The 56,768-nt window shown below is 42.1% G+C and carries 58 protein-coding genes, 1 tRNA gene and 1 other RNA gene (1 of these 60 running past the window's edge); 45 read left to right on the forward strand and 15 right to left on the reverse strand.

Going from position 1 to position 56,768, the window contains the following annotated elements:
• Window positions 1–94: 94 nt before the first annotated feature.
• Window positions 95–628, reverse strand: coding sequence for a hypothetical protein (locus O3602_RS07095; RefSeq protein WP_003004327.1), 534 nt, complete (start codon window positions 626–628; stop codon window positions 95–97).
• A 215-nt stretch (window positions 629–843) separates the two neighbouring features.
• Here O3602_RS07095 and O3602_RS07100 point away from each other — a divergent pair, with 215 nt between their 5' ends.
• From O3602_RS07100 to O3602_RS07110, 3 genes are all read left to right on the forward strand, one after another.
• Window positions 844–1,374: a hypothetical protein gene (locus tag O3602_RS07100; protein ID WP_024056220.1), complete on the forward strand. Its 531-nt coding sequence runs from the start codon at window positions 844–846 to the stop codon at window positions 1,372–1,374.
• Between the two features lie 209 nt (window positions 1,375–1,583).
• Window positions 1,584–2,171, forward strand: a complete 588-nt coding sequence (locus O3602_RS07105; protein WP_003004721.1) for a type IV toxin-antitoxin system AbiEi family antitoxin domain-containing protein — start codon at window positions 1,584–1,586, stop codon at window positions 2,169–2,171.
• Window positions 2,164–2,985, forward strand: coding sequence for a nucleotidyl transferase AbiEii/AbiGii toxin family protein (locus O3602_RS07110; protein ID WP_003004480.1), 822 nt, complete (start codon window positions 2,164–2,166; stop codon window positions 2,983–2,985). Before O3602_RS07105 ends, O3602_RS07110 begins: the two co-directional genes overlap by 8 nt.
• A 616-nt stretch (window positions 2,986–3,601) precedes the next feature.
• On the opposite strand, the gene O3602_RS07115 is transcribed toward O3602_RS07110, so the two are convergent.
• The 4 genes from O3602_RS07115 to O3602_RS07130 all read right to left on the reverse strand — a co-directional run bounded on the left by O3602_RS07115 (window position 3,602) and on the right by O3602_RS07130 (window position 7,003).
• Window positions 3,602–4,612 carry a YeiH family protein gene (locus tag O3602_RS07115; RefSeq protein WP_371611418.1) on the reverse strand — a complete coding sequence of 337 codons (1,011 nt, stop codon included), beginning with the start codon at window positions 4,610–4,612 and terminating at the stop codon, window positions 3,602–3,604.
• 274 nt (window positions 4,613–4,886) lie between these two features.
• A complete protein-coding gene (locus O3602_RS07120; RefSeq protein ID WP_371611460.1) occupies window positions 4,887–5,300 on the reverse strand; it encodes a helix-turn-helix domain-containing protein in 414 nt (137 codons plus the stop codon).
• A 456-nt stretch (window positions 5,301–5,756) separates the two neighbouring features.
• Entirely contained in the window at window positions 5,757–6,272 is a 516-nt protein-coding gene (locus tag O3602_RS07125; protein WP_003004261.1) for an HdeD family acid-resistance protein, read from the reverse strand.
• A gap of 218 nt (window positions 6,273–6,490) precedes the next feature.
• On the reverse strand, window positions 6,491–7,003 hold the full coding sequence (locus tag O3602_RS07130; protein ID WP_003004059.1) for a helix-turn-helix domain-containing protein: 513 nt from the start codon (window positions 7,001–7,003) through the stop codon (window positions 6,491–6,493).
• A 206-nt stretch (window positions 7,004–7,209) separates the two neighbouring features.
• Between O3602_RS07130 and O3602_RS07135 the strand changes: the two genes are divergently transcribed.
• The 4 genes from O3602_RS07135 to O3602_RS07150 are packed head-to-tail and all read left to right on the forward strand — an operon-like array spanning window position 7,210 to window position 9,756.
• On the forward strand, window positions 7,210–7,392 hold the full coding sequence (locus O3602_RS07135) for a hypothetical protein (protein ID WP_080976925.1): 183 nt from the start codon (window positions 7,210–7,212) through the stop codon (window positions 7,390–7,392).
• 45 nt (window positions 7,393–7,437) lie between these two features.
• Window positions 7,438–8,415, forward strand: coding sequence for a replication initiation protein (locus O3602_RS07140; RefSeq protein WP_371611419.1), 978 nt, complete (start codon window positions 7,438–7,440; stop codon window positions 8,413–8,415).
• 11 nt (window positions 8,416–8,426) lie between these two features.
• The gene (locus tag O3602_RS07145; protein WP_000369785.1) at window positions 8,427–8,615 is read left to right on the forward strand and encodes a DUF3173 domain-containing protein; all 189 of its coding nucleotides are present in this window, start codon (window positions 8,427–8,429) and stop codon (window positions 8,613–8,615) included.
• A gap of 1 nt (window position 8,616) precedes the next feature.
• Complete coding sequence (locus O3602_RS07150) at window positions 8,617–9,756, forward strand: tyrosine-type recombinase/integrase (protein WP_371611420.1); 1,140 nt, start codon at window positions 8,617–8,619, stop codon at window positions 9,754–9,756.
• An 86-nt stretch (window positions 9,757–9,842) separates the two neighbouring features.
• On the opposite strand, the gene O3602_RS07155 is transcribed toward O3602_RS07150, so the two are convergent.
• The 3 genes from O3602_RS07155 to O3602_RS07165 form a co-directional block, all read right to left on the reverse strand.
• Window positions 9,843–9,915: transfer RNA gene (locus O3602_RS07155), tRNA-Lys, on the reverse strand.
• A gap of 5 nt (window positions 9,916–9,920) precedes the next feature.
• A non-coding RNA gene (ssrS, locus tag O3602_RS07160) (6S RNA) lies at window positions 9,921–10,113 on the reverse strand.
• A 66-nt stretch (window positions 10,114–10,179) separates the two neighbouring features.
• Complete coding sequence (locus O3602_RS07165) at window positions 10,180–11,451, reverse strand: replication-associated recombination protein A (RefSeq protein WP_003013609.1); 1,272 nt, start codon at window positions 11,449–11,451, stop codon at window positions 10,180–10,182.
• Window positions 11,452–11,565: 114 nt separating this feature from the next.
• Between O3602_RS07165 and O3602_RS07170 the strand changes: the two genes are divergently transcribed.
• From O3602_RS07170 to dtd, 8 genes are all read left to right on the forward strand, one after another.
• Entirely contained in the window at window positions 11,566–12,036 is a 471-nt protein-coding gene (locus tag O3602_RS07170) for a DUF3013 family protein (protein ID WP_371611421.1), read from the forward strand.
• 53 nt (window positions 12,037–12,089) lie between these two features.
• Window positions 12,090–12,632, forward strand: a complete 543-nt coding sequence (locus O3602_RS07175; protein ID WP_371611422.1) for a hypothetical protein — start codon at window positions 12,090–12,092, stop codon at window positions 12,630–12,632.
• A gap of 49 nt (window positions 12,633–12,681) precedes the next feature.
• The gene (locus tag O3602_RS07180) at window positions 12,682–13,116 is read left to right on the forward strand and encodes an NUDIX hydrolase (RefSeq protein ID WP_371611423.1); all 435 of its coding nucleotides are present in this window, start codon (window positions 12,682–12,684) and stop codon (window positions 13,114–13,116) included.
• A complete protein-coding gene (locus O3602_RS07185; RefSeq protein ID WP_371611424.1) occupies window positions 13,113–14,012 on the forward strand; it encodes a GIY-YIG nuclease family protein in 900 nt (299 codons plus the stop codon). The genes O3602_RS07180 and O3602_RS07185 overlap by 4 nt, the downstream gene beginning before the upstream one ends.
• A gap of 10 nt (window positions 14,013–14,022) precedes the next feature.
• Window positions 14,023–14,973, forward strand: coding sequence for a 50S ribosomal protein L11 methyltransferase (gene prmA / locus O3602_RS07190; RefSeq protein WP_366961781.1), 951 nt, complete (start codon window positions 14,023–14,025; stop codon window positions 14,971–14,973).
• A 1-nt stretch (window position 14,974) separates the two neighbouring features.
• On the forward strand, window positions 14,975–15,718 hold the full coding sequence (locus O3602_RS07195; protein ID WP_371611425.1) for a 16S rRNA (uracil(1498)-N(3))-methyltransferase: 744 nt from the start codon (window positions 14,975–14,977) through the stop codon (window positions 15,716–15,718).
• Window positions 15,719–15,879: 161 nt separating this feature from the next.
• Complete coding sequence (locus O3602_RS07200) at window positions 15,880–18,099, forward strand: bifunctional (p)ppGpp synthetase/guanosine-3',5'-bis(diphosphate) 3'-pyrophosphohydrolase (RefSeq protein WP_371608588.1); 2,220 nt, start codon at window positions 15,880–15,882, stop codon at window positions 18,097–18,099.
• A 206-nt stretch (window positions 18,100–18,305) separates the two neighbouring features.
• Window positions 18,306–18,749, forward strand: coding sequence for a D-aminoacyl-tRNA deacylase (gene dtd, locus O3602_RS07205; protein WP_003013773.1), 444 nt, complete (start codon window positions 18,306–18,308; stop codon window positions 18,747–18,749).
• 21 nt (window positions 18,750–18,770) lie between these two features.
• On the opposite strand, the gene O3602_RS07210 is transcribed toward dtd, so the two are convergent.
• Complete coding sequence (locus O3602_RS07210) at window positions 18,771–19,424, reverse strand: metal-dependent transcriptional regulator (RefSeq protein ID WP_003013784.1); 654 nt, start codon at window positions 19,422–19,424, stop codon at window positions 18,771–18,773.
• Between the two features lie 124 nt (window positions 19,425–19,548).
• On the opposite strand from O3602_RS07210, the gene O3602_RS07215 reads away from it, so the two are divergent.
• Window positions 19,549–20,574 (forward strand): DUF3114 domain-containing protein, encoded by a 1,026-nt coding sequence (locus O3602_RS07215; RefSeq protein WP_371611426.1) that lies wholly within the window; start codon window positions 19,549–19,551, stop codon window positions 20,572–20,574.
• Window positions 20,575–20,607: 33 nt separating this feature from the next.
• On the opposite strand, the gene tpx is transcribed toward O3602_RS07215, so the two are convergent.
• The 4 genes from tpx to O3602_RS07235 form a co-directional block, all read right to left on the reverse strand.
• Entirely contained in the window at window positions 20,608–21,102 is a 495-nt protein-coding gene (gene tpx / locus O3602_RS07220) for a thiol peroxidase (protein ID WP_003013564.1), read from the reverse strand.
• Between the two features lie 78 nt (window positions 21,103–21,180).
• Window positions 21,181–22,113: a metal ABC transporter substrate-binding lipoprotein/fibrin-binding adhesin FimA gene (fimA, locus tag O3602_RS07225; RefSeq protein WP_003013610.1), complete on the reverse strand. Its 933-nt coding sequence runs from the start codon at window positions 22,111–22,113 to the stop codon at window positions 21,181–21,183.
• A gap of 11 nt (window positions 22,114–22,124) precedes the next feature.
• On the reverse strand, window positions 22,125–22,967 hold the full coding sequence (locus tag O3602_RS07230) for a metal ABC transporter permease (RefSeq protein ID WP_272144425.1): 843 nt from the start codon (window positions 22,965–22,967) through the stop codon (window positions 22,125–22,127).
• Window positions 22,964–23,686: a metal ABC transporter ATP-binding protein gene (locus O3602_RS07235; protein WP_003009916.1), complete on the reverse strand. Its 723-nt coding sequence runs from the start codon at window positions 23,684–23,686 to the stop codon at window positions 22,964–22,966. Before O3602_RS07235 ends, O3602_RS07230 begins: the two co-directional genes overlap by 4 nt.
• 148 nt (window positions 23,687–23,834) lie before the next feature.
• On the opposite strand from O3602_RS07235, the gene O3602_RS07240 reads away from it, so the two are divergent.
• Both O3602_RS07240 and O3602_RS07245 read left to right on the forward strand, forming a co-directional pair.
• Complete coding sequence (locus tag O3602_RS07240; RefSeq protein ID WP_037608265.1) at window positions 23,835–25,730, forward strand: M13 family metallopeptidase; 1,896 nt, start codon at window positions 23,835–23,837, stop codon at window positions 25,728–25,730.
• 404 nt (window positions 25,731–26,134) lie between these two features.
• Window positions 26,135–27,226 carry a glycerol dehydrogenase gene (locus O3602_RS07245; protein ID WP_070674705.1) on the forward strand — a complete coding sequence of 364 codons (1,092 nt, stop codon included), beginning with the start codon at window positions 26,135–26,137 and terminating at the stop codon, window positions 27,224–27,226.
• A gap of 58 nt (window positions 27,227–27,284) precedes the next feature.
• Here the strand turns inward: O3602_RS07245 and O3602_RS07250 are convergent, their stop codons facing one another.
• Entirely contained in the window at window positions 27,285–28,607 is a 1,323-nt protein-coding gene (locus O3602_RS07250; RefSeq protein ID WP_371611427.1) for a DUF1958 domain-containing protein, read from the reverse strand.
• A 164-nt stretch (window positions 28,608–28,771) separates the two neighbouring features.
• Here O3602_RS07250 and O3602_RS07255 point away from each other — a divergent pair, with 164 nt between their 5' ends.
• From O3602_RS07255 to glmS, 9 genes are all read left to right on the forward strand, one after another.
• Window positions 28,772–30,748, forward strand: coding sequence for a peptide ABC transporter substrate-binding protein (locus O3602_RS07255; protein WP_134974661.1), 1,977 nt, complete (start codon window positions 28,772–28,774; stop codon window positions 30,746–30,748).
• A gap of 123 nt (window positions 30,749–30,871) precedes the next feature.
• The gene (gene leuS, locus O3602_RS07260) at window positions 30,872–33,373 is read left to right on the forward strand and encodes a leucine--tRNA ligase (RefSeq protein WP_371611428.1); all 2,502 of its coding nucleotides are present in this window, start codon (window positions 30,872–30,874) and stop codon (window positions 33,371–33,373) included.
• A gap of 417 nt (window positions 33,374–33,790) precedes the next feature.
• A complete protein-coding gene (locus tag O3602_RS07265) occupies window positions 33,791–34,240 on the forward strand; it encodes a MarR family winged helix-turn-helix transcriptional regulator (RefSeq protein ID WP_371611429.1) in 450 nt (149 codons plus the stop codon).
• A gap of 17 nt (window positions 34,241–34,257) precedes the next feature.
• The gene (locus O3602_RS07270; RefSeq protein WP_371611430.1) at window positions 34,258–35,112 is read left to right on the forward strand and encodes an SDR family oxidoreductase; all 855 of its coding nucleotides are present in this window, start codon (window positions 34,258–34,260) and stop codon (window positions 35,110–35,112) included.
• Window positions 35,105–35,833, forward strand: a complete 729-nt coding sequence (locus tag O3602_RS07275; RefSeq protein ID WP_371611431.1) for an ATP-binding cassette domain-containing protein — start codon at window positions 35,105–35,107, stop codon at window positions 35,831–35,833. Before O3602_RS07270 ends, O3602_RS07275 begins: the two co-directional genes overlap by 8 nt.
• Complete coding sequence (locus O3602_RS07280; protein ID WP_371611432.1) at window positions 35,826–37,346, forward strand: ABC transporter permease/substrate-binding protein; 1,521 nt, start codon at window positions 35,826–35,828, stop codon at window positions 37,344–37,346. Before O3602_RS07275 ends, O3602_RS07280 begins: the two co-directional genes overlap by 8 nt.
• 176 nt (window positions 37,347–37,522) lie before the next feature.
• Window positions 37,523–38,218 (forward strand): gamma-glutamyl-gamma-aminobutyrate hydrolase family protein, encoded by a 696-nt coding sequence (locus O3602_RS07285; protein ID WP_371611433.1) that lies wholly within the window; start codon window positions 37,523–37,525, stop codon window positions 38,216–38,218.
• Between the two features lie 133 nt (window positions 38,219–38,351).
• On the forward strand, window positions 38,352–39,737 hold the full coding sequence (locus tag O3602_RS07290) for a glycoside hydrolase family 1 protein (protein WP_371611434.1): 1,386 nt from the start codon (window positions 38,352–38,354) through the stop codon (window positions 39,735–39,737).
• 373 nt (window positions 39,738–40,110) lie between these two features.
• Complete coding sequence (gene glmS / locus O3602_RS07295; RefSeq protein ID WP_070590387.1) at window positions 40,111–41,919, forward strand: glutamine--fructose-6-phosphate transaminase (isomerizing); 1,809 nt, start codon at window positions 40,111–40,113, stop codon at window positions 41,917–41,919.
• A gap of 57 nt (window positions 41,920–41,976) precedes the next feature.
• Here the strand turns inward: glmS and O3602_RS07300 are convergent, their stop codons facing one another.
• On the reverse strand, window positions 41,977–42,834 hold the full coding sequence (locus O3602_RS07300) for a 5'-nucleotidase, lipoprotein e(P4) family (RefSeq protein ID WP_371611435.1): 858 nt from the start codon (window positions 42,832–42,834) through the stop codon (window positions 41,977–41,979).
• A 427-nt stretch (window positions 42,835–43,261) separates the two neighbouring features.
• On the opposite strand from O3602_RS07300, the gene O3602_RS07305 reads away from it, so the two are divergent.
• The 18 genes from O3602_RS07305 to O3602_RS07390 form a co-directional block, all read left to right on the forward strand.
• The gene (locus O3602_RS07305; RefSeq protein WP_371611436.1) at window positions 43,262–44,272 is read left to right on the forward strand and encodes a uroporphyrinogen decarboxylase family protein; all 1,011 of its coding nucleotides are present in this window, start codon (window positions 43,262–43,264) and stop codon (window positions 44,270–44,272) included.
• Between the two features lie 17 nt (window positions 44,273–44,289).
• Window positions 44,290–44,490, forward strand: coding sequence for a hypothetical protein (locus O3602_RS07310; protein WP_371611437.1), 201 nt, complete (start codon window positions 44,290–44,292; stop codon window positions 44,488–44,490).
• Window positions 44,491–44,588: 98 nt separating this feature from the next.
• Window positions 44,589–45,590, forward strand: a complete 1,002-nt coding sequence (locus O3602_RS07315) for a uroporphyrinogen decarboxylase family protein (RefSeq protein ID WP_371611438.1) — start codon at window positions 44,589–44,591, stop codon at window positions 45,588–45,590.
• Window positions 45,591–45,617: 27 nt separating this feature from the next.
• A complete protein-coding gene (locus O3602_RS07320; protein ID WP_049498064.1) occupies window positions 45,618–46,496 on the forward strand; it encodes a transporter substrate-binding domain-containing protein in 879 nt (292 codons plus the stop codon).
• 66 nt (window positions 46,497–46,562) lie between these two features.
• Complete coding sequence (locus O3602_RS07325) at window positions 46,563–47,255, forward strand: amino acid ABC transporter permease (RefSeq protein ID WP_003004525.1); 693 nt, start codon at window positions 46,563–46,565, stop codon at window positions 47,253–47,255.
• A 3-nt stretch (window positions 47,256–47,258) separates the two neighbouring features.
• Window positions 47,259–47,945 carry an amino acid ABC transporter permease gene (locus O3602_RS07330; RefSeq protein WP_371611439.1) on the forward strand — a complete coding sequence of 229 codons (687 nt, stop codon included), beginning with the start codon at window positions 47,259–47,261 and terminating at the stop codon, window positions 47,943–47,945.
• A 19-nt stretch (window positions 47,946–47,964) separates the two neighbouring features.
• On the forward strand, window positions 47,965–48,729 hold the full coding sequence (locus O3602_RS07335) for an amino acid ABC transporter ATP-binding protein (protein WP_003016067.1): 765 nt from the start codon (window positions 47,965–47,967) through the stop codon (window positions 48,727–48,729).
• A gap of 108 nt (window positions 48,730–48,837) precedes the next feature.
• Window positions 48,838–49,236: a DUF1310 family protein gene (locus O3602_RS07340; RefSeq protein WP_371611440.1), complete on the forward strand. Its 399-nt coding sequence runs from the start codon at window positions 48,838–48,840 to the stop codon at window positions 49,234–49,236.
• A gap of 21 nt (window positions 49,237–49,257) precedes the next feature.
• Window positions 49,258–49,665, forward strand: a complete 408-nt coding sequence (locus tag O3602_RS07345) for a DUF1310 family protein (RefSeq protein WP_050807269.1) — start codon at window positions 49,258–49,260, stop codon at window positions 49,663–49,665.
• A 14-nt stretch (window positions 49,666–49,679) separates the two neighbouring features.
• Complete coding sequence (locus O3602_RS07350) at window positions 49,680–50,069, forward strand: DUF1310 family protein (protein WP_037607143.1); 390 nt, start codon at window positions 49,680–49,682, stop codon at window positions 50,067–50,069.
• Between the two features lie 166 nt (window positions 50,070–50,235).
• Entirely contained in the window at window positions 50,236–50,622 is a 387-nt protein-coding gene (locus tag O3602_RS07355; protein WP_003013650.1) for a DUF1310 family protein, read from the forward strand.
• Window position 50,623: 1 nt separating this feature from the next.
• Complete coding sequence (locus O3602_RS07360) at window positions 50,624–52,240, forward strand: hypothetical protein (protein WP_003013575.1); 1,617 nt, start codon at window positions 50,624–50,626, stop codon at window positions 52,238–52,240.
• Window positions 52,219–52,599, forward strand: coding sequence for a type III secretion protein (locus O3602_RS07365; protein WP_371611441.1), 381 nt, complete (start codon window positions 52,219–52,221; stop codon window positions 52,597–52,599). Before O3602_RS07360 ends, O3602_RS07365 begins: the two co-directional genes overlap by 22 nt.
• A gap of 18 nt (window positions 52,600–52,617) precedes the next feature.
• Window positions 52,618–52,917, forward strand: a complete 300-nt coding sequence (locus O3602_RS07370; protein WP_003013728.1) for a hypothetical protein — start codon at window positions 52,618–52,620, stop codon at window positions 52,915–52,917.
• A 357-nt stretch (window positions 52,918–53,274) separates the two neighbouring features.
• On the forward strand, window positions 53,275–55,404 hold the full coding sequence (locus tag O3602_RS07375) for an AAA family ATPase (protein WP_371611442.1): 2,130 nt from the start codon (window positions 53,275–53,277) through the stop codon (window positions 55,402–55,404).
• A 224-nt stretch (window positions 55,405–55,628) separates the two neighbouring features.
• A complete protein-coding gene (locus tag O3602_RS07380) occupies window positions 55,629–55,874 on the forward strand; it encodes a hypothetical protein (RefSeq protein WP_003009969.1) in 246 nt (81 codons plus the stop codon).
• Between the two features lie 156 nt (window positions 55,875–56,030).
• Window positions 56,031–56,357: a preprotein translocase subunit YajC gene (gene yajC, locus O3602_RS07385; RefSeq protein ID WP_003004444.1), complete on the forward strand. Its 327-nt coding sequence runs from the start codon at window positions 56,031–56,033 to the stop codon at window positions 56,355–56,357.
• 154 nt (window positions 56,358–56,511) lie between these two features.
• Window positions 56,512–56,768: the start of an isoprenyl transferase gene (locus O3602_RS07390; RefSeq protein ID WP_003013573.1), read on the forward strand. It continues 493 nt past the right edge of the window; only the first 257 of its 750 coding nucleotides appear in the window; it begins with the start codon at window positions 56,512–56,514; its stop codon lies beyond the right edge, outside the window.

Here is a 56,768-nt window from a genome sequence, read left to right on the forward strand (position 1 = left end):
TTTGCTATAAAACGGTTATTCGGTATTCGTTCGTCAAATACTTGGAAAGATCTTGCTATTCTAAAATTCTAATGGAGGGCTTTTTTATTACATGCTAATAGAAAAAATCAATGCCGTAGTTTTCTTTTAGATAGGTCGCTAACTCGGCTTTTTCTTCCTCTCTAAATCGACAGAGGCTAAGGGCGAGACGCAATTTCAAGGTGCTTGTATTGATGATGATGTTTGATTTAGAAATATTTTCTAACTGGGTGACTTCTCTGAGGTTAAAATCTAAATAGCAAGCCTTGCTGTTGACATGATCAGGGTCGCTAACATCCACTTCGACATAAGATGCTCGCAACAATTCTTCTTTTGGAATGAAGATTTCTTTTGAGAAGAAAAGCCCAGGGTAGACATAAATACCTTCAAAGGTGAATTCAAAGGAGACTCTGTGGCTAGTTAGTCTTTTGATGCCTGCAATTGTTGCGTAGATAGCAGCGAAAAAGAGAATGGTTGAAATCACAGTGGGAAGATTTAGTTGAGAAAAGTCGATCAATCCATGAGCGGGAGAAAAGAAAAATTGAAAGGATACACCCGCCGCAAAGATTAGATAACCGACACCAACAAATTTTGAATAATAGATTTTCATTTTGGACTCCTTACATTTCAAATGCATGAAAAGTTGGAATTTCAAGTACCCTTATCATAGCGGATTCGGTGAAGAGCTGTCAAATGTTTGGTAGGGTTCTTGTGATTAGATCATTTCAGGTTATGGTATACTAGATGGAAAGTGTGGCTAGGAGTGAAATGAAAAGCTGCTGTAGAAATCATAACCGGGTCAATGCTGGTAAGAAAGGAAGACAAATGGTAACACCCCTGATATTTATTATTTCTCTCGTCTTGCTTTTGCGTCGTTTTACAAGCAAACGTTCACGAAAGATCATTGGATTCTTATATGCTTCATTTGCAGTCTGGTTTGTTTATTCGATCCTTACTTATGGAAGCTACACCCTCCAGCCTGGTCAAAGTGTTCAATTGAGAGTTTATCCCAATACGGATCAGCTAGAATATAGGTCGGAACTCCAGTTTAAAAAATTTGATGATGCTAAGTTAAAATTGTCCGGTCGAAAAGGTTGGGGGATGAAAGATAGTCACATAGTCTATAATGTTGAAAAGCAAACAATAACGGAGCTCATTTTTTTAAAAGACAAAACAGAGCGTAAAGACTTACCAAATGATAAAAGTAAGAGTTTCTATTTAGAAAACGATGGAATAGTGATTCAAGGGGAAGTAGAGGAAGTATTTGGGGTGACGGAACGAAAGCCCTACAACATCACCATCACCAATGTAGACGATAAACCAGCCCACTTTGAAGCGCGAGTGGTGGACCGGTGAACTGTGAACTGGACCTCCATCTACTCCAGCCGCTTCAGTCCAAAGAATTGGGACGATGTGACCGTCAAGGATATTTGGAGAGAGGATTTTGGAAAGTGATGTCGGAGCTATTTGTCCGGCATCTTTTTATGAATAATCGTTATTGTTACTTTTGTGCGTGTGATATGATATAATAAAAGCACAGAAGTAACAACAATAGGAATGCTGAAATGATTCAAAAACAAATACAGGAAATGCTAGATCATCAGTCTATTATTAGAACATCTGATGTAGTTAAAAAAGGGATCCCAAAGCCTTACCTAAATCGAATGGTGGAAAATGGTCAACTCATAAAGGTTGCCAGAGGGATTTATATCACCGATTGGTCTCAGTATGATGAGTATGCCATTTTCCAACTCCAACATCAAAAAGTGATTTATTCTTATCTATCAGCATTGTATCTCCATGGGCTGATAGATGTTATCCCTAAATACAAAGAAGTGACGGTCTATACAGGTTATAATCCTCATCGATTTCCTAAGGAGGTAAAAAGGCATTTCATCCAGAAAGAATTGTATGAAGTCGGTGTGACAAAGCTACAAACGTCCTTCGGAAATGAAGTAAGGGTATATGATTTGGAGAGATCGATATGCGATCTCATTCGCGAGCGACAAAAGATAGATGTGGAAATATTTTCGACTTCTTTAAAGAGATATATTCAATCTTCAAAAAAAGATCTACGAAAACTCTACAAATATGCGCGAGAGTTTCATGTGCTCGAAAACGTCCAATCATTGATGGAGGTCTTATATGAATAAAGATAGATTGATTGCTCTGTGCCATAAAATTTCAAACGAAAAACAGGTAGATTTCAATGTTGTGCTAACTTATTATTTTCTAGAAACGATACTTGCAAAGATAGCATCTAGTCCGTATAGTCATAACTTTGTATTCAAGGGAGGATTTCTTTTATCCAATATTATTGGTGTTGAAAGTCGAACAACTTCTGATATGGATTTTATTTTAGAACAATTTAAGATGGACAAATCTCTACTAGAAAGTACTTTAAAGGAAATCCTAACTGATGATTTGGTTCATTATGAAATTACTAAGATAAGTGAAATTAAAGATGAAGATCCTTATGGTGGTTATCGAATCCATATTTTATGTCGGCTTGATAATATACGTCAGACAATTCCTTTAGATATTGCGACTGGTGATCCTATTACTCCCAAATCCGTTTCCTATCGTTATCATAGTCTCTTTCAAGAGATTGACTATGAGATCGTGGCCTATAATTTGGAGACAATATTGGCTGAAAAATTAGAAACGATTTATCGAAGATCTTTCTTTAACACTCGAAGCAAGGATTTTTATGATGTGTATGTAATTTATAGTATGGAAAAAAGCCGATTGGATAGTAAAAAGCTTCGATCAGCTTGCGAGGCAACATTTTCCTATCGTCAGACAACGTTAGATGTAGTAGATTTTCAAAATATGATTGATGAGATGAAGGATGATATAACATTGGCGCGTCATTGGGAAAATTATCAGTCTCATTACCCTTATGCAACTTCTATTTCTTTCAGGGATGTTTTGGAAGTTGTTCAACAGCTATTGTTAGAATTATGATACCTAATATAGACTTTCATTAACAAACTACCTCCGAGGTGGTTTTGAGATTATAACGATGTGTTAGATAAAAGCGAGCTTTGTCATGAAGCTCGCTTATTTGTATTCATAAAAAAGTGAGCTAAGTACTCTTAAGACAAGCAAAAAAGCCTTGGTTTTCAAGGCTTTTTGTGCATAAAAAATGCCCCCTACATGGATTTGGAAAGGATTTTCATATTGAGAGTAATTAAAAATATTGAAATATAAGTGATTTTAGGGAAGTACTTTTAGGTATTTCCAATGTCATGATTTAAAAATGGGGCAAAAGTGGGGCAAAAACGAATGACTCTCATTTGGTTTGAAAACCTATAATATCTAAGGATTATGCTATACTAGAAATATAGTGTTGTTATCAATAAATATCAGTGCGAGACTAATCGGAGGATAAAATGGAAAAACAAATTAATGAAAAAATTATCGAAATGGATAGGGAATATCCCTTTTTATTTTGCTTTAAATCAGATTTTTGGATGGAATAGTAGATGATAAGACAAAATATCTTTGAAGATACAAAAAGACAAACGCCAAAAATGACGTTTGTCTACGTTCTGAGGTAGCCTTTAGGCTCCCTTTTTTCTTAGAAAATACCGATGAGTAATTGCATACCAAGACTAGTCAGGATGATAGCGATCCAGCAAAAGGCTCCAAGAAGAATGGATTTTCCACTGGATTTGATCATAGCAACGAGGTTAGTTTTGAGACCAATAGCACTCATAGCCATGATGATGAGGAATTTGGAGAGCTGTTTGAGAGGTGAAAAGAAGCTATTGCTAACACCAAAAGAAGTAAGGACGGTAGTTAGCAGAGAAGCTAGGATGAAGTAGAGAATGAAAACGGGGAAGATTTTTTTAAGCTTTACTCCTTGGTTGTTGTCTTGTTGACGGCTTTGCCAATAGGAGAGGAAGAGAGTAATAGGGATAATAGCTAAGGTACGAGTCAGTTTGATAATGGTTGCAGATTCTAGAGTATTGGTATGATACAGACTATCCCAGGAGCTAGCTGTGGCTGTTACAGAGGAAGTATCGTTGACCGCAGTACCCGCAAAGAGAGCAAAACCTTCGTTGGAGAGATGGAGCCAAGAACCTAGAGTTGGAAAGATAAGAGCTGCCAAGACATTGAAGAAAAAGATAACAGAAATGGCTTGGGCTACTTCTTTTTCCTTGGCGTGAATAACAGGAGCAGTCGCTGCAATGGCAGAACCGCCACAGATAGAAGAGCCTACCCCAATCAAGGTAGCTAGCTTTGTATCCATGTTAAAAAATCGTTGGAAAAAGAAAGCAATAATTAAAGCGATAGAAATAGTCGAAAGGATGACAGGAAGGGAAGATTTTCCAACTGCGAAAACTTGAGAGATATTGAGTCCAAAACCAAGTAAGATAACAGCATACTGAAGCAATTTTTTGGAGCTATAAGCCAAGCCGGCATCCAGTTGTTTATAGGAAGTGAGAAAGGGATGGAGAATCATTCCGATAAAAATGGCGAAAACAGGTGCTCCCACAACAGGCAGAAAGCCTCCTAAAACCCAAGAGATGATAGAAATGATCAGACAGGCTAACAGTCCTGCCCAATTTTTTGATAGAAATGACATAAAAACCTCCGAAAATAAATACTCCTTATTATAATCTTATTTATCAGAAAAGTAAAATAGAAAATAGAAAGTAGGAATAAGGTAGTAAATTAACGGAATTTTGCGGTCAGAGAGCTTTTTGTAATATAATAGATATATGTTCTTTGATCAATAAGAATGCAAATGTGGCATATGTTATTGAAAAAAATGAATTTGATGAGCCTGGACATGTGAAGTAATTATGTGAGATAAGAAAATAAATAAGAGAGTTGAAAATGTACTGATCCTCGCTTTTTTAATCTAATAGGTCCTTAATTTCAATTAAGAGTTCTAGTGGGGATTTATCTCTTGCTACAATAAAACCAGGTTCATATTGGTTATGAAATGTTCTTTTCTGAGAAGTTGGATCAATATACAACTCATCTCCATCTTCTGTGTATAGTTGGTTGCCTCTTGTTAGGTAAAGTAAATCCTCTAAGTACTGTCCATCAGTTTCTAGAAAATGTTCGATGTATTTGACAGCCTTTAAGATCTCACTTACTTTATCAGAGTATTCATTCGATTCAAGAACACTCTTTTCTAATTCAATCTCCTTACTTGTTCCAAAAAGTTGAGTTGGAGTTGCATTAAAATATTCTGCTATCTTATCTAAATTTGCAAAGGTAGGATAGCTTTTTTGTTTTTCGTAGTCAGAGATATCTGGAAAGATTGCTCATAAAAAAATGTAGGGCAAATGATGGGGCAAATCAGTTATAGACAAACAAAAAAGCCTTGATTTCAAGGCTTTTTCCTGTTGTTTAGATGCCCCCTGCATGGATTTGTAAGAACTTTTCATATTGAAAATAAACAAAAATGTTGAAATATAGCTGATTTTAGGGAAATACTTTTAGGTATTTTCAATGTCAGGATTTAAAAATGGGGCAAAAGCGGGGCAAAAACGAATGACTCGTATTTTGTTTGAAAACCTATAATACCTAATGATTATGCTATTCTAGATATATAGTTTTGTTATAAATAAATGTCAGTGCGAGATCAAATTGGAGAATAAAATGGAAAAACAAATTTCTACGTAGAATGGAATGCGAAAAAGTGATAATTAAAGAGACGAAAAAGCTGAGAATATGATTTCCCAGCTTTTTTGAATGCGATAGAAATAGCAACTAGACTATTTACGAAAGGCCTCAATAATGTAGGTGAAGCCAGTAACTAAAAATGAAAAGGCAATGACATAAACGACAAAGACACCTGTAGCCACTGGATTGAACAGAATCACTAGACCTAGTAAAAATTCAAGCAAGGCTACCCACATGATATTGCTACCAATAATAGGGAAAATCAATCTTAGACGATTGCCTTTAAAGAAAGCAATAATGGCTTCTACAATTAACCAAATTCCTACAATGGTCGGAATGACGACCGGCAGGGTCACAAAGCCATAAGCAACGAGGTAAAGAGCTAAGAGAAGACTAACAAATCCTTGGAAAAGATAAACAGGTGAGCGAAGCTCTTTTGGTGCAGAGAAATAGCCTAAAATAGCTGCTATAGAAGAAACCAGTAAACCAAATGAAATCCACCAGCTGTAAGCAACAAGATTAGCTACTGGGTTTGTAAATAGGAAAAGTCCTAAAAGGACAAAAACAACTCCTGCAAGGAATAGCAGTAAACGATTAGAAAATTTCATTTCAATACCCCCTATATAGTATAGTTTGCTAATAAAACTATTGTACTTATTTTTATAGAAAATGTCAATAAAATAAATAAACAATTTGGAAGTTTCAGTCTGACTTACAAAAAGAAAAGGAGTTTTCACTCCTTTTCACAGATTGAAGACAAAGTCCTTATAAAAGTGTCTTCTAAAGATTTTAACTTCAATCTGAAGCGAGGTTATCCTCGCTTTTTCTATTTATCAAACAATTCCTTATTTTCAATTAAGAGTTCTAGTGGAGATTTATCCCTTGCTTCAATAAAACCAGGTTCATATTGGTTATGAAGTGTTCTTTTCTGAGAAGTTGGATCAATATACAACTCATCTCCATCTTCTGTGTATAGTTGGTTGCCTCTTGTTAAGTAAAGTAAATCCTCTAAGTACTGTCCATCAGTTTCTAGAAAATGTTCGATGTATTTGACAGCCTTTAAGATCTCACTTACTTTATCAGAGTATTCATTCGATTCAAGAACACTCTTTTCTAATTCAATCTCTTTACTAGTTCCAAAAAGTTGAGTTGGAGTTGCATTAAAATATTCTGCTATCTTATCTAAATTTGCAAAGGTAGGATAGCTTTTTTGTTTTTCATAATCAGAGATGGACTGTTTACCAATTCCTAAGTCTTCAGCTAGTTGAGTTTGACTTACTCCTTTTTCTATGCGTAGTCGTGCCAAATTGGGTCCAAAATTTTGAATAATAAAGGTCATTGGAAACTCCTGTTTTTATTTTAAACTTATTCTATCACCTATAAACTTACAAATCAAGTTTTTAGTTGACTATCCAAAAAAATTTTATAAAATATATTTATAACTTATAAATAAGTTATAAATGATACAAAATAGCTCATATGTTTAGGAATAGTGAGTGAGGAGGAAGTTGAAGACGAGACTATGACTTATGACTATTCGAAGCCTTGGAGCTAGAAATTGTGTGGACAAGGACAAGGGACGAGCCTGACGGGAAGTCAGGCGAAGTCCTGCAGACTGCCGTCCAGACAATTTCTAGCCAAGCAAAAACTGGCTATTCTAACAGCCAGCAAAAAGGTACACTTAGGACAACGTCCAAAGAACGACGGAACGAGCAAACGTTGATTTGACGGTGTTTCTGAGGCCTAAAAAATCTAAAAGAAGGGGGGACAATTTTGTTGGTTTCTATACAAGATTTAAGAAGCATTCAAGAACGATGTGAAATAGGAGAATTAGTACAGAGGTTAGATGTCAGTATTGATAGATTAACGGTTATCTGGGATACAGACACTGGTTCCCTAAGACGAATTTTCAAAAATCTGAAACAGGCAATAAGTACAAGAGTTGACTCATTTGAAATACATGATAACGTGCGAGATGATGTCTTTACTTTAGCTAAGGATTTTAATGAGTATGATTCAATCAATATTATATTTTTCCAATTATCCACTTATGGAGGAGAACAATTGATTCGAATTGATTTCAATCCTAATACTTTAAAAGAATTTGATGGAATGAAAGTTTGGAGGCAATTAATGTACTTTGCCAGATTGAATTCATTGACGGTACGTTTGTCTCGTTTTGATTTGGCATTTGACATTCTCAACAGGCCTGAGATCGTTAATTTGCAACATATTAAAGGTGGTGTTACCCATAAGGTCTTCTATGGTCGAGGGGACGAATTAGAGACGAAATATTGGGGTTCTAGCGGTAGTAATGTACAAGTTAGGTTATATGATAAGAATAAAGAAATCATTGCTCACAAGCGTGAAGAGAAGCTAGATTTGGCTGTAAATCCGTTTTGGTGGAGACTAGAGTTCCAACTCAGAACCAAAGCGATTGGGGAGGAGATGGTCCAAGATATTATGAGTAGACTTGATAATTTCGGTTTTTATAAGCTAGAACATATTCGAGTGGATCAAAGAGCCTTCACAATTATCTTTCTCAACAATCCTGAACTGTTATCATTAGCTTTTCCAAATTTAAAATCAGACAGCATCAAAAAGAAAAAAACAAGAGTCCGCAAACTATTGAGAGAAGAAACGAATCAATTTGCGGAAGAATTAAAAGAAGTATTAATACAGAATCTCCCTAAATTAAATAAAGAATTACAACTACTTGTTGGTGAGTTTCTGACTTTAGAAAATAAATAAGGAGGATAACTATGGATAATAATTTAATTAGCAACAAAGAATTAATTGAAATGGGCTATCGCCCTCACACTGCAAATGATATCATCCATCAAGCAAGAGAATTACTTGTATCACGAGGCTATACATTTTATAATCGTAAACGTTTGATGGTTGTTCCAAAAAGTGTTGTAAATGAGATTCTAGGAACAGAGGTGGCGTAATATGGCAAGTGTTCGTTATCGAAAGCGAGGAGATAGTAACTTATGGACCTATGAAATTCGTAACGAAGGAAAAACTGTTGCTCATAATAGCGGTTTTAAAACAAAAAAACTTGCAGAGTCAGAAGCTGAGCCGATTCTGCAAGAACTTCGTTTAGGGAAAAGAATTTCTAGAGATATTTCTCTTGTCGATCTATATCAAGAATGGCTTGAACTAAAAATTCTACCGAGTAGTAGGTCGGAAGAGACAAAGAAAAAATATCTTCTCCGTAAAAACACAATTGAAAGATTATTTGGAAATAAAAAAGTCACTCAAATTCGTGCGAGTGAATACCAAAGAATAATGAATAAGTATGGTCAAACAGTTGGTAGAAATTTTCTTGGTAGATTGAATACTGGAATTCATCAGAGCATCCAAATGGCAATTGCTGACAAAGTTCTAATAGATGATTTTACACAACATGTCGAGTTGTTTTCATCCAAAGAACAACAGATGACAGAAGAGAAATATTTACATACAGAAAAGGACTATCTGGATTTACTTTTAGCAGTAAAGAGAAAATTCGATTACCAACGTTCAATTGTTCCTTATATCGTCTATTTTCTATTAAAAACAGGCATGAGGTTTGGAGAGTTAGTAGCGTTAACTTGGAATGATGTTGATTTTGACAGAGGACTACTAAAAACATATAGGAGGTTTAATACCCTTTCTCATAAATTTGTCCCTCCAAAAAACAAAACGTCTATTCGGATGGTACCGATAGATGAAGAATGCATTAAGATATTACAAGTCCTAAAAATTGAACAGGAGAAGGCTAATAAAGAGCTAGGAATCAAGAATAAGTATAAAATGATTTTTCAGCATTATGGATATATTCACTTGGTACCAGATATTGCAAGTGTCAATAAAGCTTTGAGTGTTCTTTTAAATGAATTAGATATTTATCCAATTATCACGACAAAAGGAGCACGTCATACCTATGGAAGCTACCTCTGGCACAAAGGTTTTGACCTTGGAGTTATTGCAAAAATTCTAGGGCATAGAGATATTTCAATGTTAGTAGAAGTATATGGACACACTTTAGAAGAGAAAATTTTTGAGGAATTTAATCAAATCAGAGATATCTGGAGAGATTGCTCATAAAAAAATGTGGGGCAAATGATGGGGCAAATGCTCTTAAGACAAGCAAAAAAGCCTTGGTTATCAAGGCTTTTACTGTTGAAGTTTGATGCCCCCTACAGGGCTCGAACCTGTGACCCATAGATTAAGAGTCTACTGCTCTACCAACTGAGCTAAGGAGGCAAATATAAAAAGCTGTATTGGTGCCGATACTTCACGATTTGTATTGAACCCGCGCAATTAAGCAGGTGGGCAACTCGCTCTGACTTAGCTGCTTCCGCGTGAAACGGCCTGCATACTGCCAGAAGTCTTTTGTTTCCCTAATAATACAAAAAATAGTCGGTCAACACTTAAGTGTGAAGTCGTACACCACAGCGTTTCTATATGTATATGATATCACATTTTGAAAATATTTCAAGGAAAAATCTCAATTTTTTGAAACCGATGTCACTTTTTCTTAAATTGATCAATCTTCTCCTTGGTGGCTCCGAGAGCACGCTCGTACTTGCCATTTTCATTGGGAATAAAGTAGGAAGCGTGTTTGAGCTTGTCTGGCAAGTAGTCCTGATTGACCCAGTTGCCAGGGTAGTTGTGAGGGTATTTATAGTTTTGCGCATTTCCCAGTTCCTTGCTTCCAGCATAATGACCATCGCGGAGGTGGCGAGGAATAGGAAGGTTGCCAGAACTTCTAAGATCAGCCAGCGCCTTGTCCATGGCAACGTAGGCTGAGTTGGATTTCGGCGAAAGGGCTAGATCGATGACGATGTTGGCGATGAGAATGCGGGCCTCAGGAAAGCCGATGCGCTCAGCTGCTTGAAGGGCTGTTACCGTATGGATCTGCGCATCTGGATTGGCCAGGCCGATATCTTCATAAGCGATGACGGTCAAGCGACGAGCTAGGCTGGGTAGATCTCCGGCTTCTATCAAACGAGCGGCATAGTGGAGACTAGCATCGACATCCGAACCACGGATAGATTTTTGTAGAGCAGAGAGCACGTCGTAGTGGCCGTCTCCATCTTTGTCCATGGTGATGTAGCTACGCTGGAGGCTATTTTCCATGATCTCTAGCGTAATATGGCGGATGCCTTCTGCATTTTCAGAAGTTGATAGCACAGCTAGATCGAGAGAATTAAAGGCAGAGCGAAGATCTCCATTGGTTGAGGTAGCGATGAAATCCAAAGCGTCCTCATCAAGCACGACTGGAAAGTCAAAGCCACGCTCGGGATCATCCAGCGCCGTTTTTAGAGCTTGCTTGACCTCCTCCGTCGTCAACGGTTCCAGCTCAAAGATTTGTACGCGGCTACGAATAGCGGGTGTGACAGAGAAAAAGGGATTTTCAGTCGTTGCACCGATCATGATGACCAGACCACTTTCGAGCAAAGGCAGGAGAAAATCTTGCTTGGTTTTATCGAGGCGATGGATTTCGTCCAAAAGAAGGACCAAGCCACCAGAAAATTTGGCTTCCTCTGCGATTTCTTGTAGGCGTTTTTTACTGTCAACCGTTGCATTAAAAGTCCGAAAGGCATACTTAGTCGTTCCTGCGATCGCAGAAGCAATACTGGTCTTTCCGATCCCCGGAGGTCCATAGAGAATCATAGAGGACAGACGATTGGCCTCGACCATGCGACGAATGATTTTGCCTTCTCCGACCAGGTGCTGTTGACCGATGACTTGATCGATCGTTCGTGGTCGCATACGGAGTGCGAGATTGTCGGGCATTTCCTTCTCCTTTCTAGCTTTGTCTCCTTTCAAAGAGGCGGTTTTTATGGTAAGATTGTAGTAACTATTGTATCATATTCCGCTCTAAGAGTGGGAAATTAGAAAGAGGACGCTATGTCTAAATACGGATTTTTGGATGTTTTAGAAGAGGAGATGGACAAGGTTTTTCCTTTTGATTTTGAGATCAATTGGGATAAGAAAAACCATGCGGTAGAAGTGGCTTTTCTCTTGGAAGCGCAGAATACGGGAGGGGTTGCACTGGTTGATGAAGTTGGCGAAGAATCTGATGAGGATATTTTCTTTGAAGAAGCTGTCATCTTCTACAATCCAGCCAAGTCTCATGTGGAGGAAGATGCCTATTTAACAGCGATTCCTTATGAGCCTAAAAAAGGCTTGTCTCGTGAGTTTCTAGCCTATTTTGCGACTTTCCTCCGAGATACAGCCGAGCTGGCCTTGGATGAGCTCATGGATTTCTTAGCAGACGAAGAAGCAGAGAGCTTTGAGATCGTCTGGAACCAAGAAGTTTTTGAAGAAGGCAAAGTTGGCCTAGAAGAAAGCACCTTTTATCCCTATCCAAGATATTAGAAAAGATTCTAAGTGTTTTTTTGAATACTGGATTCAAGGAGAAGGGGAAAACTATGCTAGGAAAAATCAAACAGTTTTTCAGGAGAAAGTCAGATAAATCTGAGCAATCAGTTTGCATTCTTCCCCGCAATCGCTTTGCGGATTTAGATTTTGAGCGAGTATTGAAGTCAGGAACTCGTTGTTGTGTTGATGAAGATGGGCACTATGTTGAGGATGGTAAAATCACATTATTTGAATTTTCTATAGACTTTGCAGAATTTGAGTTCATAGGTGATTTAAAAATTGAGGAGGAAGATCAGTTTAAGCAACTATTAGCTCGTTTGAATAGTTTTGACAATGCCATTCAGTCCCATTTGGAAAGCGAGTTGCAACAACCTATCCCTCAGTTTGCCAAGAATCTCGGCTATACTCAGAAGAGGTGGGAGAAAACCTTTTACTTCCATCCTTGGATATTAAGCTTTGATGAAAATCCTCCTAATCTTCGCTATGTTGCAGATTATGTCAATGATGAGTTTACGGTTTATTTTGCTAAAAAACATGGTAGATGGCGGGCGTACTGGGATGCAGAGTGTCAAAAGGTGATTGAAGAAAGCTAGCTCGTATTTTCATAGAGCGCAGTTGTTATGTTAGAAAAGAGCCATTATCATGGAATTATTGGATAGCAGAATAGATTATACGGGTTGTAAGATTGCTTTGATTTGTGATGGGCAAATTTTGACCATCTTGCGTGATGATAAAGAGACTATTCCCTGGCCTAATCTGTGGGAGTTACCGGGCGGTGGCCGTGAAGGGGACGAGAGCCCTTTTGAGTGTGTGGCGCGTGAGGTTTATGAGGAATTGAGCATCCAACTGTCGAAAGAGGAAGTGATCTGGTCTGGGATCTATCCCAGTATGCTAGATGGGAACAAGAAATCTGTCTTTTTAGTTGGGAAGTTGACGCAGGAACAGTTCGAAAGTATCATCTTTGGAGACGAGGGCCAGGGCTATAAGTTAGTGAGCTTTGAAGAGTTTTTAACTTCGGATCGGGTAGTTCCCCAATTACAAGAACGAGTGAGAGATTATGTGGAGAAGGATAAATGATGAAGCGTAGTAAAAATATTAACATGTTTCTCATGGATGGTGAAGTGACAGGAAAAATCAAATGTACTTTGTCAAATTGGACCGGTGTGATTTATAAAATTCCTCGAATTCAATTGGCGGATTTAAAATCACGTGATGAAATGAAGCAAAGTGGCATTTATTTCTTATTTGGCCGTGATGAGGATAAGCAAAAGGATGTTACCTACATCGGGCAGGCGAAGAATCGCAAAAATGGCGAGGGTGTCCTTTTACGTGTTCAGGAACATACTCGTGATAACCATGCGGATTATTTTAATGATGTCATTATTTTGACGACGCAGAATAATTCCTTTGGTCCCACAGAAATTAGTTACCTGGAAAATAAATTTACACAATTAGCTAAGGACGCGGGGCGCTTCATTGTAAAAAATGGGAATGAGCCAAATTCTGGAAATGTTACGGAAGAAAAGCAGTCGGAGTTGGATGAGGTTGTGGAAAACACCTTGATGATTGTAGGAACCTTAGGGTATCGAGTGTTTGTTCCTATTACCAAGAAAATAGGTCAGAATGTTTCTGATGAAAATTCAACTCATCTCTATTTGAAGCGAAAAACGAAGAAATCAAATCGAATGATTGAAGCTATCTGTGAGCAGACTTCAGAAGGTTTTGTAGTTTTAGAAGGTAGTCAAGTGGAAATGATTGATTCCCCTACATTACCAACAAGTTTGAAAGAACTGCGTCATGCGCTAATGGAAGAAAACGTCATTAAAGATGGGATTTTGCAAGAAAACCAACTCTTTTCTAGTCCGTCTTATGCTGCAGGTTTTCTGCTTGGTATGCCTACGAATGGACGAACTAACTGGAAGAATCAGGATGGGAAGACCTTAAAAGAATTAGAAGAAATGATAGAGTGTTAAGGAGAATCAGATGGAAACATGGCAAGAGCTAAAAGTTACAGTGAAGCGTGAGGGTGAGGAACTAGTCTCCAACCTCTTGATCGAGTTAGGTGCCCAAGGGGTCGCGATCGAAGATAGCATGGACTATGTGGGCAACGTGGACCGCTTCGGTGAGATTTTTCCTGATGTCGAGCAGCAAGAAGAAATCGTGGTGACCGCCTACTATCCTGAAACGGTTGATGTAGCAGAGGTTGAAGCGGATTTGCAGGCTCGCTTAGCAGAATTGACCGATTTTATGGATCTAGGAGAGGTCAAGATGGGGACGACTGCCTTGGCTGAGGAAGACTGGGCAGACAACTGGAAGAAATACTATGAACCAGCTCGCATCACTCATGACTTGACCATCGTGCCGTCATGGACAGACTATGAGGCAACGGCGGGAGAAAAGATTATCAAGCTGGATCCTGGTATGGCCTTTGGAACAGGAACCCACCCAACAACCAAAATGAGCCTCTTTGCCTTGGAGCAAGTCCTTCGTGGCGGGGAGACAGTGTTAGATGTGGGGACAGGATCAGGCGTCCTTTCCATTGCCAGCTCCCTTCTCGGTGCCAAGGAAATCTTTGCCTATGACTTGGATGATGTAGCGGTTCGCGTCGCTCAGGAAAATATTGAGCTCAATCCTGGTATGGAAAACATCCATGTAGCCCCAGGCGATTTACTGAAAGGCGTGGAGATTGAGGCAGATGTCATCGTGGCCAATATCTTGGCAGATATCCTTATCCATCTGACAGAGGATGCTTATCGTTTGGTCAAGGACGAAGGCTATCTCATCATGAGTGGTATTATCAAGGACAAGTGGGACATGGTGCGTGAGTCGGCTGAGTCAGCTGGATTTTTCCTTGAAACCCACATGATCCAAGGGGAATGGAATGCCTGCGTCTTCAAGAAGACCAAGGATGTCTCCGGTGTGATTGGAGGCTAGCATGCAGCAGTATTTTGTAAAAGGTTTGGCTAGCTCATCTGTCACTATCGAGGACAAGGAAACCAGCAAGCACATGTTTCAGGTTATGCGCCTGAAAGAAGATGATGAGGTGATTTTGGTCTTTGATGATGGGATCAAGCGCTTGGCGCGCGTGGTCAATGTAGAATCCCGTCAGTTGGAGCTAATCGAGGAATTAGCAGACAATGTGGAGCTGCCAGTCCAAGTGACCATCGCATCAGGCTTTCCCAAGGGAGACAAGCTCGAGTTCATCACTCAGAAAGTAACCGAACTCGGTGCTAGCCAAATCTGGGCCTTCCCTGCGGACTGGTCAGTCGCTAAGTGGGATGGCAAAAAATTGGGCAAGAAGGTCGAAAAGTTAGAAAAAATTGCCCTTGGAGCAGCCGAGCAAAGCAAGCGGAATTTGGTCCCAAGTATTACTCTTTTTGAGAAGAAAGCAGACTTTCTGGCTCAGTTTGGCCAGTTTGACCGGATTGTGGTGGCTTATGAAGAGTCAGCTAAAGAAGGCGAAACCGCCGCTCTGATTCAGTCGCTGACAGGATTGGAAGTTGGAAGCAAACTGCTCTTTATCTTTGGACCAGAAGGTGGTCTTTCGCCTGCAGAAATCGAAAGTTTTACAGCCAAAGGCGCAATTCTTGCAGGACTTGGTCCTCGGATTCTTCGAGCAGAAACCGCACCACTCTATGCCCTCAGCGCCGTGAGTGTTGTTACAGAATTAATGAACTAACGAAGTGAAGGAATCGCTTCGTTATTTTTTTACAAGAATGATGAAAGCAAGGTGGATCCCAGAATGATTTTCGAGAGGTATCCGTATATGAAAGTAGCTTCATTGGTTCCCATCTGCTTCTAAAAGTGTTAAAATAGTATCCAAGAAACTGGAGAAAATACATGCCGAAAGAAGAGAATTTAACAGGGGACCAAGTCATTGCCCTTACAAAAAAATATTTATCACCTGAAGATGTTGCTTTTGTGCAAAAGGCTTTGGTCTATGCGGTTGATTGCCATAATGGGCAATTCCGTCAGTCTGGCGAGCCTTATATCATCCACCCAATTCAAGTAGCAGGAATCCTTGCCAAGCTGAAACTGGATGCTGTGACGGTCGCCTGCGGCTTTTTGCATGATGTCGTGGAAGATACGGATGCGACTTTAGATGATTTAGAGCGCGAATTTGGTCATGATGTGCGCGTGATTGTCGATGGGGTGACCAAGCTCGGGAAGGTCAAGTACAAGTCCCATGAAGAGCAGTTGGCGGAAAACCATCGCAAGATGCTCATGGCCATGTCTCAAGATATCCGTGTCATTTTGGTCAAATTAGCAGACCGTTTGCATAATATGCGTACCCTCAAGCATTTGCGCAAGGATAAGCAAGAACGTATTTCGCGTGAGACCATGGAGATCTATGCACCACTAGCCCACCGTCTCGGTATTTCCAGCGTCAAGTGGGAGCTTGAGGATTTGTCTTTCCGTTATCTGAATGAAGTCGAATTCTACAAGATTTCTCATATGATGAAGGAAAAACGTCGCGAGCGAGAAGAGTTGGTCGAAGAGGTTGTCCACAAGATCGAGACCTATGCTGGGGAACGCCATTTGCATGGGAAAATTTATGGTCGACCAAAGCATATCTATTCGATCTATCGCAAAATGCAGGATAAAAAGAAACGCTTTGATGAAATCTATGACTTGATTGCCATCCGCTGTATCCTGGATACTCCAAGTGATGTTTATGCTATGCTAGGCTACATCCATGAGCTCTGGAAGCCAATGCCGGGGCGTTTTAAGGACTATATTGCCAACCGGAAGGCCAATGGCTATCAGTCCATCCATACGACTGTATACGGCCCTAAAGGACCGATTGAGTTCCAGATCCGAACCAAGGAAATGCACGAGGTTGCTGAGTATGGGGTTGCGGCTCACTGGGCCTATAAAAAAGGAATCAAGGGTCAAGTCAACAGCAAGGAATCGGCTATTGGGATGAACTGGATCAAGGAGATGATGGAACTCCAAGACCAGTCAGGCGATGCCAAAGAATTTGTTGAAAATGTAAAAGAAGACATCCTGGCAGAAGAGATTTACGTCTTTACTCCAGATGGAACTGTGCGCTCGCTTCCGAAAGATTCTGGACCGATCGATTTTGCCTATGAAATCCACACCAAGGTTGGGGAAAAAGCGATTGGTGCCAAGGTCAATGGCCGGATGGTGCCCCTCAATACCAAACTTCGGACGGGAGACCAGGTGGAGATTATCACCAATGCCAACTCCTTTGGTCCGAGCCGTGACTGGCTGACCCTTGTTAAAACTAGCAAGGCGCGCAACAAGATCCGTCAATTCTTTAAAAATCAAGACAAGGAATTGTCGATTAACCGTGGTCGGGACCTCTTGATGGCCCAATTCCACGAGCATGACTTGGTAGCCAATAAGTTCATGGACAAAAAGCACATGGACAAAGTGCTACAAAAATCAAGTTACAAGACAGAAGAAGCCTTGTTTGCGGCGATTGGTTTTGGAGAGATTGGGGCTATTACCATCTTTAACCGCTTGACGGAGGATGAACGCCGAGAAGAAGAGCGGGCTAAGGCACGCGCAGAAGCAGAAGAGCTAGTCAAAGGTGGCGAGGTCAAGGTTGAAAATAAAAAAGACACCTTGAAGGTCCGTCACGAAGGTGGCGTGGTTATCCAAGGTGCTTCTGGACTCTTGATTCGGATTGCTAAGTGTTGTAATCCAGTTCCAGGTGATGAAATCGTCGGCTACATCACCAAAGGACGCGGTGTTGCCATTCACCGTCAGGACTGTATGAACCTCCGAGCTCAAGACAACTACGAGCAACGCTTGATCGATGTAGAATGGGAAGATAACAATACGACCAAGGACTACATTGCTCACATCGATATATACGGACTCAACCGTGCCGGACTTCTGAACGATGTACTACAAGTCCTCTCCAATACAGCTAAGATGGTCTCAACCGTCAATGCCCAGCCAACCAAAGATATGAAATTTGCCAATATCCACATTTCCTTTGGGATTCCAAACTTGTCTATGTTGACAACAGTTGTGGATAAGATTAAGAGTGTGCCGGAGGTGTACTCTGTTAAGCGTACCAACGGCTAGTCGACTGCTCAGTTATCTTTTATTGCTTCGTTAGCTCGCCTTGCCGTACTACAGTACTGTCTTCGTCTCGCTGCCTCGCACTAAAAGCAACTGAACAGCCTTTACTTTTCAGATTGTGTGCCTGCGTCTCACTGCCTTGTCTGTGATTGATGTTCTTTCAAGGGTAGCAGTGAATGTTCAATAGGTTTATAAAATAGGATAATAAAATGAAATTAGTGATTCAACGGGTCAAGAGTGCCTCGGTTTCCATTGATGGTCAAGTCTACAATGCGATCCAGCAAGGCTTACTGCTCCTAGTAGGTGTCGGTCCAGATGACGATCAGAAAGATTTAGATTATGCGGTTCGAAAGGTATCGCAGATGCGTATTTTCTCAGATGAGGAAGATAAGATGAATCTTTCGGTCAAAGATATTCAAGGAGAAATCTTGTCGATCTCTCAATTTACCCTCTTTGCGGAGACAAAAAAAGGCAACCGTCCTGCTTTTATAGGGGCAGCCAAGCCAGATATGGCCAGTCAGTTATATGATGCCTTTAATGATCAATTAGAAAAAGAAGTCCCTGTCAAACGAGGGATCTTTGGAGCCGATATGGCGATTGAATTGATCAATGATGGTCCGGTGACGATTTTGCTAGATACAAAAAATCCATAAGTAAGAAAACATGCAGTCGGGTTAGACTGCATGTTTTTCGATATAGAGTTGTTGGGCGATCAATTGGTTGATAGAAATTTCTTGTTCATGGATAACGAAGTGATAGAGCCCTGTGTAGTCATCGTACCGTTGAAACGCGATGGTATCACCAATTTGGAGATGGATCTGGTCTAAGAATTTTAACAATTCATAGGTGTCATAGACCCTTTGCAGAATATACAGACCAGGTTGGGTCGTTTCACTGAGACGGTCTTGGTGGGCTTCGACAAGCCTTTCGCCTTTCTTTGGAATTGTCCCACCGTGAGGGCAGGTCTTAGGATTTCCAAGCATGTGATCCAGTCGGTCGATGAAATGTTCAGAAACGGTATGCTCGAGAACTTCTGCCTCTTCATGGACTTCCTCAGTTGTGTAGCCAAGATTTTCCAGCAGAAATACTTCGATCAAGCGGTGCTTGCGGTAGAGATCAGAGACCAATTGCGAGCCCAGATCTGTTAGTAGATAGCCATGGGTCTTATCTTTCACCAAGAGGCCCTCAGAGATCATGCGCTTAATCATCTCGGTCACAGCGGGCGGAGAGACCTGCATGCGACTGGCGATTTCCTTATTACTGATTTTTTCTACTTCTGTGCCAATTTCATAAATGCACTTGAGGTAATCTTCTTTGTTTGGTGTCATGCTTTCCTCTTTTCTTCGCTCACTTCTAGTATATCAAAAAAATCCTCAAAAACGCTAGTGGAGTAATGAGAATTGTCTCAAGCTCCAAAAGATGGTAGTATAGAAGCATAGAAAGGACGGCATCATGAACAGACGGGAATTAGCGAGACTAGGCTGGAGAGAGAATAGTTTAGCCTATCTAGAGAGGCACTTGCAGGGATACAAAGATCCACAAGCCTACCAAGAACAATACCAGTCTGTCTTTTTCTTTGCCAGTCCTCTGTTTCAAAACATGTGGTTTCAAGAGATCAAGGATCTAACGGAGACTGCTGCCCAAGACTTGATGAGGGGCGTCATGAAAATTCTCCTGATGCCGAGTGACTTGTCTGGAACTTGTGAAGAAACAGCCTTTCTTCTGAGTAGGATGGCTCTAGATTGTCCGCCAGGATCCGACTTTTGGACGGCATTTTCACGCGTCGTGCAAATCGCCTTTGAAAAGGATCCCTTAGCAGATCAGTCGGGAGATCAGCTTTTGAAACGCCAGGTTCACCAGTTGCGCTACCTACTTTCAAGTTACCAGGCGCAATGGATTCGGATACATAATGCGAGAGCTGGACAGACTGACGAAGAGGCCTTACAAGCTTACCTACAGGAGACTATAGCTGTCACGGTGGATGCTTATGCGGCTGCTCGTCTTCACAACAAGGTCTCCCTAAGGCCAGATGGTCACCTTCATTATCCATCAGGGGCCTCACAACAAGTCAATTTCAAAGTCTTGTTAAATTTCCATACGGAGTATATTTTCGACCAAGCTGGGCATTTCCTCAATGAAGTCGATCCAGTAGAAATTTCTGAAAATGGCATTGTCAATGGTGCCAGTTTTAACTACGGGTTGGCTAGGGGCCGGACCCATAAGGACTTAGATATTGATCCCGTCAAAGCGTGGGACCCAGCCTTTCGTAAGCAGGTCCTTTATCGCCAAGGTGTTCGCTATCTAGCCCCTAAAAATGATCGCAGCATCGAGGGATACTGGAGTCGAAAAGGAGTCTTTGCACAGGAAGGTAAGAGCTACAAGCAACAAGTGGCAAGACGCGTGCGAAGTTTCCTCAGAGGCATCCCTCGCTTACGCTGGCGGGTCCTCCTCCAGAATGGGCTCCATCGGATTTTATAGCAATGAAAAAGAGGCAGTAGACCTCTTTTTACTTTAATCAAGTGCTTTGACAGCTTCAATTGCAGCGTCATAATTGGGTTCGCTGTTGATGTTGTCCAGGTATTCGACGTAAGTGACCTTGTTATCCGCATCTAAGACCAAGACAGCACGCGCCAGCAAGTGCCATTCATTGATCAAGAGGCCGTAAGCTTTCCCGAAGGAATGGTCGTAGTAGTCTGAGAGCATGATGGCATTGTCGAGTCCTTCAGCAGCACACCATTTACCTTGAGCAAAAGGAAGGTCGACAGAGACCGTCAAGACGACAGTGTCTTCCAAGTCCGACAAGGTCTTGTTGAAGTGACGTGTTTGCATAGAACAGATCCCTGTGTCGATGGATGGGATGATGCTGAGGACTTTTTTCTTGCCAGCAAAATCAGCTAAAGATTTCTTCTCCAGAGCTGGAGTGATCAATGAAAAATCATGAGCCATTTCCCCTACTTGCAGTTGAGATCCGGTAAAGGTAACAGGGTTTCCTAAAAATGTTGCCATAAAAAGACTCCTTTTTTTGTTTTTATTGTACCTCAATACCGGAGGAGGGGCCACTGATTTGTTTAGAAATCTGAAGGGTTACTGACTCAATCCTTCTGCGATCTTGTCTAAGTTCCACTTCATCATGCTGTAGTAGCTATCGCCCTTTTCTCCTTCTTTGGCAATGGAATCAGTGAAGATCTTTGCATAGATCGGGATATTGGTATCTTTAGAGACAGTTTTCATAGGACGTTCATCGACACTGGATTCAACAAAGAGAGACGGCACCTTGGTTTGACGCAATTTCTCTACCAGTGTTTTGATTTGTTCGGGTGTCCCTTCTTCTTCGGTATTGATTTCCCAGATATAGGCAGATGGGACGCCATAGGCTTTGGAGAAGTACTTGAAGCAACCTTCGCTGGTTACAATCATTTTCTTGTCTGCCGGGATGTTATTGAATGCTTGCTTAGCTTCTTGATCCAGCTTGCTGAGCTTTTCAGTGTAGGCTGCTAGATTTTTTTCGTAGAAGTCCTTATTTTTTGGATCTTTTGCGATTAATTGTTTGGCAATGTTTTTAGCGTAGAGGATTCCATTTTCGAGATTGAGCCAAGCGTGAGGGTCTTCTTTTCCAGCCTGGTTTTGGCCTTCTAGGTAGATGACGTCGACTCCGTCGCTAGCTGCGAAATAGTCCTTGTTTTCTACTTTATTGGCATTTTTGACCAATTTAGTAAACCAAGCATTGCCACCCGTTTCGAGGTTGATCCCATTGTAGAAGATCAGGTCGGCTTGTGAAGTTTTTTTGACATCTTCTGGGAGTGGTTCGTACTCGTGGGGATCTTGACCGACAGGGACAATACTGTGTAGCTCGATTTTATCCCCCGCGATATTTTTGGTCATATCTGCGAGAATGGAGTTGGTGGTAACCACCTTCAATTTATCGGATGAGGACTTGGAAGAAGAGCCTTTGCTACAGGCCAACAGACCAAATAAGAGCGCCACAAAGAGGGCGAGGACAGAAGCGATTTTTTTCATGTGTTTCTCCTTTAATGAGGCGAAAGAGCGTGCTTGTTCTTTCTCTGCTTAGGAGCGATAAAGAAGCTGATGAGAAAGAAGACAGCAGAAGTGAGGACAATACAAGACCCGACGGCGATATTCAAGCTATAGCCAATAAAGAGTCCTAGGATGGATGCAAGAGCACCTAATCCGGATGAAAGGAGCATCATGGACCAGAGGCTGTTGGCATAGAGATAGGCCGTCGCAGCGGGTGTGATGAGCATGGCGACGATGAGAATGGTCCCGACACTCTGCATAGCAGTGACAGAAACCAAGGTCAAGAGCACCATGAGAAGGTAGTGATAGACCTTGACCCGGACGCCCATGGATTGAGCCAGAACAGGATCAAAAGATGTGAGCAGTAAAGGTCGAAAGAGCAGGCAAATCACCAGCAAGACCGCCACCCCAATACCGATGGTCATCCACATATCCTGGTCTTGCACAGCCAAGATATTCCCAAAGAGGATGTGGAAAAGGTCGGTGGAACTTTTAGCGACTCCAATTAGGATGACTCCTAAGGCAAGGAAAGAAGAAAAGGTAATCCCTATCGCTGTGTCGCTCTTGATGATGGAGTTGCTCTTGATATAGGTGATAAGGATGGAAGCTAGAAGCCCAAAGACAATGGCGCCAATAAAGAAATTGATGCCAAGGATAAAGGACAGGGCCACCCCTGGAAGGACTGCGTGCGAGATAGCATCTCCCATGAGAGACATGCCTCGCAAAATGATGAAGCAGCCAACAGCTCCAGCGACAATCCCGATGGCAATGGCTGTAATCAGGGCATTTTGTAAGAAGTGGAATTGCTGTAATCCATCGATAAATTCTGTAATCATCCGACGCCACCTCCTATAAAGAGTTCATGCCCATAGGCTGCATGCAGATTCTCCTTGGTAAAGGTTTCCTCTGTTTTTCCAAAAGCGATCAGCTTGCGGTGAAGGAGGAGGACCTGGTCGAAGTAAGCAGGGACCTTGCTGAGATCGTGATGGACGATCAGAATGGTCTTGCCTTCTTGTTTCAAGGTCTGAAGGGTCTGCATGATAATGTCTTCGCTGACGGAGTCAATCCCTGCGAAGGGCTCATCCAAAAAGATGACCTCTGCTTCTTGGACCAAGCAGCGGGCGATTAGCACCCGTTGGAATTGCCCTCCCGAAAGCTGGCCGATCTGGCGATCTGCTAGATCAAGAAGATTGACAAGTTTCAAGGCATTTTCCACTTTTTGGAGATCTTCTTTACTTTTTCGCTTGAAGATAGAAAGATGGGGATAGAGACCCAGTGAGACACACTCCCGCACCGTGATGGGGAAGTGGAAATCAATAGCGGATTTCTGTTCGACGTAGGCCACTCGTTGAAGAGCTTGGCCGAGATCTTTTTGATCGAGCAGGACCTTTCCCGAATGAGGGAGAAGTCCTAGCATGGCCTTGATCAGGGTTGATTTTCCAGCTCCGTTGGGTCCAAGAATGCCTAGGATGGTTGGACCCTGGATGGTGAGGGAAAGATCCTCCAAGGCCAGTGTTTGCTGGTAAGCAACACTTAGATGTTCAATTTGAATCATGATTTTGCTCCTTTACTATTAATATACATAAATAAAAAAATTAAGTCAAGTTAATTTTTAAAATGATTTAGATTAACTTACTTGTAATCATTGAAAAAAGTTCCTATTTTTGATAAGGTTATTAGAAAAGAATGAAAGCGAGAAGATCATGGTACGTTTACAAGATGATTTTTATGATTACGTCAATGGGGAATGGGCTGAGACAGCTGTGATTCCTGATGACAAACCGTCAACTGGTGGTTTTATGGACTTGATCCAAGACATCGAAAACTTGATGTTGGATATCACTGGAAAATGGCAACGGGGAGAAGAGCTGCCTGAAGATAGCATTCTGCAAAACTTTGTCAAATACCATAAAATGGTGGCAGATTTTGATGCGCGAGAAGCAGCTGGTGTGGCACCAGTCATGCCCTTGATCAATGAAATTAAGGCTCTGTCTTCTTTTGAAGACTATACCAGCAAGTTGGGGACCTATGAACTAGCTGGCAAACCAAATCTCATGCCATTTAGCGTGTCACCAGACTTTATGAATGCCCAAATGAATGTCTTGTGGGGAGAGTCTCTTGCTCTCATCTTGCCAGATACAACCTATTATGAAGAAGGCAACGAAAAAGGCCCAGAATTACTGGCTATCTGGCGCCAAATGATGGAAAAACTCTTACCTAAATTTGAATTCTCAGAGGAAGAAATCAAGGATATCCTGGATAAGGTCATTGCGGCGGATGCAGAATTGGCCAAATATGTTTTGTCAAATGAAGAAAGATCAGAGTACAACAAACTCTATCATCCTTATGAGTGGGCAGATTTCAAGGCCTTGGTCCCAGAATTGCCACTCGATGCCTTCTTTACTGAAGTGATCGGACAAACACCAGATAAAATCATCGTGCCAGAAGAGCGTTTCTGGAAGGAATTCGCACCAAAATACTACTCGGCAGCCAACTGGGAAACCATTCATGCCAAATTGAAACTTGGTGCAGCTTTAGATTGGACGTCTTTCTTGACGGAAGAAATCCGTGTCTTGTCTGGTGAATATGGACGGATCATCACGGGGATTCCAGAACCTCGTCCAAAAGAAAAAGCCGCTCTGGCCTTGGCAGAAGGACCTTATAGCCAGGCACTTGGACTCTGGTATGCGGGAGAAAAATTCTCACCAGAAGCAAAAGCAGACGTAGAGCATAAAGTAGCGACCATGATTGACGTCTATAAGGAGCGCTTAGAAAAAGCAGACTGGCTCGCTCCTGAAACTCGTGAAAAAGCCATTGTCAAACTCAATGTCATCACACCACATATCGGCTACCCTGAAAAATTACCAGAAACATACGCCAAAAAGATCATCGACGAAAGCAAGACCTTGGTTGAAAATGCTCAAGCCCTTTACGAAATTTCCATTGCCCATACTTGGAGCAAGTGGAACCAACCGGTTGATCGAAGCGAATGGCACATGCCAGCCCATCTGGTCAATGCCTACTATGATCCGCAACAGAACCAAATCGTCTTCCCAGCAGCGATTTTACAAGCACCTTTCTATGACCTTCACCAATCATCATCAGCCAACTACGGCGGAATCGGTGCAGTCATTGCCCATGAAATCTCCCACGCCTTTGACACCAATGGTGCTTCCTTTGATGAGCACGGTAGCTTGAAAGACTGGTGGAAGCCAGAAGATTACGAAGCCTTTACCGCTCGGACTCAAAAAGTCATCGATCAGTTTGAAGGACAAGACTCTTACGGTGCCAAGATCAACGGGAAATTGACCGTTTCTGAAAACGTAGCAGACCTCGGTGGTATCGCTGCAGCCCTTGAAGCCGCTAAGAAAGAGGAAGATTTCTCAGCAGAAGAATTCTTCACCAACTTTGCTCGCATCTGGCGCATGAAAGCTCGGACAGAGTACATGCAACTCCTCGCAAGTGTCGATGTCCATGCACCAGGAAAACTTCGCACCAATGTCCAATTACCAAACTTTGACGAATTCTTTGAAACCTTTGATGTCAAAGAAGGCGACGGCATGTGGCGCGCACCAGAAGATCGTGTGATCATTTGGTAAATCAAGATACTAAGCCCGTAAAAAAAGCGAGAAGAAAATAGGAGATTGACCATGTGGGCCATGCCCACCAGGCAATCTCTCTTTTTCTCGACGCTTTTAGGGCGAGTTCAATTTCGCGATACTAGTTTTGTTGATCAAAGGAAGTAGTCTCGACTTCAGTTAAGCCATTGATTGATTTTCTCAATGCTTGTAAAAAAATAAAAATCCCAAAAGCCAAGTTTCAATCTACTGAAACTAGCTTTGGGGATTTTTGATAATAAGATTCATCAAATGAAAATGAAACGCTTCCAATGACTGCGTGAACAGATAAATTTAATTGATTGGAGCCTTGTATAATTCTTTGAATTTCATAGAAATAAATGCTACTATGGGTGTGAACTAAATAAATTTTAAAGGAGCAGACTATGAGAAATTTTGCAAGTCCGTCACGTTACATTCAAGGGGAAAATGCCTTGTTTGAAAATGCGCAATCTATTTCAGAATTAGGGACTCACCCTGTTTTACTATGTGATTCAGTGGTTTATGATATCGTAGGGAAACGTTTTGAAGAATACCTTGGTCAAAATGGGCTTACGGTTTTGCCAGTCTTCTTTAATGGAGAAGCTTCTGATAACGAAATCAATCGTGTGGTTAGTTTGGCAGAAGAAAATGGCTGTGATTTGGTCATTGGACTTGGTGGAGGAAAGACCATTGATAGTGCTAAAGCTATTGCTGATCTTTTAAAATCACCAGTTGTGATTGCCCCTACCATTGCCTCTACAGATGCTCCTGTTTCCGCCTTATCTGTTATCTATACAGATGAGGGTGCCTTTGAGCGCTATATTTTCTACTCTAAAAACCCAGAATTAGTCTTGGTGGATAGTAAAGTGATCTCTCAAGCACCAAAACGCTTGCTCGCTTCTGGTATCGCAGATGGTCTAGCAACTTGGGTCGAAGCGCGTGCGGTGATGCAAGCGAATGGAAAAACCATGTTGGGTCAACGACAAACCTTAGCGGGTGTCGCCATTGCACAACGTTGTGAAGAAACCTTATTTGCAGACGGTCTTCAAGCCATGGCTGCTTGTGAAGCCAAAGTTGTAACCCCTGCTCTTGAAAACATTATTGAAGCTAATACCCTTCTCAGTGGTATTGGATTTGAAAGTGGGGGATTAGCTGCTGCCCATGCCATCCATAATGGCTTTACAGCCCTTACTGGGGACATCCACCATTTAACTCACGGTGAAAAAGTAGCCTACGGAACGCTCGTTCAATTGTTCTTGGAAAACCGTCCGAAGGAAGAATTGAATAAATACATTCGTTTCTATCAACAAATCGGTATGCCAACCACTCTGAAAGAAATGCATCTTGAAACTGCAAGTTATGAAGATCTTCTCAAGGTTGGCCAACAGGCCACCATCGAAGGAGAAACCATCCATCAAATGCCATTTGAAGTGAAGGCTTCTGATATTGCCCAAGCCATCGTAGCAGTAGATGCCTACGTTCAAGGTTTGGCCTAAGATGACTTTGTCGACAAACCAAGAACTCCCATACCTTATGGTAATGGGAGTTCTTTTTCTATTTTCTTCTTTTTGGATCGGTTTGTTTAAAGATCAGGTATAAAATTCCGGCAGGCAGGAAGCAGAAGAGCCACATGATATCGAGTCCTTTGCTTTTACTGCTAGAGGTCGTTGTTTTAGACTCACTTACGGCCACTCCCGCTTTAATACTTGGAGATACCTGTTGCAAGCCGTTCTGAACGACTAGGCGGTTGTCTTCCAGTTTAAGGGCTGGCTTCGTCCCCTTCTTAACGGTCGCATAGAAGTCTTGCTTCAAGTGAATGGTCTTCCCGTCGATGGTATGATCGCCTGCAGAAAGGATTTTTTTATACTGGTAGTCTGCGAACATTTTCTCAGCCAAGGTATTCCCGATTTGATTGCGGTAACTTTCGGCGATCTCGACATCGTAGTTTCCAACCCCCAAAATGACTTCGATAATCCGCTGTTTACCCCGCTTGGTTGTCGCGGTGTAGTTGTAGTCAGCAGTCGGGCTGGATCCAGTTTTGAGTCCATCTGTTCCTTTAAGGGCGAATTTTCCACCTTCGAGGGAAGTATTGTAGTTATCGTAGCTTTGCTCGTAGGGGGTTCCTTCCATGATCGTAGTGTGAGCTTGCTTGGTGTATTCCAACATTTCTGGCAGGTCGTTTACGATGTGATAAGCCAGAATAGACATGTCCCGCGCTGTGATTTCGTTATTCGCATTGACATCGTAGCGCTGAGGATTGTAGTAGCCCTGAAGGACCGAGATCATCGCCCCATTTGGATTGTGCCATTTGGTATGGCTCATCCCCATTTCTTGCGCGTACTGATTCATTAAGTCCAAAAACTTATCGGGATCATTGTCAGTGACGGCGTTGGCGAGCATAATCACGGCCGCACTGGAAGATGGAACAAAGAGCATCTTGATCAATTCAGATACTTTGTAGTCAACACCAGCTACAATAGGTGAGTTACTTAAAAGATTGTTTTCCGAGATGGCTTGATCTGCCTCTGTTGCTGTGACAACGGTATCGTACTTGATCTTGCCTTCTTTGAGGGCCCGAAAGACCACATAGGCACTCATGAGCTTGGCCATGCTTCCGGAGTCCCGGACCGTGTCGATATTGTCTCCGTACAAAATAGCTCCAGTATTGGCGTCGATGACGATGTCAGCCTTAGGCTTGTAAAAATCGTCCAATACCAGTCCAGCATCAGCTGCGATTTTCATGACATCTTCTTGCTGGTAGATGTCGTCCGCAAAAGCAGTGGAAATAGGACCTAATGTCAAGACTCCTACAAGGAGGGACAAGAGGCTGTGTTTTAGTCGTTTGTGTAAATGTCTCCCATGATTCATAGATTCCATTATATCATACATGCCAGGGATTCAACTTTAAAAAATTCTAGAAAAAGAAGAAATTGAAAAAATAAAGAAGAAATAGAATAATTTCGCAGTAAAAGCGTTTACATTTCCCTAGAAAGTGCTATAATTTAAATTGAGTATAACATTTTTACAATGAGGTGATTTATATGAACAAAGGAAAGGTACTCTTAGCTACCAGCGCTCTGCTTTTATCAGCTGGTGTACTGGCAGCCTGCTCAGGTGGAAAATCTGGAAGTTCTGGCGAACAGACTTTTAGCTATGTCTATACCCAGGATCCAGATACCCTCGACTATTCGATTTCTAATAAAAAATCGACTTCCGAGTTTACAGGAAATGCGATAGATGGCTTGTTGGAAGTGGACAAGTATGGGAATTTGATTCCGTCGCTTGCTAAAGACTGGACGGTTTCCAAGGATGGCTTGACCTATACTTATAAACTCCGTAAAGGGGTCAAATGGATGACTTCTGAAGGGGAAGAATATGGAGAAGTCAAGGCCCAAGACTTTGTCACAGGTCTCAAGCACGCAGCAGACAAGAAATCACAAGCAATTTACTTGGTCCAAAAATCTGTCAAAGGCTTGGATGATTATGTTTCAGGGAAGACATCTGATTTTTCAACAGTTGGTGTAAAAGCTATTGACGATTACACCGTTCAATATACCTTGAGCCAACCAGAAAGTTTCTGGAATTCTAAGACTACGATGGGGATCTTGATGCCGGTTAATGGAGAATTCCTGAAATCTAAGGGAGATAACTATGGTCAAGGGACTTCTCCGTCTAGTATCCTCTACTGCGGTCCTTATTTGATTAAATCCATCACTTCTAAATCTTCTGCGATATTGGAAAAGAACCCAACCTACTGGGATGCGGATAATGTTAAGATCAGTAAAGTGAAGCTGACCTATTATGATGGACAAGACTCAGAGTCCTTGATTCGTGGATTTGATAACGGCGATTATACAGTTGCCCGTGTTTTCCCAAATGGTTCCAACTATAAGAGTGTAGAGAAGAAGCATAAGGACGACATTGTCTATACTGACCAAGGTTCCTCAACCTACAACCTTTCCTTCAACATTGACCGTCAGGCCTATGAAATCACAAAGAAGACTACTGATACTCAAAAGACTTCAACTAAGAAAGCAATCTTAAATAAGGACTTCCGTCAAGCCATTATGTTTGCCTTTAACCGCAAGGCTTATGTAGCGCAAACTAACGGGGAAGCGGGTGCCAATAAGGTCATCCGTAATACCTTTACGCCACCAAACTTTGTCCAAATCGATGGCAAACAATTTGGTGATGCAGTAGAAAAAGACTTGGAAGCTTATGGGGATGAATGGAAAGGGGTCTCTGTCGCAGATGGAAAAGACACCCTCTACAATCCAACCAAGGCCAAAGAAGAGTTTGCCAAAGCCAAGGCAGATTTGCAAGCTCAAGGAGTTGAATTCCCAATTCATTTGGACCTTCCAACTTCTTCAACTTATACAGAAGGGATCAAACAAGCTCAATCCTTTAAACAGTCAGTTGAATCTACACTAGGAGCAGAAAATATTGTCATTGATTTGAATATGATTTCTGAAGATGATCTGCAACGGGTGACTTACTTTGCTGAAAGTGCTTCGCAACAAGACTGGGATTTGAACAATAACTTGGGTTGGGGACCAGACTATACGGACCCATCTTCTTACATCGATATCACTAGTGGTAAATCCGGCGAAAACGCCAATTCTTACTTTGGATTCGATGCTGGTACGGATAATGCAGCCGCAAAAGCAGCTGGTTTTGATGAATATGATCAATTGATCGAAGATGCGCACAATGAAACCAAAGATGTGAACAAGCGTTACGAAAAATATGCTGCCGCTCAAGCTTGGTTGACCGATAGTGCCCTCTTGATTCCGATCCATTCAGATGGAGCTTCTCCAGTCGTTCGTAAGACTGTACCATACTCTGCAGCCTTTGCTTGGACAGGCCACAAGGGTCAATCCTTCAACTATAAATATTTAGAAGTTCAAGACAAGGTCGTATCGGCTAAAGACTACGACAAAGCGCGTGATCAATGGAAGAAAGAAAAAGAAAAATCCAATAAAAAAGCGCAAGAAGAACTTGAAAAGCATGTGAAATAGACTTTTCTTGAAGAAAACAGGAAAGACAGGTCCCGTATGGGACCTGTCTTTTTCTTTGTCTGAACCTTTAAAAATCGCCTAAAAATGGTATAATAGGAGCATCACGAAAATTGGAGAGACGCTATGAGTTTTTACAATCATAAAGAAATCGAGCCTAAGTGGCAAAAATACTGGGCTGACCATCACACCTTTAAGACAGGAACAGATGCTTCAAAACCTAAGTTTTATGCATTGGACATGTTCCCTTATCCATCTGGAGCTGGTCTTCACGTAGGACACCCAGAAGGCTACACAGCAACAGATATCCTTAGCCGTTTCAAACGTGCGCAAGGTTACAATGTCCTTCACCCAATGGGATGGGATGCTTTTGGTTTGCCTGCTGAGCAATACGCTATGGATACAGGGAATGACCCAGCGGAATTCACAGCAGAAAACATCGCTAACTTCAAACGCCAAATCAATGCGCTTGGATTCTCTTATGACTGGGACCGTGAAGTCAATACGACAGATCCAAACTACTACAAGTGGACGCAATGGATCTTCACTAAGCTTTACGAAAAAGGTTTGGCTTATGAAGCTGAAGTACCAGTAAACTGGGTTGAGGAACTAGGAACAGCTATCGCTAACGAAGAAGTTCTTCCAGATGGAACCTCTGAGCGTGGTGGCTATCCAGTTGTCCGCAAACCAATGCGCCAATGGATGCTTAAAATCACTGCCTATGCGGAACGTTTGCTCAACGACTTGGATGACCTTGACTGGCCAGAGTCTATCAAGGACATGCAACGCAACTGGATTGGGAAATCAACTGGTGCCAATGTCACTTTCAAAGTAAAAGGAACAGACAAGGAATTCACAGTCTTTACCACTCGTCCAGATACTCTTTTTGGTGCAACCTTCACTGTTTTGGCTCCTGAGCATGAACTAGTAGATGCGATCACAACACCTGAACAAGCTGAGGCTGTAGCTGACTACAAACACCAAGCCAGCCTTAAATCAGACTTGGCTCGTACAGACCTTGCTAAGGAAAAAACAGGGGTTTGGACTGGTGCTTATGCCGTCAACCCTGTCAATGGGAAAGAAATCCCAATCTGGATTGCGGACTATGTTCTTGCCAGCTACGGAACAGGTGCCGTCATGGCCGTACCTGCCCACGATGAGCGTGACTGGGAATTTGCAAAACAGTTTGGTCTTCCAATCGTAGAAGTCTTGGAAGGTGGCAATGTTGAAGAGGCTGCTTACACAGAAGATGGCCTTCACGTCAACTCTGATTTCTTGAACGGTCTCAACAAAGAAGAAGCGATTGCTAAAATTGTGGCTTGGCTAGAAGAAAAAGGCTTTGGTCAAGAAAAGGTGACCTACCGTCTCCGCGACTGGCTCTTTAGCCGTCAACGTTACTGGGGTGAACCAATCCCAATCATTCATTGGGAAGATGGGACTTCGACAGCTGTTCCAGAAAGTGAACTCCCACTTGTCTTGCCAGTAACTAAGGACATCCGCCCTTCAGGTACTGGGGAAAGCCCATTGGCTAACTTGACAGACTGGCTGGAAGTGACTCGTGAGGATGGTGTCAAAGGTCGTCGTGAGACGAATACGATGCCACAATGGGCCGGTTCAAGCTGGTACTACCTTCGCTATATCGATCCACACAACACTGAGAAATTGGCTGACGAGGACCTTCTCAAACAATGGTTGCCAGTCGATATCTACGTAGGTGGTGCAGAACACGCTGTGCTTCACTTGCTCTACGCTCGTTTCTGGCATAAATTCCTCTATGACCTTGGTGTTGTACCGACTAAGGAGCCATTCCAAAAACTCTTTAACCAAGGAATGATCTTGGGAACCAGCTACCGTGACCACCGTGGCGCTCTTGTGGCAACTGACAAGGTTGAAAAACGTGACGGTTCCTTCTTCCATGTGGAAACAGGAGAAGAGTTGGAGCAAGCACCAGCTAAGATGTCGAAATCCCTCAAGAATGTGGTCAACCCAGACGATGTGGTGGAACAATACGGTGCCGATACCCTTCGTGTCTATGAAATGTTCATGGGACCACTCGATGCTTCTATCGCTTGGTCTGAAGAAGGTCTGGAAGGAAGCCGTAAATTCCTTGACCGTGTTTACCGTTTGATTACAAGTAAAGAAATTGTTGCGGATAACAATGGTGCTCTTGACAAGGTCTATAACGAAACTGTTAAGGCTGTCACTGAGCAAATCGAGTCGATGAAATTCAACACAGCCATTGCCCAACTCATGGTCTTTGTCAATGCGGCGAATAAGGAAGACAAACTCTATGTGGATTATGCCAAAGGCTTTATCCAATTGATCGCCCCATTTGCTCCTCACTTGGCAGAAGAACTCTGGCAAACAGTGGCAGCAACAGGCGAGTCTATCTCTTATGTGGCTTGGCCAACATGGGACGAAAGCAAATTGGTTGAAGACGAAATCGAAATTGTCGTTCAAATCAAAGGTAAAGTCCGTGCTAAACTCATGGTTGCAAAAGACCTTTCACGCGAAGAATTGCAAGAAGTTGCTCTCTCTGACGAAAAAGTCAAAGCAGAGATTGATGGCAAGGAAATCGTGAAAGTGATTAGTGTCCCTAATAAACTTGTTAATATCGTTGTTAAATAAAAATAAATCCTTCGGAGCTTAGCTCTGGAGGATTTTTTGTGAAAAGGCGAAAGACTCGGTTTGAAAATAGTTGTTGGTTGGATGTGTGATATCAAAAAAGCTTCGGTAGGAAGAACCCTACCGAGGCTTTTAAAAAATATTTTCTATCATACAGTTAACAGATGATCACATCGTAAAACCAAGTATCGTTACAAAAGGAGTTTAACATTTGTTACTATTATAGCGAAATTTTGACCGTATTCCAAAGAAGATTGTGTAAAAGGGGTAAAAAAGTCTGGTCATTTGGAGCTGTGCAAGAATCTTTTGAAGAGCCTCTTGTCAAAAAAAATACTATTTCTATATCGAAATAGTTGACGGATGTAACAGGAAGTGGTACAATGACTTTGATATTTCGATATAGAAGAAAAAGGAGACGAAATGAACAAAATGATAGGGGGCTACCAAGCTTTACAGATACGCTTATTGAACGGGCGACTTTTTCAAAAACTCTTGAGCAAGGAACCAGATGCTCAATACAGAAGTGAACAGGGGAAAATTTTAACGATTTTGTGGAAGCAAGAGTTGGGGTGCGCTACTGCGACCGATATCGCTCTTGCGACGGGTCTAGCCAATAATACATTGACCAGTATGGTTAAGAAATTGGAAGAACAAGGCTTGGTTACGATTCAACCTTGCACACAGGATAAAAGGAAAAAATATATTTCTTTGACAGACCTCGGTTGGGCGCAAAAAGAAATTGGAGATCGTGTCAGCAAAGAACTGGGCGAGATTTTCTACCAAGGCTTTTCAGATCAAGAAATCCGAGAATTTGAAGCCTATCAAGAGCGTATTATTGACAATCTAAAAGCTAAAGAGAGTGAATTATAGTAGAGGGGAAAATGCTTATGATTGGAATTACAGGTGTAACAGGGAAATTAGGTTCCTATGTGGCTGATCTTGTCGATCAGCAAGGAATTGCTTCTATCCATCTGGCAAGAAGCCCAGAGCGTGCAAAAGTCTACGCGTCTGCGGAAATCCGTAAAATAGTGTATACCAATACTCCAAAAGTGGTTGAGGCCTTGAAGGGGGTCGATATCTTGTTGATGGTCTCTGCTCGGGAAAATCCAGAGCGTGTTGAGGAACACAAGAGTCTTTTAGATGTCGCAAAGCTTGCTGGGGTGCAGCATATTGTTTATACCTCCTTTTATGGGGCAGATGAGAAGGCAACTTTTACATTGTCTCGAGATCATGCCCAGACGGAAGCCTATATCAAGGAGTTGGGGTTCACCTACACTTTTTTGAGAGATAATTTTTACTTGGACTTCTTGATTGATATGGCGCTTGAAAATGGAGAGATTCGTGGTCCAGCAGGAAGTGGGAAGGTTTCAGCAGTTGCCCGTAAGGACACATCTAGTGTTGCAGCAGAGATTCTTTTACATGCTAAGAAATGGGAAAATCAAACCTTGAATTTGACAGGGCCAGAGGATCTTTCCATGGAAGAAATCGTAGCGCTTCTCTCAAAAGAGAGCGGTAAAACCATCGCGTATGTGGATGAATCAGTAGAAGAAGCCTATGAGTCACGGAAAAAATGGCCAGCACAAACTTGGGAGTATGATGCCTGGGTCAGTACCTTTACAGCGATTAAAGCTGGAGAACAAGCTGGGGTTTCAACAGATGTCGAAAAAGTCCTAGGGTATCCAGCAAGTAGCTTATTGGATATTCTTAGAGACAGAAAACTTATTGAGGAAAAATATGATTGAATACAAAAATGTAGTGCTGCGCTACACGGAAAAGGACATTTTGAAAGATGTCAATCTCCGCATTGAAAATGGAGAATTTATGGTTCTTGTGGGACCTTCAGGATCTGGAAAGACCACCATGATCAAGATGGTGAACCGTCTCTTGGAGCCGACGGATGGCAATATCTATATGGATGGGAAACGCATCAAAGAATATGACGAACGGGAGTTACGTCTCAGTACCGGCTATGTCCTTCAAGCCATTGCCCTATTTCCAAACTTGACCGTTGCTGAAAATATTGCTCTGATTCCTGAGATGAAGGGCTGGACTAAAGAACAAATTGCTTCTAAAACAGAAGAACTATTGGCCAAGGTGGGGCTACCTGCTGCAGATTATGCTCATCGTTTACCAAGCGAGTTATCTGGTGGCGAGCAACAGCGGATTGGTATTGTGCGGGCTATCATTGGGGAACCAAAGATTCTATTGATGGACGAGCCTTTTTCAGCCTTGGATGCCATCTCCCGTAAGCAGTTGCAGGCTTTGACTAAAAAATTGCACAAAGAGTTTGGTATGACCACCATCTTCGTTACCCATGATACGGACGAGGCTTTAAAATTAGGCGACCGGATTGCAGTACTGCAAGAAGGAGAGATTGTACAAGTAGCGGATTCTGAGACCATTCTTGCCCAGCCAGCCAACGACTTTGTCGCAGATCTATTTGGAGGTGCTCACCATGTCTAAACTACTTGCAACCTTTCAAGAACGCTTTGGCGACTGGGTCACTGCACTGGGGCAACATTTGCAACTGTCATTACTGACCTTGCTTCTTGCGATTTTTCTGGCTGTTCCATTAGCTATTTATTTAAGTACACGCAAGAGAGCCAGCAACTGGGTCTTACAGTTAGCTGGGATCTTCCAGACCATTCCTTCCATGGCTCTTTTGGGCCTCTTCATTCCCATCATGGGAATCGGGACGCTTCCGGCCTTAACAGCTCTCGTCATCTATGCCATTTTCCCCATCCTTCAAAATACCATCACCGGTTTGCAAGGGATAGATCCAAGCCTCGAAGAAGCAGGAATTGCCTTTGGGATGACCAAGTGGGAGCGACTCAAGAAGTTCGAGATTCCCTTGGCCATGCCTGTTATCATGTCTGGGATTCGGACGGCAGCCGTGATGATTATCGGCACAGCTACTCTAGCTGCCTTGATTGGAGCAGGGGGACTTGGTTCCTTTATCCTTCTGGGGATTGACCGCAATAATGCCAGTCTGATTTTGATCGGTGCCCTATCTTCTGCCTTCTTGGCCATCGCCTTTAACCTTCTTCTCAAATGGATGGAAAAGGCCAAATTACGGACCATCTTTGCAGCCTTTGCTGTGATGGTTATTGGATTAGGAGCTTCTTATACGCCAAGTCTTCTTCCCAAACCGAAAAAAGAAAACCTGGTCATCGCTGGAAAGTTAGGACCAGAACCTGAAATTCTAGCCAATATGTATAAGATCTTGATCGAGAAAAATACGGATATGACAGTGACTGTCAAACCGAATTTTGGCAAGACCACCTTCCTCTATGAAGCCCTGAAAAAAGGGGATATCGCTATCTATCCAGAGTTTACAGGTACGGTGACCGAAAGTCTCCTCAAGCCAGCACCACAAGTCAGTCATGATCCAGAAGCAGTCTACAAAGCTGCTCGAGATGGGATCAAGCGACAAGACGACCTGGCCTTGCTCAAACCTATGGCTTATCAAAATACCTATGCTGTAGCAGTGCCTAAGAAAATTGCCCAAGAATATGGACTCAAGACCATTTCAGATTTGAAAAAGGTGGAAGGACAACTCAAGGCAGGCTTTACGCTTGAGTTTAACGACCGCGAAGACGGAGACAAGGGCTTGCAGAAGGTCTATGGTCTCCACTTACAAGTCTCCACCATGGAGCCAGCCCTTCGCTACCAGGCGATCCAGTCTGGGGATATTCAAATAACGGATGCCTACTCAACAGATGCTGAACTTGCTCGCTATGACCTGGTGGTCCTCGAAGATGACAAACAACTCTTCCCACCTTATCAAGGGGCGCCCCTCATGAAAGAAGCTCTTCTTAAGAAACATCCCGAATTGGAAGGTGTGCTTAATAAGCTAGCTGGTAAAATCACTGAAAGCCAGATGAGCCAGATGAACTACCAAGTCGGAGTAGAAGGCAAGCCTGCTGCTAAAGTAGCGCATGACTTTTTGGTAAAAGAAGGGTTGATGAAAAATTAACAAACCATTCTCAAGTCTTTGCACTTGAGAATTTTTTAATAGAAAGCAATTTCATATCTTTTCAGCAAGCTTTTGGGTTAGAAGGGGAGACCTTCCTTCAAAAAAACTCCATTGAGTCTAGCTTAAAATTGTGTTACAATAAGCCTTGAAAATGAATGAAAGTATATGGAAAAAGTATGAAAATAAGACCAGTGATTGGAATTACAGGAAATGAAAGACCCTTCCCAGATGATCCAGACGCGAATATGAGCTATGCGGCGACTGGTTTTGTCGAAGCGGTCAAAGAGGCAGGAGGGATTCCCTTGATCTTGCCAATTGGAGATGCGGCCTTGGCTAAAGACTATATATCGATGATTGATAAGCTCGTCATCACCGGTGGACAAAATGTCTTGCCCAAGTTTTACGGAGAAGAAATCACCATCGACAGTGATGACTACCTCTTGAAACGCGATCTCTTTGAGTTGGCCTTGATTGAAGAGGCGCGTGCGGCTAAAAAAGCGATCTTTACCGTTTGTCGTGGGACCCAGCTCTATAATGTCGCTCTAGGGGGAACGCTGTATCAAGACATTGAACACCATTGGCAGGACAATCCAGGTCAGTACACCAGCCAAGAGTTGGTGACCAAGGATCAGACGGTTCTGCAAGAGATCTATGGTAAGACCAGTCGCATCAATTCTTTCCATCATCAAAGTATTAAAGACTTGGCAGATGGCCTAGAGGTGATCGCGCGGGATCCTAAAGATGACGTCATAGAAGCCGTTCAATCCACAGATGAGAGTCGTTTCCTCGGCGTTCAGTGGCATCCAGAACTGCGTTTTGACAAGAGCCTAGCAGATCGAAAACTCTTTGAATATGTCGTGAATGAATTATAAAGAGGACCAGCCCCTTAGGAATTTTTCCTAAGGGGCTTTTTCTTTAATCTGCGTAAGAAAGACTGTAAATTGTGCCTAGGTTTTGGGGGAGGATGCGCTACAATAGAGCTAGTAGAATGAGGAGGATTAGGACATGTATCAATTTCCAAAGGATTTTTTATGGGGGAGTTCGACCTCGGGCCCTCAAACAGAAGGACGTCTAGCCCAGGATGGAAAGGGAGACAATCTCTGGGATTACTGGTATAGGATCGAGCCCAACCGCTTTTATCAAGGGCAAGGACCAGAGAAAACATCGACTTTTTATGAACACTGGGAAGAAGATCTGGACCTCTTGTTAGAAACCGGCCACACCGCCTTTCGGACCTCTATCCAGTGGTCCCGCATTTTCCCAGAAGGACGAGGGGAGATCAACCAAGCAGGCGTTGATTTCTACCGCCGTATCTTTGAAAAGATAAAGGAAAAAGGGATTCACCTCTTGGTCAACCTCTATCATTTTGATTTGCCGATGGCTCTTCAAGAGCAAGGGGATGGTTGGGAAAATAAAGAAACCGCCTATGCTTATCAGGAATATGCGCGTTTTTGTTTCAAGACCTATGGAGATCTGGTCGATCAGTGGATCACCTTTAATGAACCCATTGTCCCTGTGGAGTTTGGTTATTTTTATGATGCCCATTTTCCTCATAAGGTAGACGCAGCAGCAGCTGTAAAAGTAGCCTACCACACCCAGTTAGCAAGCTCTCTAGCAGTGAAGGCCTGTCATGAGGTGGATCCTAACTATCGTATTGGGATTGTGCTCAATTTGACACCAGCCTATCCTCGGAGCCAGCATCCAGAAGATGTGAAAGCTGCGCGCATTGCCGAGCTCTTTCAAGCCAAATCCTTCTTAGATCCATCTGTTCTTGGTCATTATCCTGAAGAATTAGTGGAGATCCTACGGGAGCGTGATCTCTTGCCGGATTATGATCCCTTTGAATTGCGCTTGATCGAGGAAAATACGGTGGATTACCTAGGGGTTAACTATTACCAACCACTCCGTGTGGCAGCACCTCGTTATGCTCCAAATCCAGCTTCTCCCCTACTCTTTGAACAATTTTATGAACCCTATGTCATGCCAGGTCGCAAGATCAATCCCCACCGAGGTTGGGAAATCTATGAGCAAGGCTTGTATGACATTGCCCAAAATATCAAGGAAAACTATGGCAATATCGAGTGGATCCTGACCGAAAACGGGATGGGGGTTGAAGGAGAGGAAAAATTCCGCAAGGATGGCGTGATCCAAGACGACTACCGGATTGACTTTGTCAAAGACCATCTTCGTGAGCTCCACCGGGCTATTCAAGATGGTGCCAACTGTAAAGGCTATTTGATCTGGACCTTTATTGACTGCTGGTCTTGGCTCAATGGTTACAAGAACCGATATGGCTTGGTTGAGTTGGACCTCGAAAGTCAAAAACGAACCCTCAAAAAATCCGGCCATTGGTTTAAAGAATTAAGCCAAGCCAATGGATTTGAAGACTAAATCAAAATCCGCAGCCTGTGTTCTGTTCAATTTGAGCCTCCTCACATTGTCGTTTTAAAGATTGGAGTCAAACAGTTTCCCAAACGGTTTGACTCTCAATCATTCCGAATGTCTGAAACCAATATGTTTCAGGCATTTTTCTTACAGTGGAAAGTTTCTCAAATGACTTTGTCTCTAATCTTAACGCTAACTTAACTAGACCAATTTTCTTGAATTTCCTAGTTGACAAACTAGAAGAAGCATTGTATACTGACTCCGCTGGTTGCTTTTTGGTCAAATTAGACTAGACCAATTTTGAAGTAACTGAGAAATCGACCATGAGTCGTTTGACTAAGTAAAGGGGAAAGTATAGCAAGGCTATATCGTAAAAACTATGTGCGGAATCGTTGGTGTTGTAGGAAATACAAATGCTACTGATATTTTGATTCAAGGACTTGAAAAACTCGAATACCGAGGCTATGACTCTGCGGGTGTTTTCCTAGCTAGTGAAGGCAAGAGCCAATTGGTAAAGGCAGTTGGTCGCATTGCAGAATTGTCGTCTAAGGCAGAAGGTGTCGAAGGGACAGCTGGGATTGGACATACCCGTTGGGCCACTCATGGAAAACCAACTGAGGACAATGCCCACCCACACCGCTCTGAAACAGGTCGCTTTGTGTTGGTCCACAATGGGGTGATTGAAAACTACCTTGAAATCAAGGAAGAATACCTAGCAGGTCACCATTTCAAGGGGCAAACAGATACAGAAATCGCAGCCCACTTGATCGGAAAATTTGCTGAAGAAGATGGCTTATCTACGCTTGAAGCTTTCAAAAAAGCCCTCCACATCATCCGTGGAGCCTATGCTTTTGCTTTGATGGATGCGGAAGATCCAAGCACCATCTATGTCGCAAAAAATAAATCACCACTCTTGATCGGTCTTGGCGATGGCTACAATATGGTCTGCTCTGATGCTATGGCCATGATTCGTGAAACCAACCAATACATGGAAATCCATGACCAAGAGTTGGTCATTGTCAAGGCTGACAGCGTTGAAGTGCAAGACTATGATGGAAACGTCAAAGAACGGGCTAGCTATACGGCTGAACTTGACCTTTCTGATATTGGAAAAGGAACTTACCCATACTACATGCTCAAAGAAATCGATGAGCAACCAACCGTCATGCGTAAGTTGATCCAAGCCTATACAGATGAATCTGGTCAAGTAGTGGTAGATCCAGCTATTATCAAGGCTGTTCAGGAAGCAGACCGCATCTATATCCTTGCGGCTGGTACCTCTTACCATGCTGGATTTGCTTCTAAAAAAATGTTAGAAGAGTTGACAGATACTCCAGTAGAACTCGGTATTTCATCTGAGTGGGGGTATGGTATGCCACTTCTCAGCAAGAAACCACTCTTCATCTTTATCAGCCAATCTGGTGAAACAGCCGATAGCCGTCAAGTATTGGTCAAAGCCAATGAAATGGGCATCCCAAGCTTGACAGTGACCAATGTTCCGGGTTCAACTCTTTCACGTGAAGCAGACATGACCATGTTGCTCCATGCTGGTCCTGAAATTGCGGTAGCTTCTACTAAGGCTTATACGGCTCAAATCGCAGCCCTTGCCTTTCTGGCTAAAGCTGTTGGGGAAGCCAATGGCAATGAGAAGGCCAAAGCCTTTGATTTGGTGCACGAATTGTCTATCGTTGCCCAATCGATCGAATCAACCCTTTCAGAAAAAGAAGTGATCGACGAAAAAGTTCGTGGCTTGTTGGAAACAACCCGCAATGCTTTCTATATCGGACGTGGCCAAGATTACTATGTTGCCATGGAAGCTAGTCTGAAACTAAAAGAAATTTCTTACATCCAATGTGAAGGCTTCGCTGCGGGTGAGTTGAAACACGGTACCATCGCTCTGATCGAAGACGGTACACCGGTTATCGCCCTCTTGTCTGATCCAGTCCTAGCCAGCCACACACGTGGGAACATCCAAGAAGTGGCAGCACGTGGGGCTCATGTTTTAACCATTGCAGAAGAAAATGTCGCTAAAGAGACAGATGATTTGGTCTTGACAGCGGTTCACCCTTACCTCTCTCCAATCTCAATGGTGGTGCCAACCCAATTGATTGCCTACTTTGCAACCCTTCATCGTGGGCTCGATGTCGACAAACCACGGAACCTTGCTAAGTCTGTAACAGTTGAATAAACTTGTCGATATAGAAAAAACATCCTCGTTAGGTTTTTCCTAACGAGGATATTTGTTTTATTTGTCAAAACCTTGCAAGGCTTTGAGGCGTTCTTCTGTTTGTCCCTTGGCGTCTAGTTTTTTACCTTGGTAAACAGCTGATTCCCATGATCCGTACATTGGATTTGGGAAGATGATGAATTTTTCACCAAATTCTTTTTGCAATTCGTCCAATTTCTTGTCGCGATCAGCTTCAGAGGTCTTAGAGAAGTCTGCAAAGTCGACCAGGTTGTCCCCGAAGAGCAAGACAAGGTTGGTCTTTTCTTGTACAGCTTGGCGACGGCCTTCTTTTGATTTGACGCCATCTTCTAAGAACATGAGGTGGTCACGTCCTTGAACAGGAATGCCTTCTTTTTCAAGGTTTTTGATGGTATCATCTACTTGAGAGGTTGTACGGTCAGAAATGTAGTAGATTTGAACCCCGTTTTGATCCGCATATTGAAGGAAATCTTTGGCACCTGGCACCGCTTTTGCGGCTGCTTTTTTCACCCAAACATCCCAATCTTTAGGATTGAAGGCCGTACCATCTTTGACGTTTTGAACTTGGTAAGGGCTGTTGTCTAAAACAGTTTCGTCCAAATCCAAGACGATGGAATAAGGCTTATCAGAAGGAGTTTGAAGGATCTCTTTCAAGCGGTCAGTAGCGACATTGTAGCCTTGTAAATACAAAGCCTTGGTTTCTGCTGCCTTTTGGTACCAGAGGACAGACATGGTATTTTCTTGTGAGCGCTGTTGATCATAGGTCATCGTCACCTGATTTTTAGAGCTGCTTGCTTTTGTCTCTTGCGTTTTAGTGGTGTTGCTTCCACAACTTGTCAGTAAAATGACAGAAGCAAGAGCAGAAACGATGGTAAAGGTGGTTTTTGTTGTTTTCATAAACCGTACACTCCTTAAAATTATTCTACAAAAATTATACTCTTTTCAATCTTGCCTGACAAGAAAGAGGAGAAGGGGATCCAGGGAATGGTAAAATGAATAGGAAGAAAGAAATGTTGATATGAAGGGCTTTTTCACCTCAATAGATGCCATTTTTCAGCTTAAAAGAAGGGGTATAGTTTTATGCTATAACCGGATCAAAAAAAGATCAAAGCAGCTCTTTTCTTTTAAAATGAAACAATCGAGAAAGATACTCGCAAGTCCCTATTTTCAAGGACTTGCCTTTTTTTGATGCCTTTCTCAATAAAGAAATTTTAAGGCCTTGATAGGGAAAATATATTAGTCAGCCACTTTTCGAGGTGATATCATGGTTACAAATTCCAGAAGGGAAGCAGTTAGTCTTTCTTTTGGAGAAAAGATGAGGAGGATGTACAGTATGAGTAAAAAAGAATTGGTTCTTCGTGCCATTCGAGGCGAAACAGTAGAACGAATCCCTGTAGGATTTTGGCTCCATTATGTGACCCAAGAAGAAAAAGAATTGGGGCTAGACAATCCGGCTGTAGTAGAAAAAAGTATTCAAGGACACCAACACTATGTTGAAGAAATTTCACCTGATTTTGTCAAGATCATGAGCGATGGCTTCTTCCGCTATCCGAGTGCACTTTATTCGAAAGAGATCACATCAATCAAAGAATTGAAGGATATTCAGCCCATCGGGGAGCATCATCCTTGGATTGAAAAACAAATTGAAGTGGTCAAGGAAATTCGTTCTCATTTCCATGAAGAGATTGCTTCTTTCTACAATATTTTCTCGCCCATTTCTTATTTGAAACGCTGGTTCCGTACGGATCAATCCCGTGGAGACCAAGTGATTGCAGACTTTATCAAGGAAGATCCAGAAACTTTAGCTCATGTCCTTGACGTGATTGCAGGAGATATCGCTACTTTAAGTCGCCGCTTGATCCAAGAAGCAGGTGTTGAAGGGATTTACTTCTCAACCCAGCAGGTCCAAGATGAGCGTGTGACAGATGAAGAATACCGCAAGATCATTGAACCGAGCAATATCGCTGTCCTAGAAGCGGCCAATGAAGCTGGAGGCATCAATATCCTTCATATCTGTGGTTTTGAAGGGGCCAGCAATGAAGTGGAGCTCTTCAAGGATTATCCAGCCCAAGTCATTAACTGGGCGACCCATCATGAAGGCCTTAGCCTAGCCGCAGGTCGTAAACTTTTCGGCGATCGTGCCGTTTTGGGTGGCTTTGTCAATGGCAAGAAAGGCTTGCTCTACCAAGGGGAACGAGAAGCGATCGAGCAAGAAACGCGTCGCTTGGTGGCAGAAGCTGGAAGCCGTGGTTTGATCCTTGGAGCAGACTGTACCGTGCCAGATGATTTCCAATTGGAACGCTTAGACTGGGTGCGTCAGGCGGCTGTATTGTAAGAAGAAAGGAGAGGGAGATGAAAAAGATCAATATTTGGTGTATCGTGGTAACCGTTTTGTTTTTGCTTCTAGGGCTCAGTAAAGTCGCTCTAGCAAGCAGTCAGGGGAAAGTAAAAAAAGATCCAGATATGGCAAGACTGGAGAAGATTCCAGCTCATAGTTTCTCCCTCATCCGCCCATCTGACCTAGCAGGAATTCTACTCCTTGAAGATCAGTGATAAAAAAAGATGAAGAGCTTGATAAAAAATATATATTAGTCAAACAATTATCGAAGTGATAAGATAACAAACAAGAAAAGATAGAACGAGGTAAGAACATGTCATCAAAAAGAGAATTAGTGTTAAAAGCTTTTAAAGGAGAAGCAGTTGACCGTGTGCCAGTTGGATTTTGGCATCATTTTACAACAGAAGAAGAATGGTTGAAAGGATTTTCTAATCCGGAAATTATTGAAAAAAACCTGAATGGCCATAAAAACTTCCTTCACAAGGTCAAACCAGACTTTGTCAAACTCATGAGCGATGGTTACTTTGCTTATCCAAACCCAGCCATCCACAAAGGCCTTGAAAATATCTCTGACTTAGCAGGGATTGAACCACTCGGAGCCGATCATCCATGGATCACAGAGCAGGTAGAGCTCGTTAAAAAAATCCGTGCCGGTTTTGAAGAAGACATTGTGGCTATCTACAATATCTTTGCTCCGGTGACCTACTTCAAATGGTTGGTCGGAGAAGTTTCAGGAGGAGATGACTTGATCGCAAACTTTATCGATCAAGATGCAGCAACTCTTAAAAAAGTATTGGATACGATTGGCCAAGATATTGCAAGTTTGAGCCAACGAATCATCAAAGAAGCAGGAGCAGACGGGATCTACCTCAGTGTTCAAAGTATCCAAGATGCGCGGGTTACACAAGAAGTTTATAAAAACATTATTGCACCGAGTGAACTCCATGTCTTAGAAACAGCCAATGAAGCCGGTGGCGTAAATATCCTTCATATTTGTGGCTACGAAGGAGCTCGCAATGATATCCACCTCTTCACAGACTACCCAGCCCAAGTCATTAACTGGGCAGTCGGACCAGAAGGAATCAGCCTAGCAGAAGGACGCGAAATCTTCGGTGGACGTACGGTTCTTGGTGGCTTTGAAAATGGCAAAAATGGTCTTCTCTACACAGGAGACAAGGCTGCCATCCAAGCAGAAACCAAGCGTATCATCGCAGAAACAGGAACGACAGGCTTGGTCATCGGTGCCGATTGTACCATTCCAAGTGACATTGATGAAGAACGAATCGAATGGGTTCGTGAAGCTGCAGCAGAATAAGGAAAATAGAAAAAGGGAGAACAAAGTATGAGTAAAAAAACATGGATTATCGGTGGGGTGGCCGTTCTTGCCATTGCAGGTGCAACCATTCTTGGACGGAGCTTGAACCATGCAAACGACAGCAAAGGCTCAACAGGATCGAACAAGGTAACAACCTTGAAAGTAGCCCACACGCAAAACTATGTACCGTATGATTTCGTTGATGAAAAAGGAGAATCAGATGGCTATGAAGTAGCCGTTCTCAAAGCCATTGACGAAAAACTACCAGACTACAAGTTTGAGTACACTGGAACAAGTGATGACGATCTCTTGATCGGTCTAGAATCTGGTAAATACGATATCGGAACTAAAGGAGCTTGGTATACCGAAGAACGTGCCAAGAAATTTATCATTCCAAAAGAACCAATCGGTGCAAGTATCATCGGATTTACCGTCCGGAAAGAAGATGCGAACAAATACAAGAACATCGATGACTTCGCTAAAGAAAAAGGAAAATTGGTTCCAATTTCACCACAAAATGCACAATGGAATGTTATTAAAGAATACAATGAAAAGCATAAGGACCAACAAATCGAATTAACAGCTGCGGAATCTTTCAAAGTCGCAGATGCCTATGCTTGGGTTCTTGAAGGACGTTACGATGCCTTCTTTGACATCAAACTTTCCTTTGAAAAAGCTGTCACAGATAAAGATGGTTCTTACCACCAATATGCGGACAAACTGAGCTGGTTTGCCTACAAAGGAATTCCAACTTACCCATTGATCCATAAGGATAAGAAAAACGAAAAATTTGCGGAAGAATACAGCAAGGCCATCAAAGAATTAGAAAAAGATGGCACACTTGCTAAATTGTCGAAAAAATATTTCGGTGAAGATGTCTTCAGTTATGTAGATAAAGAGAAATAAGATGAAACTGGGTGCGCATAGCCCCAGCTTCCTTATTTCTATACGGATACAGAAAGGAAAAGAAACATGGTCTCATACGACATTTCCAAGGTCTGGTCATTTCTTCCAACCTTGGTCCAAGCTCTACCAGCGACCCTAGCTTTGATGGTTTTAACGACGGTTCTCGGTTCTGCATTTGGCTTGGTTTTGACCTGGGCACAAGTATCAGAAGATAAGGTAGGAGCAGGTCTGGCAAAAGGTTATGTCTTTACCTTGCGTTGTACCCCTCCGATTGTCTTGCTCTTTTTGGTCTTTTATGGACTTCCCCAATTTTTGAACTGGTGGTTGGGCATTGACATTGACCACTGGTCCAAGTTTGTCTTTGTCCTTGTTGCCATGTTTCTTCTCTTTGCTGCGATGATCTCTGAGGTCTTCAAGGCAGCCTATTTGGCCATTCCAAAAGGTCAGATGGAAGCGGGCTTGAGTATCGGCTTGACGCCAGCTCAAACCATTTGGCGGATTGTCCTTCCCCAAGCCTTTCGCGTGGCTCTTCCAAATATGACAACTGCCATCTTGAACCTCATGCGCGATGCCGCTTTGGCTTATACCATTGGCTTTATCGATATCATGGGAGCAGGCAACAACTTGATCAGCCGCAATCTTGGGAATTATTCCCTCGAAACGTATACAGCTGTAGCAGTGATCTACTGGGGAATTGCCCTTGTGATCTCCTTCTCCGCTCAACTCCTTGAGAAACGACTCAGTGTAACAGAAAGGTAGCTTATGGATTTCAATTTTATTAGTAAAGCATTTCTAGCCACCTTGGGTGGTGTTCCAGTGACCCTTCTGATCATGGTCGTATCGATTCTTTTGAGTTTCCTTCCAGCCCTCTTTTTGGCACTCGGTCAGATTTATAAGGTCAAAGGTGTTCGCAGTTTCTCAGTGATTTACTTAGCTTTTATCCGCGCGACGCCTCCGATTCTCTTGATTCTCTTCTTTTATAGTCTCTTTCCCAGCCTCTTAAATAGCTTTTTTAAGAGTATTGGCAGTCACTTTAATGTCTTTGAGATCAATCCCATTTACTATGCCTTTATCATCTTTAGCTTGATGACAACGGGGAGTCTTGCTGAAATTCTACGGTCAGCCATTCTGACGGTGGATAAGGGCCAGCTAGAAGCAGCGCAAGCCATTGGTTTGACCAATCGCCAAGCCTATATCCGCATTGTTTTTCCACAAGCCTTGCGTTCAGCCCTTCCTAATTTGTGTAACTTAGTTATCAACTTGGTCAAAGGAACCTCCCTTGTCTTTGTCATGACCATCAAGGATATCACCGCCATTGCCAAGGTCGAAGCCTCTTATGGCTATCAATATTTTGAATCCTATCTAGTGATTTTTATTCTTTATATTGTCATTTGTGGGGTGATTCAGTGGGGATTCAACCTCTTAGAAAAACGCCTGACACTCGCATAGAAGAAGGAGAAATAAGAAGATGTTAGAAGTAGAACACGTATCGAAAAAATTTAAGGACCACCAGGTCCTGGTAGATGTTAATCTTAAGGTTAACCAAGGGGATGTCGTCGTTATTTTGGGGCCATCTGGATCAGGAAAAACAACCTTCCTTCGCTGCCTCAATCACTTGGAAAAGGCAGACACAGGCCACCTAACCCTAGGTGGAAAAGAATATGACCTCTCAAAACTCAGCAAGAAAGAGATTCTAGAAATCCGGCAAAAGACAGCCTTTGTCTTCCAGCATTACAATCTCTTTGCCAACAAAACAGCGCTTGAAAATATCTTAGAAGGCCTGGTTGTGGCCCGTAAGATTCCAAAAGAAGAAGCCATCCAACGGGCAGAATCAGCCCTTGAAAAAGTTGGTCTCCTCGCTTATAAGGATTACTATCCTTCTCAATTGTCAGGTGGCCAGCAGCAACGGATCGGAATCGCGCGTGCCATCGCAGTGAAACCAGATGTGATCTTGCTAGACGAGCCGACTTCAGCGCTAGACCCAGAGTTGGTCGGTGACGTCTTAGATGTCATGAAGCAATTGGCCCAAGAAGGAGTGACCATGGTTGTCGTAACCCATGAGATGGGCTTTGCGCGTGATGTGGCTAACCACGTCATCTTTATGGATGGCGGACACATCATCGAAGAAAACGAACCGCATGAATTCTTTAATAGTCCAAAGGAAGAACGAACCAAACAATTCCTTTCACGGATTTTATCCGATGCCACTTATAGCGTCGAATACATGATTTAACAGGATGACACACCCAGTAAGGGTGTGTTTTTTAGGATCTGGAAAAAATTTTTAAAAATTGGCTCATTTTTTAAAAATCATTACGAATAATATAAGTGAGAGGGAAATATGACTGATAAAAAACAACGATTAATGCTACTATTTTTACTGACTTTATTTCTAGGAGGTTGCGGCCTTTTTACGGATAAAGCTGCTGAGAGAAGGGAAATGATTCAGATCGCAGAAAGCACGAAAATGGAGCGAGCGATAAAACACTTGTTAATCAGTATCGATCCGAAAGCTTTCACTTCAGAAGGAGTCATTCACTCCTATACCCTGATAAAAGGTGAATTGGAATACAATCCAATGGGAGGGATGAACGTCTCTCTCGTTATCAATGGCGATAAAAAGTTAACGATCGATACGACTGTTCAAATGGAAGATCCAGGACAGTTCGAAGCAGGTAGTTACGGTATTTCAGCAAAATTAAGTGATCTGTTAAGTGAAGCAGAAGAGGCTGGGAAATAAACTCATTTAGTGGAGTCGTTCATGGAAGCATCAAAGGAAAATATGAGAACTAAAATAAGATGGACGTTATGGTTATTGCTAACCACTTTGTGCCTAGGAGGATGTAGTGTTATTACTAGACGATCAGAGCAACGAAGAGAAATGCTAGAGATTGCAGAGAGTAAGCAATCAAAAAGAGTTCTCGAAAATATATTGAGACAAGAATATCCCCATGCCTTGACAGCAGAGGGAATTGTGAAGTCATATAAAATTAATACCCACCGGCTGAGATATCACCCTATGGGAGGATTGACGGTAGAAATGGTGATTAACGAGGATAAGAATTTAACCATTACGACAACTCTAACCCAGGAGGCTGATGGGCATCTGGAACAGAATGGAGTAGTTATTTCAGGGAAATTATCAAAGAAATTAGTAAATAATAAATAAGGACTTGCTTGAAAATGAATAAAAGATACAGCTTGGTTGTGATCATGATTCTATTGAGCCTACTTCTAGGTGGCTGTAGTCTCATGACAGACCAATCCACTGAAAAACAAGAAATGATTCAAATCGCAGAGAGTCAGAAGATGAAAGTGGCAATTGAAAGCTATTTAAAAAATCTGGATCCAGAGGCATTAACTCCAAATGGGAAAATAAAGTCTTATAGAATTTTAAAAGATAAATTAAAATATAATCCAATGGAAGGAATTATTGTCGAAATTGTCATTAATAGGGATGATCGGTTGACGATTGATATGACGGTCATAGAAGAGGATTCAGGAGAATATCTTGTTGCCACATCAGGAACGCCTAAAGAATTAACGAAATTAATAGAAAGAGACAAGCAATAGCAACCTCATCTATTTTATAGAATTTATTTATTGGGCCAAGTATGTTACATCAATATGTAGTGCTTGTAACCTTTTGGCAATGTTTTTTAACAAAAGTAACATTTCAGACGTTGATGGAATTTTGTATAATAAATTTTAAGAAAACTAGAGAAAGAAATGGGAATAAATGAAAAAAAGTAAATTAATTGTGTTGATAATGGTAGTATTTAGCTTGAGCTTAGGAGGCTGTAGCTTTTTTAATGGACAATCTGCCAAAAAACAAGAAATGATTCAAATTGCAGAGAGTACGAAGATGAAAGTGGCGATTGAAAATATGTTGAAAAAATTAGACCCTAAAGCTCTTACTCCAGAAGGAAAAATAAAATCATATAAAATTTCTAAAGATGATTTAGATTATAATCCGATGGGAGGGCTTATGATCAAAATCATTATCAATGACAATGAAAATTTATTGTTAAGTACAACTATACAAGAAGATTCAGTTACTGGTAAGTATGAAGAGACATACTATGGTAAAACAAAGGAATTGAACGACCTTCTGAAGGGAAATTGAAATGGCTGAAAATTTAAATTTTAATGATCAACAAAATGTTAAAACTGCATTACTTGAGTATGAAAAGGATATAAAAGTTGGACGGGAATTCGATATTGGACCCAAGAATGAAGAGTACATTGGTCACGTTTCTCATATATATGACAGTACCAATGGAAATGAAGAACAAGTTTTTGTATTAACAAATAATGGTATGGGAATTAATGAAGATCCAGTCCCCTATACTGCTTCAGATGAAGAACGTGCCCAAGTCCATGACGTGACAGTTTTGATGAAGGGATCTGAAACTGAAACAAGTACACAAAAATTACTCCATGATACATTTACGGATTGGGTAAAGACAGATTTGCCTGCTGCTTCTAACATTCTTGGTCCCAATGGAGCGGCGAACTATGCGACAGATTATGCGAAAAGATTCACCAGAGATAAGATTAAGGAGAATTTGAAAAAAAGGGATGAAACTGCCGATTCTAATATTTCGGAGCTTATTAGTTATCCGTTTGGTTTACTCGATAAAAATGTTGGAAATAATGTAAAAAGCTTTGTCAAGAGTATTAGAAGTAATCCAATAACAAATGCTTATCGTGAGGCGAAAGCAAATCTATATGGTATGGGAACGGATATTCTAATTGATAGTCAAGCAAAGTTTCCAGTATTTATTGGGGCTACCATTTTAAAAGAGTACAACAAAGATAGAGGTACTTTCCCGCCTCCGCAGTTTAAAGATGCTGCAGCTCATTTGAAAGAGGTGATCCGAAAATACCCCAATGCCAAGATCGATCTATACGGTCACTCTCTGGGGTCTATGAATATTCAGTATGCGCTTGCCTGCTTGACGGAAGAAGAAGCGTCTCATATTGGGACTGTCCATCTATACAATGGCCCTAATGCCTATTCCATCTTAACACCCGAGCAAAAAGCGCGTATAGATTCGCTGAAGTACAAAATCTACAACCACATTGACCATAAAGATTTGGTTAGCTTGGGCTATCAGGATTCTGGAAGTAAGGAATCCAGTGGGATTGTCAAGCACCTCAAAACTAAGAATTTGATAAATACTGGCCTGCAGCACATGATGCATGGTTATATCTATGATAAGGATGGGAATTTGGTTCTTGAAAAGGGAACGGAAGCCATCACTCGGAAGGAAATCATTGAAGAGCGGATGAAGGTTTACTATCGCCTAAAGGATAAATTGCAAAAAACAGGTGGTGGACTGAGCTCAAGTGAACGGATTTATCTTGATGCTTTGCAGGCACGCTTGGCTTCTGATGAGCTGATTCGGGTAGTGGATGAAGGGCTGGAGCAAGCTCAGAAATCTAAGGGACAACTGGATACAGATTTAGAAGCTTTGGAGAAAGTCTTACAGACCGTTCCGAAAGGCTTCATTCTCAATCTTGCGGAAGTAGAAGAGGCTTATGCACAGGCCGGTGCAACAAGGCAAACAGTTGTCACTGAAGTAAGAGAAAGGTTCGACAATCGTTTGGCTGCATATCAGTCCTTATCGAATGAATTTCATACTTTAAACGAGCAAGTGAATGCAGGAATTGAGCTCTTAAAAGCAAAAGATCAAGAAATAGCAGGAGAAATGAACCAGTGGGAACAACTAGCTTATTAATTTCATCTACTCTTTCGAAAAAGGAAAAGAAACTAGATCACTTGGAAAGAGAGTTCCAAAAAGCGCGCTTGGAGCTAGATGAAAAGCGTTGCCTAGTGGAAAGAAAACAGCAGCTCTTCACCCAGATGCTGGAAGAAGAGTATGCGATGGCAGCTTCCTTTTTACAAGAGCAGGAGGTTGATGTCAGTTGTGGATGGGAGTCCCTCCATCGCTGTATCGAAGAGTATGATCTCGAAGCTAGAGAAGCTGCACAAGTAGCCTTCAAACAGATCGAAATCGAGGAAGAGAATTTATGGCAATCCTACCGGAAAGATAGACGCCAAGTGGAAGAGGAGTTTGCACAAGATAAAGTTTCATAGTATAGAAGAGGAGGAAGTATGGGTGATAGTCCAGTCAAAGATTTCTTTGATTTAGATATGAAAGATAAGATGAGGATCATCGAAAGCCGAAAGAAACTTGAAAAAGATTTAATCCGGGTTGTCTATGCGCCCGTTTTATTGACCTGCAAGGCAGGAGTTGAGAAACGTTACAATGATGGCTTGACTGCGATTGCAACAGTAGCCGAAGAAGACGTCCAGGTCGTTGGAAAGCAACTGGATCAGTCCATGGTGGGTCAATTTGCTAAAAATGTACAGATATCTATTCAAGAAAAAGCTGGGAAATTTAAATCTATCTAGCCAAGAACATCCATTTAAATATGGAATCTGGAGTGACGTCCAGATTTTTTTAATAAATTTAAAAAATTATGTAAAAAAGTGTTGACAAAGAAATTGGTCTGCGTTATAATAATTTATGTAAACGAAAAGAGGTTGGAGAAACCTAGTGGTTTACAAGATCAATAGTGGAAAGGAGATGGTAATATGCTATTTCCAGAATTAAGACAACTAATTGATAAAAGGAAAAATAGAAACTGTTAGCCTGTAGGGCTATTATTAAATAAATGAATTAAAATTATGTAAACAATCAAATAGCAGCCAATTGGTCTGCTAATTTTCAAGAATGAATTAAAATTATGTAAAATAGAGGTATACAATATGAATAACAACTTTAACAATATGGATGATCTTTTCAATCAACTAATGGGAAATATGGGTGGTTTTCGTTCTGAAAGCCGTCGCTACATGATCAACGGTCGTGAAGTGACACCTGAAGAATTCGCTATTTACCGCCAAACTGGTCAACTTCCAAATGAAGGGAGTGATCAAGTGCAACACCATCAAGGTAAAGGAATGAAACAAGATGGGATCCTTGCAAAACTTGGTCGCAACTTGACCGAAGAAGCTCGTGAAGGAAAATTGGATCCGGTCATCGGACGTAATAAAGAAATTCAAGAAACTGCTGAAATCTTGTCTCGTCGCACCAAGAACAACCCTGTCCTTGTAGGGGATGCCGGTGTTGGTAAAACAGCAGTTGTAGAAGGTTTGGCACAAGCTATTGTGAACGGGGATGTTCCAGCTGCTATCAAGAACAAAGAAATCATCTCGATTGATATTTCTGGTCTAGAAGCTGGTACACAATACCGTGGTAGCTTTGAAGAAAATATTCAAAATCTGATCCAAGAAGTCAAAGCTATGGGAAATGTCATCCTCTTCTTTGATGAAATCCATCAAATCCTTGGTGCAGGTAGCACAGGGGATGGGCAAGGATCTAAAGGTCTTGCGGATATCTTGAAACCAGCTCTTTCTCGTGGTGAATTGACCGTGATTGGGGCAACCACTCAAGATGAATACCGCAACACCATCTTGAAAAATGCCGCTCTTGCACGTCGTTTTAACGAAGTCAAGGTCAATGCTCCATCTGCTGAAGATACCTTTAAGATTCTCCAAGGAATCCGTGAATTGTATCAACAACACCACAATGTCATCTTGCCAGATGAAGTCTTGAAAGCAGCAGTTGATTATTCTGTTCAATACATTCCACAACGCAGCTTGCCAGATAAGGCGATTGACTTGGTCGATGTGACAGCTGCTCACTTGGCAGCACAACACCCAGTGACAGATGTACATGCGGTTGAGCACGAAATCCAAGCGGAAAAAACAAAACAAGAAGAAGCTGCCGCTAAAGAAGACTATGAAGCAGCCTTAAATGCAAAAATTCGTATCGAAGAACTCGAAAAACAAATTGCTAACCATACAGAAGATCACAAGGTGACTGCAACTGTCAATGACGTAGCTGAGTCTGTCGAACGGATGACTGGTATTCCTGTTTCTCAAATGGGGGCTACGGACATCGAACGTTTGAAAGATATGGGTCACCGTTTGCAAACGAAAGTTATCGGTCAAGACAAGGCGGTTGAAGCTGTTTCAAAAGCGATCCGTCGGAACCGTGCAGGCTTTGACGAAGGGAACCGTCCAATCGGTAGCTTCCTCTTCGTCGGACCTACTGGTGTTGGTAAGACTGAGTTGGCTAAACAATTGGCCCTCGATATGTTCGGAACCAAAGATGCCATCATCCGTTTGGATATGTCAGAATACAGCGACCGTACAGCCGTTTCTAAATTGATTGGTACAACAGCTGGTTATGTTGGTTATGATGACAATAGCAATACTTTGACAGAACGTGTTCGTCGTAACCCTTACTCAATCGTCCTTCTTGACGAAATTGAAAAGGCGGATCCTCAAGTGATCACCCTTCTCCTTCAAGTCTTGGATGATGGTCGTTTGACAGATGGTCAAGGAAATACGGTTAACTTCAAGAATACCGTAATTATCGCTACTTCAAACGCTGGCTTTGGTTACGAAGCCAACTTGACAGAAGATGCGGATAAACCAGAACTCATGGATCGTTTGAAACCTTACTTCCGTCCAGAATTCCTCAACCGTTTCAACGCTGTCATTGAATTCTCACACTTGAGCAAGGAAGATCTTTCTAAGATTGTTGATTTGATGTTGGTAGATGTCAATAAGACCCTTTCTAAGAAAGAAATTGACTTGGCAGTGAGCGATGCAGCCAAAGAATATATGACTGAAGAAGGTTATGATGAAGTGATGGGTGTTCGTCCACTCCGTCGGGTAGTTGAACAACAAATCCGTGACAAAGTCACAGACTTCCACTTGGATAATCTTGATGCTAAACACCTAGAAGCTGATATGGAAGATGGTGTGCTTGTGATCAGAGAAAAAGACACAAAGAATGAAGAAAATGCTGATAAACAAGCAGAATAAGGCGAATGAGTTTGTGAAAAGTAGAGGCTGCTATCATATAGCAGTCTTTATTTTTTCTTCCCACCTGGGGGAAATTATTCGTCGTATAAGGCCAAAATCTTCCTATTTGGACTAAAAAACATCAATAATTAGTGAAATTAACCCAATTTGAGCAAATTTATTAATAAATAAAGAAAAAAAGTATATAATCTATACAAGAATAAAATTTGAGGAATGGAAGTAAGATGAGCAATACAATTGATATCTACTCAACTCCCGAATACAGAAAAGTGGAAGCCGTTGTTCAACTGATGGTTGACGGTCGCTTGACGAGCTATCGTGTCGCAACTGAAACAAACATCAGCAAAATGAGCCTAGCGACTTTGACGAAGGGAACGAGTAAAATCAAAAATATTACCTATCAAACGGCTTTGGCCTTGATTGATTGGTATGATGAGAATCATGAAAAGTATGGCATTACGATTGACTAGTCAGTAGCCCACTTTTCGTGGTTTTTTTCTTTTTCATCAAAACTTGCCTCCTCTCTGAGACTGGAGTCTGATTTTACTTGAAGAGGATGGGAAAACTTGAAAAGACGGGCGAAATTTGATATAGTATAGCATATATGAAAATTAAAGGAGAAACATATGCAAGGCGGAAGTTTGCTAATTATGCTCGTTCTTATGGTCGGTTTGATGTACTTCATGAGCCGTAGCCAAAAGAAACAGTACCAAAAACGGATGGAAAGTTTGAATAAACTTCAAAAAGGAAATGAAGTCATCACGATTGGTGGTTTGTACGGAACCATCGATGAAGTCGACACAGACCGCAAGACGGTTGTCTTGGATGTTGATGGTGTCTACCTGACCTTTGAATTGGGAGCGATCAAAACAGTTCTTCCTGTATCTGAAGGAATCTCAGCCACTGCTACAGAAGGTGCTAGCTCAGATGCTGATTCAGCCATCGAAGAATAATCATCAAGGAAGAGGCAAGGGCCTCTTTTTTGGTGGGCAAATAGGACGATGTGATGAAGGAAAGTTCTGCTGATTTAAAAAAGAGGCCAGAGTCCCTATTTTATGGGGATTTATGGTATAATGAAGCGATAAATATTGAAATAGGTAGAAAAACATGTTTCGTTTTAAGAAAAAAGAAAAAATCGAGATACCTTTAGAAGTCCCGAAACACATTGGGATCATTATGGATGGCAATGGTCGCTGGGCGAAAAAGCGGATGCAACCGCGCGTCTTCGGTCATAAGGCAGGGATGGAAGCTCTCCAAGAAGTGACGATTGCAGCAAAAGATATGGGGGTTCAGGTCCTGACTGTCTATGCCTTTTCTACGGAAAACTGGACACGCCCTGAAGATGAAGTCAAGTTCATCATGCA

The sequence above is a fragment of the Streptococcus sp. 27098_8_186 genome, assembly GCF_041432055.1.
In the GTDB taxonomy this organism is placed as follows: domain Bacteria; phylum Bacillota; class Bacilli; order Lactobacillales; family Streptococcaceae; genus Streptococcus; species Streptococcus dentalis.

Excerpts from the sequence above, each read along its gene's own strand:
- O3602_RS07095 (WP_003004327.1), bottom strand. The coding sequence starts at position 628 with ATGAAAATCTATTATTCAAAATTTGTTGGTGTCGGTTATCTAATCTTT.
- O3602_RS07100 (WP_024056220.1), top strand. The coding sequence starts at position 844 with ATGGTAACACCCCTGATATTTATTATTTCTCTCGTCTTGCTTTTGCGT.
- O3602_RS07105 (WP_003004721.1), top strand. The coding sequence starts at position 1,584 with ATGATTCAAAAACAAATACAGGAAATGCTAGATCATCAGTCTATTATT.
- O3602_RS07110 (WP_003004480.1), top strand. The coding sequence starts at position 2,164 with ATGAATAAAGATAGATTGATTGCTCTGTGCCATAAAATTTCAAACGAA.
- O3602_RS07115 (WP_371611418.1), bottom strand. The coding sequence starts at position 4,612 with ATGTCATTTCTATCAAAAAATTGGGCAGGACTGTTAGCCTGTCTGATC.
- O3602_RS07125 (WP_003004261.1), bottom strand. The coding sequence starts at position 6,272 with ATGAAATTTTCTAATCGTTTACTGCTATTCCTTGCAGGAGTTGTTTTT.
- O3602_RS07130 (WP_003004059.1), bottom strand. The coding sequence starts at position 7,003 with ATGACCTTTATTATTCAAAATTTTGGACCCAATTTGGCACGACTACGC.
- O3602_RS07145 (WP_000369785.1), top strand. The coding sequence starts at position 8,427 with ATGGATAATAATTTAATTAGCAACAAAGAATTAATTGAAATGGGCTAT.
- O3602_RS07150 (WP_371611420.1), top strand. The coding sequence starts at position 8,617 with ATGGCAAGTGTTCGTTATCGAAAGCGAGGAGATAGTAACTTATGGACC.
- O3602_RS07165 (WP_003013609.1), bottom strand. The coding sequence starts at position 11,451 with ATGCCCGACAATCTCGCACTCCGTATGCGACCACGAACGATCGATCAA.
- O3602_RS07170 (WP_371611421.1), top strand. The coding sequence starts at position 11,566 with ATGTCTAAATACGGATTTTTGGATGTTTTAGAAGAGGAGATGGACAAG.
- O3602_RS07175 (WP_371611422.1), top strand. The coding sequence starts at position 12,090 with ATGCTAGGAAAAATCAAACAGTTTTTCAGGAGAAAGTCAGATAAATCT.
- O3602_RS07180 (WP_371611423.1), top strand. The coding sequence starts at position 12,682 with ATGGAATTATTGGATAGCAGAATAGATTATACGGGTTGTAAGATTGCT.
- O3602_RS07185 (WP_371611424.1), top strand. The coding sequence starts at position 13,113 with ATGATGAAGCGTAGTAAAAATATTAACATGTTTCTCATGGATGGTGAA.
- prmA (WP_366961781.1), top strand. The coding sequence starts at position 14,023 with ATGGAAACATGGCAAGAGCTAAAAGTTACAGTGAAGCGTGAGGGTGAG.
- O3602_RS07195 (WP_371611425.1), top strand. The coding sequence starts at position 14,975 with ATGCAGCAGTATTTTGTAAAAGGTTTGGCTAGCTCATCTGTCACTATC.
- O3602_RS07200 (WP_371608588.1), top strand. The coding sequence starts at position 15,880 with ATGCCGAAAGAAGAGAATTTAACAGGGGACCAAGTCATTGCCCTTACA.
- dtd (WP_003013773.1), top strand. The coding sequence starts at position 18,306 with ATGAAATTAGTGATTCAACGGGTCAAGAGTGCCTCGGTTTCCATTGAT.
- O3602_RS07210 (WP_003013784.1), bottom strand. The coding sequence starts at position 19,424 with ATGACACCAAACAAAGAAGATTACCTCAAGTGCATTTATGAAATTGGC.
- O3602_RS07215 (WP_371611426.1), top strand. The coding sequence starts at position 19,549 with ATGAACAGACGGGAATTAGCGAGACTAGGCTGGAGAGAGAATAGTTTA.
- tpx (WP_003013564.1), bottom strand. The coding sequence starts at position 21,102 with ATGGCAACATTTTTAGGAAACCCTGTTACCTTTACCGGATCTCAACTG.
- fimA (WP_003013610.1), bottom strand. The coding sequence starts at position 22,113 with ATGAAAAAAATCGCTTCTGTCCTCGCCCTCTTTGTGGCGCTCTTATTT.
- O3602_RS07230 (WP_272144425.1), bottom strand. The coding sequence starts at position 22,967 with ATGATTACAGAATTTATCGATGGATTACAGCAATTCCACTTCTTACAA.
- O3602_RS07235 (WP_003009916.1), bottom strand. The coding sequence starts at position 23,686 with ATGATTCAAATTGAACATCTAAGTGTTGCTTACCAGCAAACACTGGCC.
- O3602_RS07240 (WP_037608265.1), top strand. The coding sequence starts at position 23,835 with ATGGTACGTTTACAAGATGATTTTTATGATTACGTCAATGGGGAATGG.
- O3602_RS07245 (WP_070674705.1), top strand. The coding sequence starts at position 26,135 with ATGAGAAATTTTGCAAGTCCGTCACGTTACATTCAAGGGGAAAATGCC.
- O3602_RS07250 (WP_371611427.1), bottom strand. The coding sequence starts at position 28,607 with ATGGAATCTATGAATCATGGGAGACATTTACACAAACGACTAAAACAC.
- O3602_RS07255 (WP_134974661.1), top strand. The coding sequence starts at position 28,772 with ATGAACAAAGGAAAGGTACTCTTAGCTACCAGCGCTCTGCTTTTATCA.
- leuS (WP_371611428.1), top strand. The coding sequence starts at position 30,872 with ATGAGTTTTTACAATCATAAAGAAATCGAGCCTAAGTGGCAAAAATAC.
- O3602_RS07265 (WP_371611429.1), top strand. The coding sequence starts at position 33,791 with ATGAACAAAATGATAGGGGGCTACCAAGCTTTACAGATACGCTTATTG.
- O3602_RS07270 (WP_371611430.1), top strand. The coding sequence starts at position 34,258 with ATGATTGGAATTACAGGTGTAACAGGGAAATTAGGTTCCTATGTGGCT.
- O3602_RS07275 (WP_371611431.1), top strand. The coding sequence starts at position 35,105 with ATGATTGAATACAAAAATGTAGTGCTGCGCTACACGGAAAAGGACATT.
- O3602_RS07280 (WP_371611432.1), top strand. The coding sequence starts at position 35,826 with ATGTCTAAACTACTTGCAACCTTTCAAGAACGCTTTGGCGACTGGGTC.
- O3602_RS07285 (WP_371611433.1), top strand. The coding sequence starts at position 37,523 with ATGAAAATAAGACCAGTGATTGGAATTACAGGAAATGAAAGACCCTTC.
- O3602_RS07290 (WP_371611434.1), top strand. The coding sequence starts at position 38,352 with ATGTATCAATTTCCAAAGGATTTTTTATGGGGGAGTTCGACCTCGGGC.
- glmS (WP_070590387.1), top strand. The coding sequence starts at position 40,111 with ATGTGCGGAATCGTTGGTGTTGTAGGAAATACAAATGCTACTGATATT.
- O3602_RS07300 (WP_371611435.1), bottom strand. The coding sequence starts at position 42,834 with ATGAAAACAACAAAAACCACCTTTACCATCGTTTCTGCTCTTGCTTCT.
- O3602_RS07305 (WP_371611436.1), top strand. The coding sequence starts at position 43,262 with ATGTACAGTATGAGTAAAAAAGAATTGGTTCTTCGTGCCATTCGAGGC.
- O3602_RS07310 (WP_371611437.1), top strand. The coding sequence starts at position 44,290 with ATGAAAAAGATCAATATTTGGTGTATCGTGGTAACCGTTTTGTTTTTG.
- O3602_RS07315 (WP_371611438.1), top strand. The coding sequence starts at position 44,589 with ATGTCATCAAAAAGAGAATTAGTGTTAAAAGCTTTTAAAGGAGAAGCA.
- O3602_RS07320 (WP_049498064.1), top strand. The coding sequence starts at position 45,618 with ATGAGTAAAAAAACATGGATTATCGGTGGGGTGGCCGTTCTTGCCATT.
- O3602_RS07325 (WP_003004525.1), top strand. The coding sequence starts at position 46,563 with ATGGTCTCATACGACATTTCCAAGGTCTGGTCATTTCTTCCAACCTTG.
- O3602_RS07330 (WP_371611439.1), top strand. The coding sequence starts at position 47,259 with ATGGATTTCAATTTTATTAGTAAAGCATTTCTAGCCACCTTGGGTGGT.
- O3602_RS07335 (WP_003016067.1), top strand. The coding sequence starts at position 47,965 with ATGTTAGAAGTAGAACACGTATCGAAAAAATTTAAGGACCACCAGGTC.
- O3602_RS07340 (WP_371611440.1), top strand. The coding sequence starts at position 48,838 with ATGACTGATAAAAAACAACGATTAATGCTACTATTTTTACTGACTTTA.
- O3602_RS07345 (WP_050807269.1), top strand. The coding sequence starts at position 49,258 with ATGGAAGCATCAAAGGAAAATATGAGAACTAAAATAAGATGGACGTTA.
- O3602_RS07350 (WP_037607143.1), top strand. The coding sequence starts at position 49,680 with ATGAATAAAAGATACAGCTTGGTTGTGATCATGATTCTATTGAGCCTA.
- O3602_RS07355 (WP_003013650.1), top strand. The coding sequence starts at position 50,236 with ATGAAAAAAAGTAAATTAATTGTGTTGATAATGGTAGTATTTAGCTTG.
- O3602_RS07360 (WP_003013575.1), top strand. The coding sequence starts at position 50,624 with ATGGCTGAAAATTTAAATTTTAATGATCAACAAAATGTTAAAACTGCA.
- O3602_RS07370 (WP_003013728.1), top strand. The coding sequence starts at position 52,618 with ATGGGTGATAGTCCAGTCAAAGATTTCTTTGATTTAGATATGAAAGAT.
- O3602_RS07375 (WP_371611442.1), top strand. The coding sequence starts at position 53,275 with ATGAATAACAACTTTAACAATATGGATGATCTTTTCAATCAACTAATG.
- O3602_RS07380 (WP_003009969.1), top strand. The coding sequence starts at position 55,629 with ATGAGCAATACAATTGATATCTACTCAACTCCCGAATACAGAAAAGTG.
- yajC (WP_003004444.1), top strand. The coding sequence starts at position 56,031 with ATGCAAGGCGGAAGTTTGCTAATTATGCTCGTTCTTATGGTCGGTTTG.